This is a genomic window from Streptomyces endophyticus (assembly GCF_035798155.1).
In the GTDB taxonomy this organism is placed as follows: domain Bacteria; phylum Actinomycetota; class Actinomycetes; order Streptomycetales; family Streptomycetaceae; genus Streptomyces; species Streptomyces endophyticus.
The window spans coordinates 1-41,842 of sequence record NZ_JAOZYC010000191.1 but is presented as its reverse complement, the minus strand read 5'-3'; the positions used below and the strand labels follow the sequence as shown (position 1 = coordinate 41,842).

Genomic DNA, 41,842 nt, shown 5'->3' with positions numbered 1-41,842 from the left:
GCGATCGCAAGGCGCCGGAAGGTCCTAGTAGCGGAGCTACTCGGACTTTTCGGCAACGCCGCGAGCGTGCGTGCCAGACGCCGCGGCGCAGACGGGAGTTTGACGACAGGCCCTAGGCCCTGGCCTGGAGATGTACCGATCCGGAGACGTACCGAGGTGGGGAGACGTTGTGCGCAGCAGGACCGTGCGATTCGGGATGGGCGCTGCCGCCGTGGTGGTGGCGCTCGCCCTCGGCGGGTGCAGCGGTGGCGGTGACGGTGACGACGGCGGCGGCGGCAAGGCCGCGGGCAAGGGTTCGGCCTCGGCCTCGGCCTCGAAGGGGAGTTCGTCGACGCCCGACGAAGGATCCTCGTCCGGGGCCGGGCCCGGTTCCGTGAAGGACGCCGAGGGCATCTGGAAGGCGTCCACCGGTGGCAAGCCCGTCGTCCTCGTCGTCGGCGCGAAGCAGGCCGCACTGACCACCGCCGACGGACACCTGTGCACCGGGACCCTGGCGGGCGCCGGAAAGCCGACGCTCACGCTCAGGTGCGCGGACGGGAACACCGACCGCACGAAGGGCGCGGTCGAGTCCAACGACGGCAGCACGATGCGGGTCTCGTGGGACGCCGGACAGAAGGACACGTTCAAGAAGTCGAAGGACGGCGAGTTGCCGACCGACCTGCCCAGCGGCCTCCCGACGAACTGAGTCACCTCTGGGGTCACCGCTGGTCGGTCGACTCCCGGGTCATCGGCGGTACGTCGGTGTCGAGCGCGTCGGAGAGTTCCTCCAGCGTTTCGAGGAACAGCGCCGCCCCGCGGCGCACCACCCGGTCGGGGACGCCCTCGCCGTCCCAGGCGTCGAGGGCGTCGCGGACCGGCTTCCAGCGCGGGATCCGGCGCTCGCGGATGGCCTGGGCGCCGTCGCGGGTCGCGGCGCGCAGCGCGTCGGCGAGCGCGTCCGCCGCTGGCACCGGGGTCGCGCCGCGCTCCGGCAGGTGCGCCTCCATCAGCATCACGACGCGGCCGATGTGGTGCAGGGCGTGCGCGGCCTCGTCGGCGGCGGCGTTGGACAGGCCGCGGTGGCGTACGGGTTCGGTCTTGGCGCGGGCCGCGGCCTGCTCCCAGGCGATGTGCGCGTCACGGGCCTTCAGCAGGGCCTCGCGCACGTCCGGGCAGCTCTTGCCCGCCGGGCTCGCGTAGTGGGCGACGACCGCGGCGGCGTACTCGCCGAGCGCGGCCAGCCAGTCGGCGAGCCGGGTGCGCAGGCGGGGGGTCTCCCAGGCCGGGTACAGGGCGTACGACAGCATCGCGAGCACGCCGCCGACCAGCGTCAGCACGACGCGTTCGGGGACCGTCTGGCTCCACTCCTGGCCGCCCATGCCGAGCAGGAACACCACGTACATGGCGATGCAGGCCTGGGCCGCGAGCTGCCCCGTGCGCATCAGCAGGTACATCAGCGCCGCGCACACCACGGCGAGCACCGCGGAGAGATACGTGCCGGGGTGCGCGAGCTGCAGGATCGCGGTGGCGAGGGTGACGCCGACGAGCGTGCCGCCGAACCGGGCCACCGCCCGTGAGTACGTCTGCGAGAAGTCGGGGCGCATGACCATCACGGCCGACATCGGTGCCCAGTAGCCGTGGCCGAACGGGAGGAGGTCGCCGATGAGGTACCCGGCGACGGCGACGGCGGCCACGCGATTCGCATGCCGCAGAACCGGCGACCCGGGCCGCGCCTCCCGCCGAATCGCCCGCACGGCCACCGGGAGCAGCTGAAAGATGCTGGGCCGCCGTAGTGGTTGGGCTACGGGCGCCGGGGTTGGGGCCACATCCTCGGCGCGCGGCACCGTGGGCCGCCTTGCCCACCCTGCCGCCCCAGGCGGCAGATTGCCCAAGTCGGGGTCGGCTGAGCCGTTCTTCTCAAGCCCCTGCGGCGATTGAGCAGCGGGGTCCGGGGCGGAGCCCCGATCTTTCAGCCCCGCCGGCGCTTGAGGCGCGGGGTCCGGGGCGGAGTCCCGTGGCGTGGGGGCGGTGCCGCCCGCAGTCTCCAGGACGTCGCGGAGGAGGGAACCCAGACGGGTGGCCGCCCGCTGCGGCGGCCCGGACAGAATCGCCCCGGTATCCGGGGACCGGAACGCCGCGATCGCATCCGGCGGAACCTTCACCGGCGACCCGTGCCGGATGGCCCTCGCCGCGACGTCGAGAATCGCCCCCGCCGCGGCCAGCAACTCCCGCACCCGGTCCCGCTCCGGCCCCTCCTCCGGCACACCCACCGCCGGATCCGCGAGCGAGGCAAGCACCGGCCGGATGCGCTCCGCGAGCCCCCGCGCCCCGTGCAGTTGAGCGGGCCGCGTGCGCGCCTGCCGCGGCGTGAGCGCCGCCGCGTTCCGCGCCAGCATCAGCGGCTCCGGATCGAACGCGGCGACGGGATCGTGCCGCAACCGACGCGCGTAATCGGCCTCCGCCGCGAGCGCGTCGGCGAGGGCGTCACGGTGCGCCCCCCATCTGCGTACGGGGAAGAGGATCACGAGCGTCGCCTGGACCAGGCCGCCGAAGGCCATCATCGCCGCGTGGCCCGCGGCCTCGGCGATCGTCGTCGGCAGGGTGATGGTCACGAGCATCATCGCGACGTTCGACGAGGCCATGATGCCGATGGTCGGCCCCGCCGCCCACGCGAGGCCGGCGAGATACGTCCACAGCGCGAGCAGTGGGAGGAAGAAGACGAGGTGGGAGCCGGTGAGGTAGCCGAGGAACGTGGAGATGCCGAGGCTCGCGCCGGAGGCGAGCGCGAGTTCGGGACGCGGCCGCCAGCTGCGCTGGAACGTGGCGATCGCCGCCTGGAACGCGCCGAAGGCGGAACCGGCCGCGACCGCGGGGCCGAACAGCGACAGGCTCACCGCGATCACGATCGCGAGCCCCGCGGCGCCGCGCAGCGCGATCAGCGGTTCGAGACGCTTGCGCTCCACGGTCAGGCCCGAGCGCGTGGTCACCTTCAACGCCCGGAACCAGCTCATTTCGCCAGAATACGGGCATTGGCCACTCCGGACGGCGGGACTTACTCCCCTTCGCGGAGCACCAGGTCCAGGAGGCCGGGGAAACGGGCGTCGAACTCGGCGCGGCGCAGCCGGTTGAGGCGCCTGGGCCCGGCGTCCCGCTGTTCGAGCAGGCCCGCCTCCCGGAGCACGGAGAAGTGCCGGCTCAGCGTCGCCTTGGTGACCGGCACGTCGAAGGTGCCGCAGGTGCGCTCCCAGTCGGTGGCCCCGGCCAGCTCACGGACGAGCGTGCGGCGCACCGGGTCGGCGAGCGCGACGAGCGCCGCCTCCAGGGGAACGTCCGCCGGTTCGACATGCACCGGCGCCGCCCGGTGCCCGCTCGCCGTACCTTCCGCCGCTGCCCGTGCCGTCGCCATGCCGTCCTCCCTGTTCCCGGATGAATGACCCCGGCCTCTGCACACCCTTGCCGAGTGTTCGATGCCGTGCGTACACTCCGAACGTTCGTAGATCATCGAACACTGTAGTACCTCGTCGCCTCGCGGAGGAGTCCCGTCATGCCCCTGTCCCAGCAGCCCCCCGTCCGTGTGGGCATCGTCGGCCTCTCCGCCAAGCGCGGCTGGGCCGCCAAGGCCCACCTGCCCGCGCTGCGGCGGCTAAACGGCTTCGAGGTGACCGCGCTCTCCGCGAGCAGCGCCGATTCCGCGCGGGCGGCCGCCGAGAAGTACGGCATCGCCCACTCCTTCGGCACCGCCGCCGAGCTGGCCGCGTCCGACGAGGTCGACCTCGTCGTGGTCACCGTCAAGGTGCCGGACCACCGGGAGATCATCGAGGCCGCCCTCGCCGCGGGCAAGGCGGTGTTCTCCGAGTGGCCGCTGGGCGTCGGGCTCGCCGAGGCCGAGGGGCTCGCCGCGCTGGCCGCCGAGCGCGACCTGCACACCTTCACCGGGCTACAGGCGCGCTCCGCCCCGCTCGTGCGGCACCTGCGCGACCTGGTCGCGGACGGCTACGTCGGCGAGGTGCTGTCCACCAGCATGGTGGCGTCCGGCCGGGGCTGGGGAGCGGAGGTGCCGGAGGGCTCCGCGTATCTCCTGGACCGGTCCACCGGGGCGAACATGCTGACCATCCCGTTCGGCCACACGCTGGACGGGCTGATCTCGGTGCTGGGCGACTTCGACGAGGCCGCGCCGGTCGGTGCCGTCACCGCCACGCGGCGCCGGGAGATCAAGGACCCGCGCACCGGCGACGTCCACCGGCCCGACGTCGCCGACCAGGTGGTGCTCGGCGGGGTGCTCGCCTCCGGCGCGGTGGCCTCCGTGCACTTCCGGGGCGGCCAGTCGCGGGGCACGAACTTCCACTGGGAGATCAACGGCACCGAGGGCGACCTGGTCGTGACCGGCGACCACGGCCACCTTCAGATGGGCGAGTACACCCTCGCCGGGGCTCGCGGCTCCGCCACCGAGCGCACCGAAATCGCCGTCCCCGAGCACTACTTCGAGCCCGAGCTCGCGGAGCTGCGCGGCACCGACGCGTACAACGTCGGCGCCGCCTACGCCCAGCTCCGCCGCGACCTGGCCGACGGCACGTCCGTCGTCCCCGACTTCGCGCACGCCGTACGGCACCACCGGCTGCTCGACCGCATCGAGCGCGCGGCGGCGGCCTGACGCCGGCTCACCCGTCGAGGCGGGCCCGCTGCGCCGCCTCGGTGCCCTCGGCCCAGCCCGCCCCGTCGGTGACGCCCCTCACCCGCGTCGTCACGGTCGCGGGGAACATCTCCTCGGCCCGCCCCGTGACCGCGACGTCCCGCGCGGCGAGCACCGGCAGCGCCTCTCCCACGGACCCCGTCACCTGCTCGGCGACGGCGGCGAGCCGGTCCCCGATCCGGTGCGCGTACGCGGCCAGGAACGACTGCCGGAAGGTCTTCGTACGCTTGCGCCCGCCCGCCCGCTGCTCGGCCTCCGCGCGCGTCATCGCGGCCGTGGCCTGCACGAGCAGCGACGTATGGAGGACCTCGACGACCTCCAGGTCCGGTTCGAAGCCGACCACCGTCGAGAAACCGAACGCCGAGTTCCACACCGCGCGGCAGCGGTTCGCGGTCGCCACCGCGTCGAGGAGGACCGCCTTCGCCGTCTCGTAGGGGGCGTCGACGCCGATCCGGCAGGCGGTGGGCGCGTCCTTCGCGTGCGTACGGGAGGCGAGCAGCGCCTCGTCGACCGAGTGCCGGGCCATCAGCTCCTGCGCCTTCGCCGACAGCGCCTCCGCCTCCGGCGGGTACCCGGTCCGCTCCGCCTTGGCGAGCAGCGCGCGGATCTTCGCCAGGGCCCGCGGCTCACCCGCCACGGGGACGGTGATCGACTCACCGGGCACCGGGCCGACCGGCTCGATGGCGGGCAGCCGCGCGAGGAGTCGGTACAGCTCCAGGGCGGTGGTGGCATCAGAGAACCGGTCCGTGCGCGCGGGGCCCTGCGCCGGAAGCTCGGCGAGCTGGGCGGACCAGCGCGGCGGCAGGTTCTCGTACCGCTCGGTCTCGGTGCGGATCAGGCGGGCCGCGAGCCGTTCGTGGGCCGCGTCAAGACCCTCGCCCCGTACGACCATCCGCAGCACGTCGGCCGGCTGCCAGCCGCGCTCCCACGCCCGCCGCACGAACTCCCGTCCCCGCAGGGCGAGTTCGGCGTCGGCGGACGGGTCGGCGGCGAGCAGCGAGGCGCCGGTGTCGAGGTCGCCGCCGTCATGGAGGGCGGCGGCGAAGGCCCGCTCGACCGTGCTGTCACTGTTCGTCCCGCTCATCAGGCCATGATCCCAGCCCTACGGGGCCAGGGTCTCCACGATCAGTTCGGCGGCCCGCTTCACCAGCGGGCTGTCGCCCTCGGTGTCCTTGTCCGTGTCCGGCTTGGTCGACAGGACGGAGAGGATCACCGGCGCCCCGTCCGGCGTCCAGGCGATGCCGACGTCGTTGGCGGTGCCGTACCGGCCGGTGCCGGTCTTGTCGCCGAGCACCCAGTCGGCGGGCAGGGCCGCGCGGAAGCGCTCGCCGCTGGTGGTGTTGGCGAGCAACCAGCGGGTCAGCCGGTCGCGGTCGGCGGGGGCGAGGGCGCCGCCGAGGACCAGGCGCGCGTACGTCGTCCCGATGGCGCGGGGCGTGCTGGTGTCGGTGACGCGGCCCGGCTCGGCCGAGTTCAACTCGGGCTCCCAGCGGTCGAGGCGGGTCGTGCGGTCGCCGGTCGAGCGGACGAAGCGGGTGACGGCGGTGGGGCCACCGAGGTACTTCATAAGAAGGTTGGCCGCGGTGTTGTCGCTGTACGAGATCGCGGCGCCGCACAGCTCGGAGACGGTCATGCCCTGCGCGAGGTTCTCCGGCTTCCCGGTGACCGGGGCGCCGCCCGCGCGGTCGATGTCGGCCTGCGTGTAGTGGACGCGGCGGGCCAGGAACTCGCCGTCCTTGTCGAGGTCGCGCAGCACGGCGGCGACGGCGAGCGTCTTGAACGTGGAACACATCGGGAAGCGCTCGTCGGCGCGGTACCGGACGGTGCGCCCGGTGCTGATGTCGTGCGCGAACACGCCCAGGCGGGCGCCGTGCTTGCGCTCAAGGGCGGCGAAACGGCCGTCGGCCGACCGGGCATGGGCGGTGCCGGTCGCCGCTCGGGCGGTGGCGGTGCCGGCGAGCGCGGTGGCGCCGATGGCGGTCGCGGTGGTGAGGATGGCGCGGCGGGTGGTGGACACGGTGGAGGGTGGCCCTTCTGCGCGACGATGATCTTTTTGAACGGTTCGGGTACGAGGACGGTCCTGCCCACCCCAACGGTTGCGGCCTCGCCGAGGTGCCAGGGGCCACCGAGATGCCAGGGGCCACCGCGACATGCGAGGCTCGGGGGCATGAGAGTGGCACTGGCGCAGACCGACTGCGAACTCGGCGATGTTGACGCCAACCTGGAAACGGCCCGCGAACAGATTTCGCAGGCCGAGGCCCAGGGGGCGGACCTCGTCGTCTTTCCCGAACTGAGCCTGCACGGCTATCACCTGGGCGGCCTGAAGTCGGACACGTCGATCGCCACGAACGATCCGCGGCTGCTCGGCCTCACGTCCCCCGACGGCCCGGACGTCATGGTGGGCCTGCACGAACACACCAGCCTGCGCGCGTACAACACGTCCGCCTACTACGCGGGCGGCGCCCTGCTGCACGCCCACCGCAAGCTGTACCTCCCGAACTATCTGGCCTGGGAGGAGCGCAAGCACGTCAGCCCCGGCCAGCACTCCCGCGCGTACGACCTGCCCCGCGACCACGGCAGGGCCGCGACGCTGGTCTGCAACGACGCGTGGCAGCCGGTGCTTCCGTGGCTGGCGGTGCAGGACGGCGCGGAGGTCCTGTTCGTCCCCGCGAACAGTGCGGCGACGCTCGACCCGGAGGCCATGGACACGACCCTGTACTGGGACACGCTCCTCTCGTACACGGCCAAGATGCTCCAGTGCTGGGTCGTCTTCGTGAACCGGGTCGGCAACGAGAACGGGGCGTCCTTCTGGGGCGGCTCCCGCGTCGTCGACCCGCGCGGCACGGTGGTGGCGCAGGCGCCGCAGTGGGAGCCGGGGCTCGTGACGGTCGACATCGACGTGCATGAGGCTCGCCGCCAGCGGAGGGCGGTTCCGTTGGTGGCGGAGGCGCGGCTCGGGTTGGTCGACCGGGAGGTCCGCCGGCTGATCGACGAGGGCGGCGACAGCTAGAGCCGTTGTTTCAAGCCCCTGCGGCGTTTGAGCAGCGGGGTCCGGGGCGGAGCCCCGGGGCCGCAACGCCGTCGCGGGCGGAAAGATTGTCAGTGCCGGGTGTGACACTCGGCGATGTGACCGAACGATGGGCCCTGGCCCCCACCGAGCGCGGCGGAGCGGAGCTCGTTCCGCTGGGCCCGGACGGGCTGCCCGCAGGGCCCGTCGTCCGGGAGCCGGACCTCGCCGAAGCCGTCCGCTCCCGGCCGGACGTCACCCGATGGGTCTGGCGGGACACGCACGCCGTCCACCCCCGTCTGCTCGCCGCGGGCGTCCGCGTGGAGCGGTGCTACGACATCGAGGCCGCCGAGAACCTCCTGATCGCGCACGAGGGGCGGCACGGCGACCCCCGTTCCGCCGCGGCGGCCCTGGCCAGGCTCAAGGGCGCGCCGGTGCCGCCCGACCCCCCGCCCCGCGTCGCCGCCCCGGGATCCCAGTCCTCCCTCTTCGAGCCGCGCCCACCCGTCGACGTCACCCTGACCGACCTCGTCGACGTGTACGCGGAGCAGCAGCGGCGGCACGGGGCCACCGGGCAGCCGGGCCGGATGCGGCTGCTCACGGCGTCCGAGTCGGCGGGCATGCTGGTGGCCGCCGAGATGCACGCGGCGGGCCTGCCGTGGCGGGCGGACGTGCACAGGTCCGTACTGCAAGAACTGCTCGGCGAGCGGTACGGGGGCGGGGGCGAGCCGCGCCGCCTGGCCGAGCTGGCGGACGAGGTGTCGGCGGCGTTCGGCAGACCGGTCAGACCCGACCTCCCCGCCGACGTCATCAAGGCCTTCGCGCACGCCGGCATCAAGCTCACCTCCACGCGCCGCTGGGAGATCGAGGGCATCGACCACCCGGCCGTACCGCCCCTGATCGAGTTCAAGAAGCTGTACCGGATCTACACGGCGCACGGCTGGTCCTGGCTTCAGGACTGGGTCAGGGAGGGCCGGTTCAGACCCGAGTACCTGCCCGGTGGCACGGTCTCCGGGCGGTGGACGACGAACGGCGGGGGCGCGCTGCAGATCCCCAAGGTCATCCGGCGCGCGGTGATCGCGGATCCGGGCTGGCGGCTCGTCGTGGCCGACGCGGACCAGATGGAGCCGCGGGTGCTCGCCGCGATCTCCCGCGACCCCGCGTTCATGGAGGTCTCGGGCCAGGCCGCCGACCTGTACCAGGCCGTCTCCGACCGGGCGTTCGCCGGTGACCGGGGGCAGGCCAAGCTGGCCGTGCTCGGCGCCATATACGGGCAGACCTCGGGTGACGGCCTGAAGAATCTGGCGCTGCTGCGGCGCCGCTTCCCGCAGGCGGTCGCGTACGTCGACGAGGCGGCGCGCGCGGGCGAGGAGGGCCGGCTCGTGCGCACATGGCTGGGCCGCACCTGCCCGCCCGCCGTGGGCGCCGCCGAGCCCGAGGAGGCCGGCATCCCGCAGGACGAGCCCGAACAGGCCGCGGACGCGGGCGGGTTGACGTACGGCTACGCCTCGTCGAACTCGCGGGCCCGCGGCCGCTTCACCCGGAACTTCGTCGTGCAGGGCAGCGCCGCCGACTGGACGCTGCTGGTGCTCGCCGCGCTGCGCCGTGAACTCACGGACATGGCAGCCGAGTTGGTGTTCTTCCAGCACGACGAGGTGATCGTGCACTGCCCCGAGGAGGAGGCGGAGAAGGTGAGCGAGGCGATCCGGGAGGCGGCCGACCTCGCCGGCCGGATCGCCTTCGGCGAGACGCCGGTGCGCTTCCCGTTCACGGTGGCGGTCGTGGAGTGCTACGCGGACGCCAAGTAGCGCTCCACGACCGTCTCGGACGCGCTCACACCGCCCGGAGCGCGAGCACCACGTTGTGCCCTCCGAAGCCGAAGGAGTTGTTCAGGGCGACACCCCCCGCGGGCAGCGCCCTGGGTTCGTCCCCGACGATGTCGGCCTCGGCCGTCGCCTCCGGGTCGGGACGGTCGAGGTTGATGGTCGGCGGGGCGAGCCGGTCCCGCAGCGCGAGCACCGTGGCGACGGTCTCGACGCCGCCGGCCGCGCCCAACAGATGCCCCGTCATGGACTTGGTCGCGGACACCGCGATGTGGTCGGCGTCGTCCCCGAACACCTGCCGCAGCGCGCGGAGTTCGGCTACGTCACCGAGCGGCGTCGACGTGGCGTGGGCGTTCGCGTGGCATACCTCCGAAGGCTTCAGACCCGTGGCGTCGAGCAGATTGCGCAGCGCGGCGACGACCCCGCGACCCGTCGGCTCCGGCCGGGTGATGTGGTGGGCGTCGGCGGACAGGCCCTGCCCGAGCACCTCGGCGTGCACCCGCGCGCCGCGCCGCTCGGCGTGCGCCGCGGACTCCAGGACGACGACCCCCGCGCCCTCGCCCATGACGAATCCGTCCCGCCCCAGGTCGTACGGGCGCGAGGCCCCCGCCGGGTCGTCGTTCCGCTTGGACATCGCCATCATGTTGCCGAACGCCGCCATGTTCACCGAGCAGATGGCGGCCTCGGTGCCGCCCGCCACAACGACGTCGGCGCGGCCGGTTCTGATCATCTCCAGGGCGTAGCCGACGGCTTCGGCGCCCGAGGCGCAGGCGCTGACCGGCGTGTGCGTGCCGGCCCGCGCGCCGACGTCCAGGCCGACGGCGGCGGACGGGCTGCTCGGCAGCAGCATCCCGAGGGCGTGCGGCGAGACGCCGGCAGAGCCGAGCTGCTTGAATATCTCGTACTGCGTGAGCAGCGCGGACACCCCGCCGACGCCGGTGGCGATCACGACGCCGAGCCGATGCGGGTCGACGTCGTCGCACCCCTCCCCCGGCTCCTTGAACCCGGCGTCCGCCCACGCCTCCCGGGCCGCGACCAGGGCGAACCTTGCGGTGCGGTCGAGGCCGGGCGACGGCGGGTCGCACAGTGCGGTGGCCGGGTCGACCGCCGCCTCCGCGGCGATCCGCACCTCGACCTCCTCGGCCCACGGCTGCGTGAGGCGCCGCACGCCGGAGCGCCCGGCCAGCATGCCTTCCCAGGTCGACGCCGCGTCTCCGCCCAGCGGGGTGGTGGCGCCGAGGCCGGTGACGACGACGGAGGGCGCCACACGTTCGCGCGCCATGTCAGCCCCCTTCGCCGTGGGGCGCGGGCACCCCACGGAAGGTCAGCGCCACGTTGTGGCCGCCGAAGCCCGCGGAGTTCTTCACGGCGACGACCTGGTCGCTCTCCAGCTTGCGCGGCGTGCCGTGCGCGACGTCGACCGTCAGGCCCTCGTCGAGGCGGACGAAGTTCCGCGTCGGCGGCACCACGCCGTGGTGCAGAGCCAGCACCGTGGTGATCGCCTCGACGGCCCCCGCGGCGCCGAGACCGTGCCCGAGCATCGACTTGTTCGCCGAGACGACGGGACCACGGCGGCCACGCCCCGCACCCCCGAACACCTCCTGCACGGCGCGCGCCTCGGCCGCGTCGCCTGGCAGCGTGCCCGTGCCGTTGGCGTTGAAGTGCGCGACCTCCTCCGGCCGCACACCGGCGTCGGCGAGGGAGGAGCGGACGGCGGACGCGGTTCCGGCGCCGTTCGGCTCCGGCTGCACCATGTGGAAGGCGTCCGACGAGATGCCCACGCCCGCGAGTTCGGCGTAGATCCGGGCACCACGCTCCCGGGCGTGCCGCTCCGACTCCAGGACGAGAACCCCCGCGCCCTCGCCCAGCACCATTCCGTCGCGCTCCGCGTCGAACGGACGGGACGCGCCCGCCGGATCGTCGACGCGCCGCGACAACGCCCGCATCGCCGAGAACGAGCCGAGGACGAGCGGGTGCAGTGGCGCCTCCGCGCCGCCCGCCACCACGACGTCCACCTCCCCTCGGCGGATGAGCGCCGCGGCCGTCGCGAGCGCCTGCGTACCGGAGGAGCAGGCGTTCACGGTGGCGTTGACGCCCGCCTGCGCGTTCACGACGAGGCTGACGGCGGCGGCCGGGCCGTTGCCCATGGACATCGCCACGGTCAGCGGCGGCACCCGGTTCCAACCCCGGTTCTTCAGCGCCTCCCAGCCGCCGATCAGCGAACCCATGTCGCCGAGCGCGGCCGAGACGACCACCGCGACCCGCCCCGGATGCACGGTGGCGTCGGCCAGGCCCGCGTCCCGCCACGCCTCCGCCGCGGCCGTCACGGCGAGCTGGGCGGACCGGCTCAGGCGCCGGCGCTGCTGGTGTTCGAGGGCGGGGCCCGGCTCGACGCGCACCCGCCCGCCGACTAAGGGCGGCAGATCCTCCGCCCACGGCTCGTCGTCGAGCCGCCGTATCCCGTTCTCGCCGTCGAGCATGGCGTCCCACGTGGTGGCGACGTCACCACCGAGGGCGGTGGTCTCACCGAGCCCGGTGACGACGACGCGCGGGCGCCCCTTGCCGTCCCTGCCGTCCTTGCTTCCTGTCATGACCTCTCCTTTCATGACCTCTCCTTTCGAGAGACCAACCGGGAATCCGACCGGGAACCCGCTGCCCCGCGGAGCTCCGCCGCGAGCTTCCCCGAGTCCTTCTTCACCTGACTGACCAGCAGCTTCTTCACGAGCGACTGCGGCATGACCCCGAAGTAGTCACCGGGGTCCACATCGAAGGTCCAGTGCACGCCGGTCGTCCCGTCCGGGTGCTCCGTGTACGCGTACGTGCCGACGTAGTGGAACGGCCCGTCCAGCACGTGGAACCTGGAGCGCAGCCCCGGCTCGTACTCGCTGATCTCGACGGTGAACGTCATCCGCTTCCCGATCAGCTGGAACGTGATCTCGTACCGGCCGCCGGCCCGCGCGGGCCCGTCGAGCAGCCGCGTCGCCACGCAGGCCGCCTGCCACTCGGGGTCCCGCGCCGGGTCGGAGAGCCGGGCGAAGGCCTCCTCCGGCGGGACCGGCAGGTCGAAAGTGTGCTCAGCCTTGATCATCGTTGTCTCCCTCGTCTTCCGTCAGGTACGGCGCGATGGCCCGCGCCGCCGCCGCGGCGTGGGGCGCGTACATCACCGAGTTGTGGTCGCCGGACACGTCGACGACCCGCAAGGAACCCTTGACCAGCGCCTCCCAGCCGAGTCCGGGGCCGTAGTCGACCGGCTCCTCCGCCGCCCGCAGCAACAGCAGGGACAGCTCCTCCGGTTCGGGCAGATACGTCTGCAGGGCGATGCCGTTGGCGAGATACGCCTCGAAGTAGCGCAGGATCTGCGCCCGGTCCGCGTCCTGGGCCAGCACCCCGATCGCGGCGGCCTCCCGCAGGATGTGGTCGAACGCCGCGTCGCCGCCCAGCTCCCGCAGCTCCTCGGCGGGGATGTCGAGGCTCTTGCCGTACGGCACCGCGAGGTCCCGCGCGAACCACGACAGGAGCGTCGCGTCGTCCGCGGTGTCCGGGATGTTCGCCTCGACGGGGGCGCGGCTGTCGATGCCGACGAGCAGCTCGATCTCCTCGCCCGCTGCCCGCAGTTGGCGCGCCGCCTCGTAGGCGATGACGCCGCCGAAGCACCAGCCGCCGAGGGCGTAGGGGCCCGTCGGCTGGATCTCCTTCAGGTACGCGAGATAGCGCGCGGCCATCCCCTCGACGCTGACCTCGGCCTCGCCCTCGCTCTCGATGCCGGGCGCCTCGACCGCCAACACCGGTCGTCCCTGCGGGAGTTGGCGGGTCAGCTCGACGTAGCAGAAGACCGTGCCGCCGAAGGGGTGGAACAGGAAGAGCGGGTGCCGGCCCGGCTCGCCCTCGCGCAGGGTGACGACCGGGACGCGCGGCCCTTCCTGGCCTCCGCGGCGTACGAGCGTGGCGAGTTCGGCGATCGTGCCGTGCCGCAGCAGCTCGGAGACCGGCACCTCCACGTCCCACTCGGCGCGGATCGCCGCGCTGAGCCGGACCGCGAGCAGCGAGTGGCCGCCCACCTCGAAGAAGTCGTCGTGGACGCCGACCTCGGGGATGCCGAGGATCTCCGTCCACATCCGGGCGAGCGTGATCTCCGTGGCGTCGCGGGGCTTCTCGAAGACGGCGTCGGAGGTGACGGTCGGCGCGGGGAGCCTGCCCCGGTCGGCCTTCTTGTTGGGGGTGAGCGGCAGTTCGTCCAGTACGACGACGATCCCCGGCACCATGTACTGCGGCAGGAACGCGGCCACGTGCGCCTTGAGCTCGGCCGTCGTCGGGAGCCCGGCCCCCGCCTCCGGCACCACGTACCCGACGAGCCGGTCGCCCTGGACGATCACGACCGCCGTCGCCACCCCGTCGGCCGACTGGAGCGCGGCCTCTACCTCGGCGAGTTCGATCCGGTAGCCGCGCAGCTTGACCTGGTTGTCCAGGCGGCCGTGGTGCAGCAGACGCCCCTCGCTGGTCCAGCGCGCCCGGTCGCCCGTGCGGTACAGGCGGGTGTCCGGGGCGGCCCGCAGACCGGTGGCGAAGCGTTCCTGCGTCAGCTCGGGGCGGTTCCAGTAGCCGGTGGCGAGGCCGTCGCCGCCGATCCACAGCTCACCGGGGAAGCCCGGTTCCACGGTGCGGCCCTGCGGATCGAGCACGTACAACCGGGTGTTGGCGAGCGGGCGGCCGATGTCGATGCCGCTCTCCGGCTCGACGCGGCCCTCTGTGGACCAGATGGTGGTCTCGGTCGGCCCGTACACGTTGTGCAGCGCGGCCACCTTCCCGTACAGGAACTCGGCGAGGTCCAGCGGGAGTTCCTCGCCGCCGCACAGGACGTGCAGGCGCTCGTTCCCCTGCCATCCGGCGTCGCGGAGCATCCGCCAGGAGGTGGGGGTCGCCTGCATCCATGTGACCTCGGACGCGTCGATCCGGGCAGCGAGCGCGGCGCCGTCGGCGACCGTCACGCTGTCGCACACGAGCACGCGCCCGCCGGCCACCAGCGGCATGAACAGCTCCAGGCCCGCGATGTCGAACGAGACCGTGGTCACCGCGAGCAGGCTGTCCGTCGCGCCGAACCCGGTGTTCTCCCGCATGGAGAGGAGCAGGTTGACGAGGGCGCGGTGCGGGACGGCGACGCCCTTCGGGCGGCCGGTGGAGCCGGAGGTGTAGAGGATGTACGCGGGGTCTGTGTGGTCTGTGGGGTCCGCGGGGTCTGCGGGGTCTGCGGGGTCTGCGGGGTCTGCGGGGTCCGCGGGGCCCGTCGTGCGGGGCCCGGCCGGAGCCGGGTCGGTGGCGATCTCGTCCAGGCTCAGCACCTCCAGGCTCAGTACGTCCAGGCCCGGCAGCCAACTCCCGCGCAGCCCCTCCTCGCTCAGCAGCAACCGCACCCCCGCGTCCTGCGCCATGTACGTCAGCCGGTCGACGGGATGGTGCGGATCCAGCGGTACGTACGCCGCCCCCGCCTCCAGCACGCCGAGCAGCGCGGCCACCAGGGGCGCCCCGCGCTCCACGAGCACCGCGACGCGATCGCCCGCGGCGACCCCGGCGGCCCGCAGTCCTGCGGCGACCCGCCCGGTCTCGCCGAGCAGCCGCGCGTACGTCCACTCCTCACGGTCGTCGACGACCGCGACGGCGTCGGGCGTGCGCCCGGCCTGCTCGCGCACCAGCTGCGGCAGCGTGGCGTCCGGGAGTTCCCGCTCGGGGCCCGTCCCGCGCTCGCCGAGCAGCGCGCGCTGCTGGGCGTCTCCCCTGCTCAGGCCCTCCATCGGCGCGTCCGCGTGCCGTACCAGGGTCTCGACGGTCGTGACGAAGGTGGCGGCGAGTTCGCGTGCGGTGCCCGCGCGGAAGATGTCGGTGTTGTAGCGCAGCACGCCCGCGTACGCGCCGGCCCGCTCCCCGCCCATCTCGACCCACAGGTCCGTCTGCCCCTCCTGCTGCGGCAGCGGATACGGCCGCAGCGTCGCGCCCGCGACGCTCAGTTCGGCGTCCCGGTCGGGCCGCAGCAGGAAGAACTGGTCCATGTCGGTCAGGAACGGCAGCCGGTCCCAGGCGAAACCCGCCTGGAACAGCGGCGTCCGGCTCTGGTCGCGCGGCGGCGCCAACTCCCGTACGAGCCAGGGGAAGGGCAGCTCCTGGGCCCGCATCGCCTCCAGGGTGCGCGAGCGTACCGAGTCGAGCAGTTCACGGAAGGTCGCCGTCTCGTCGACCTCGCCACGTACGACGACGGTGTTCACGAAGTTGCCGATGGCGTCCCGGAATCGGCGCTGCGTGCGTCCGGAGCTCGGGGTGCCGACGGTGATGTCCGACTGCCCGCTCAACCGGCCGAGGAGCACGAAGTAGGCGGACAGCAGCACCATGTACGGCGTCGCCGACATCGTGCGCGCCAACTCCCTTACGCCCTCGGTCGCTTCGGCCGACAGGGCGAACGGCGCCGAGCCGCCGCCGTAGGACGGAACGGGCGGGCGCGGCAGATCCCCGTAGAGATCGAGTCCTGGCGGCACATCGGCCAGCCGTTCCGCCTCGCGGGCCAGCAACTCCTTCGCCCTCCCGGTCGCCAGGAAGGCGTCCTGCTGCTCGGCGTACGCGGCGAAGGCCCCGCCGTCGAGCGCGAACTGCCCCTGCACGCCCTCCAGTCGGGCCCGCACCTCGGACAGCAGCAGCGCGAGCGACCAGAAGTCCACCGCGATGTGGTGCAGCACGACGGCGAACACCCAGGTGCGCTCGGCGGTCCGGTACAGGTGCACGCGCCACAACGGCGGCCGGGCCAGATCGAACGGCTCCCGGCTGTCTGCCCGCACACGCTCCCGCAGGGCGTCTGGTTCCATGCCCCTGGCGTCGGTGTGCCGTACGTCGAGGGGGGCGGAGTCGGCGACGTGTATGTCGTCGGCGCCCCGGAAGCAGATCCGTAACGCTTCGTGTTCGCGCGTCAGGTCGTCGAGGATCGCCCCGACCGTGGGCCCGAGCGCCGGGTCCGCGGTGACCTCGGCGCCGAACACGACGTGGTACGCGGCGCATTCGGGGTCGGCCTCGTGGATGAACCACAGCCCGGCCTGCTGCGAGTTGACCTTCGCGTGGGTCATGACCGCCCCTCCTGGCCCTGGACAGCGGGCACGGGCTCGCCGTTCATGAGCCGCCAGAGCGCCTCCGCGAGGGTGTCGACCGTCGGATGCGTCCACATCAGGTCGACCGGCGGGTCGACGAGGCCGCAGGCGTCCTCGATCTCCATGCCGACGGTGAGCGCCGCCATGGAGTCGAGCCCGTACGAGGTGAAGGTGCGGTCCGTCGCCAACTCCTCCTCGGCGAGCCCCGCTTCGGCGGCGACGGCTCCGATGAGGATGTTCTTGACGTCGTCGATCGTCATGTTCTTCGTACTCATTTCAGCCGTGCCTTTCCGATGTCGCCTCGTGTGCGCCGGGTTCAGCGAGGCGCACTTTCCGGATGGAGAAGAGTTCATTGTTCTCGCGCTGGGAGTTCATCTGACCGAAGAGCTTTCCGGCGGTCTCCGGTTCGAGATCTCCGATCTCGAACCGGTGGACCCGGTCCCGGTCCAGCGCTGCTTGCAGCCACGCTCCGTCGGCGAAGAATTCGCCGAATTGGTCCCGGTTGTAAATCCACACACCGAGCGCGGCGACCTTGGCGTGCAGGGCACACAATTCTTCGGCGAGCCGGATCAGCCGGGGCGGGGTGCCCTTGCCGGCCGCGGGGCGCGCCGCGGCCCCGCGTACCTCGCCGACCTGCGCGAACAGTGCGTCGAGCTGGTGTCGCACCCGTTCGGCACCGGCCCGCAGGGCCGCGATCCGCTCCTCGTCGCAGCCGCCCGGCTCCGGCCTCAGCCCGTCGAGCCTGCGGATGAGTTCGGGCAGCGCGGCGAACGTCGCGTCCCTGCCACGTCCGAACACGCTCACCCGGTCCGGCTCGAAGGGCGGCAGGTCGGCCCGCAGGTCGAACAGTGCGCGCCAGTCCTCCTCGGGCCGCTCGCGTGTGTGGGCCTTGGCCATGGCGGGCAGTTGGAGCGCGATGCTGTCGAGGCAGACCGGCTCGCTGCCGTCGAAGACGGACACGACCGCGCTGTCCCTGAGCATCTTCTGGAAGATCCCCACGTGCTCGGGAGCGCGCAGGTAATAGCGGGCGCCCAGAGTCCGGGAAAGGCTCCTGCCGTTTCCGTCGACAAGGCGGGCCACCTGCACCTTGCTCACGTTTCCCCAGACGCTGAACTCCTCGGTGAAGAGGTGCAGTCCGCGCATCGCCACCAGGCTCTCGCATTCCGCGACGAGCAGGCTCAGATACGCGTTCGCGAGGGATTCCGTGACGTACGGGATGTCACTCGCGGCGCCCTCGTACAGAAAGCGCCGGGACAGGAAGTCGCCGACCGCGCGCAGCATGGTGTCGCCCGTGCCGAGCGAGAGGCCCGTGCACAGCGTCCGTGTGATCAGCAGGCCGCGCAGCGCCAGTTCGAGCCCGTCCCCCTCGGCGCCGATCCGCTCCTGCGCGCCCACCCGGACGCCTTCGAAGGCGACCCCGCTGATATCGCATCCGCGCAGGCCGTACGTGGGGACGCGGGGCACGCCCGTGACCTCCCCCGCCGCGACGGCCGCCCGGTCCACGAGGAACATGGACTGCCTGCGCTTGGCCGGGGTCCTGTCGCCCCCCGTGGTGCCGAGCAGCACGACGTGGGTCGAGGTCCTGCCCCGGTTGATCGGCCACTTCTCGCCGGTCAGTACGTACTGGTCGGCGCCGCGGTCCGGGGCGTGCTCCGGGATGCGCTCCGGGATGTGCTCCGGGATGCGCTCCGGGACGGCCGCGAACTCGTTGGCCGCGAGGTCCGCCCCGTGCCCCGGCTCCGAGTACGCGAGGCAGGGGACGACCCCGCCGCGCACCATCGTGGCCGCGTACTTCGCCCGCTGCTCGGCGTCGCCACCGATCCAGACGAGCATCATCCACACCTGCGTGCTCTCGCTCACGGCGACATTCATGTCGCGCCGCGCGATCACGCGGGTGAGCGTCAACAGTTCCTCGGCGGACCGCAGTTCCCCGCCGAGGCGTTCCGGAACGAAGTACCGGTGGAACCCAAAAGCACGTAACTGATCGATTCCGGCGGCCGGCAGTTCCTCGCGCTCGTCGAGCTCCAGAGCACGGACGAACGAAGTGGAATTGGTTTCGCGCTCGGGATCCCCGAGCCACCTTTCAAGAGATTCCGCAAGACAGATCACATCTGTCATCAATCGCTCCAAATCAAGGCTCAAGACAGCAGAGGCGCACACAGAAAAGGCGCGTAACAGCAGACTGAGTGATTTCGAAGTGCCCCCGCATGGCGAATGTGGAGCATCGACCAGAACCCGGCGAGCTCCTTTTTTTGACGGGCCTCGCAGAGCCCGTCCCCCGTTTTCGTACTCGACCGTAGCAGCCACCGAACGTACACAATCCGTGACGGTGACCACATCACCGCGCGTCGACCCGGAATGATATTCCCGGCCGCAAGCCCTTACTCGGACCTTGACCTCGAATTACGTCCCGAGAATGACCAGTTCCCTTTCCCGGAAGGTAAAGAGATGGTTTTGAGTTATGGAGGAACGAGTTCCGCGCGGGCCGCCGCCGGGCGCTCCGCCCCAGGCCGGAGGGGGTGACACCCCAGGGAACGTTGGTACCTTCGACGATGGAGATTGCCGACGAACTGCCGACGGACGAGGGAGCCCACCCATGGCGCGTTCACCCCGCAAGGACTTCCCCATCGCCGAGCGACCGGGCTATCTGCTCCACAAGGCGGGCCTGCTGATCGTGGAGGACGTGGAGCGCGCGCTGGGCGAAGTCGGCATGCGCAGCCGGTACTTCTTCGTGCTCGCCGCCCTGGCCGGCGGCCCCGAGCTCTCCCAGCAGGACCTGAGCAAGGTCCTCAACCTCGACCCGACCACGGTCGTCGCGGTGATCGACGAGATGGAGCGCAACCAGCACGTGGAGCGCAGGCGCAACCCCGCCGACCGGCGCCGCTACAGCCTGATCCTCACCGACGCGGGGCGCGAGGCGCTCACCGCGGCGGACCGGGTGGCGACGGAGGTCGAGTCGACGTTCTTCGGCGCGCTCGCGGAGGGTGAGCGCGAGGCGCTGCGCGGCGCGCTCGGCAAGGTCCTGGCGGGCCGCTGGCCGGCGTCGGTCTGTACCGACTGAAGCATCGACTGAAGCGTCAACTCACCGAGTCCGGGCGGGGGTTCACCCCACCCGGACTTTTTCATGCCCTGGGGACACCCACACCCGAGACACCTTGACGCCCGGATTTCCAATCATCTAGATTTCCAACTATCGATAGGTCCAATTGATCCACTAGGGGGAGTCTCACCATGTCCGCAGAACGCGCGCCATCGCCGACGAGGTGGTGGACACTCGGGGTCGTCGCGTTAGGCACCTTCATGCTGATGCTCGACCTGAGCGTGGTGTCCATCGCTCTGCCGCAGATCCACAAGTCCCTGGGCAGCAGCTTCGCCGAACTCCAATGGGTCTTCGACGCCTATGCGTTGACCCTTGCGATCTTCCTGGTGGCGGCGGGCTCGTTCGCCGACCGGATCGGCCGCAAGAAGCTCTTCCTCTGGGGCTTCGCCCTCTTCACCGCCGCCTCGCTCGCCTGCGGCCTGGCCGGGGACGCCACCGCGCTGAGCCTCTACCGCGCGGTCCAGGGCGTGGGCGCGGCCGTCATGTTCGCGGTCGGCCCCTCGATGCTCAGCCACGAGTTCCACGGCAAGGAACGGGCCACCGCCTTCACGGTGTTCGGCGCGGCGGTCGGCCTCGCGGTCGCCACGGGACCGCTGATCGGCGGCTCCCTCATCAACGCGCTGTCCTGGCGCTGGATCTTCTACATCAACGTACCGATCGGCATCCTCGCCCTCCTCTTCGGCGCCTTGCGCGTGCGCGAATCGGTCAACAAGCGCGCCCACCCCACCGATTGGGCCGGCCTCGGCACGTTCAGCGTCGCGCTCGCGGCCCTGGTCTTCGCCACCATCCGCGCACCCCGCGAGGGCTGGACCAGCCCCGTCACCCTCGGCCTCTACGCCGCCAGCGCGCTCTTCCTGATCCTCTTCGCGGTCATCCAACACCGCCTGGGCGAACGCGCGTTGATCGACCCGGCGTTCTTCCGCAGCCCCACGTTCGCGGGCATCTCACTCGTCGCCATGATCGGCAACGCGGCGGCCCTGCCCTCCGTGTTCTTCGAAACGAGCTACCTGGAGAACGTGCTGCACGTGGACGCCTGGGGCACGGGCCTGCGCTTCCTTCCCCTCACGCTCGCGATGTTCGTGGCGGGCGCGATCGGCGGCGGCCTCATCGGCAAGGTCCCCTTCAGGATCCTCCTCGGCGGCTCGACCGCGGTCATGGCGACCGGCATCCTCTTCCTCAACCTCACGGAAGCGGACTCGTCCTGGACGGTCCTCGTCCCGGCCCTGGTCATCGCGGGCTTCGGCATGGGCGCCTTCAACCCGGCGCGGGCGGCGCTCGCCATCGGCGTCGCGGAACCGGCCAAGTCCGGTGTCGCGTCCGGCATCAACGAGACGTTCCAGCAGGTCGGCATCGCGGTCGGCATCGCGGGCGTGGGCGCCTTCTTCGAACACCGGGTGGCCACCGAGTTCACCGCGTCCGCAGCCGGCCAACAGATGAGCCCGGCCGCCGCGGAGGAGGCGGCCCACGGCATCAGCGCCGGCTCGATCGACGCGGTCGCCGCCGCGGCGGGCCCACTGCGCGACCAGGTCCTCCCCGCCGCCCAGGACGCGTTCATGACCGCCTTCCACGGCGCCATGACCCTGAGCGCGATCCTCGGCTTCATCGCGGCGGCCATCGGCTTCCTGATGCTCCGCACCAAGGACCTCCACGCCAGCGCCCTCTCCACGATCCCACCGGACGTGGACGAGGACCCGTCCCCCCGAGAGGACGACGAGACGGTCCCGGCAGCGTCCGCCTGACACCCCCTCACGGGAACGACGAAACCCCGGGCCGGATCCGATCCGACCTGGGGTCCGTCCTGCCCCGGACATGAAAAAACCCCAGGTCACGGCGAGTGAGTCCTGGGGTTCTTCCGGAGCCGCCTTCGGGATTCGAACCCGAGACCTACGCATTACGAGTGCGTTGCTCTGGCCATCTGAGCTAAGGCGGCGCCGCCGCGCGCACCGGAGTGCGTCAGCAACGTCGCCAATCCTACACGCTCCACAAGGGTGCTCCGCACAGCCTTTATGGCCAGGGGACACGCACTACGAGCAGCGCTTTCCGTCGGCCGGAGGGGTGCCGGTCAGCAGGTACTCGTCGATCGCCCCGTCCACACAGTCGCTGCCGCGGCCGTACGCCGTGTGGCCGTCGCCGTCGTACGTGAGGAGGTGGCCGGAGGAGAGTTGGGCGGCGAGGGACTTCGCCCAGCGGTAGGGGGTGGCCGGGTCGCGGGTGGTGCCGGCCACGACGATGGGGGCGGCGCCTTCGGCGGTGATGCGGTGGGCTTCACCCGTCGCCTTCACCGGCCAGTAGCCGCAGTTCAGGGAGGACCAGGCGAGGCCCTCGCCGAAGACCGGGGAGGCCTTCTCGAAGTCGGGGAGCGCCTTCTCGACCTCCGCGGGCGAGGTGAAGGACGGGTGCTGGTCCAGGCAGTTCACCGCGGCGTTGGCGAACATCATGTTCGAGTACGTGCCGTCCGGCTCGCGCTCGTAGTAGCTGTCGGAGAGGGCGAGCAGGCCCGCGCCGTCCTTGTGCTTCATGGCCGCGGTGAGGGCCTCGCGCAGCTGCGGCCAGGCCCCCTCGTCGTACATCGCGGCGATCACGCCGGTCGTGGCGAGGGCCTCGCCGAGCTTGCGGCCGCCCTCGTCCCCGGTGCCGATCGGCGAGCGGTCGAGGGTGGTGAAGAACTCCTTGAGGCGCTTGCCCGACCGGTCGGGGGTGCCGGCGCCGAGGGGGCAGCCGGAGCGCTTCGCGCAGTCCTTCGCGAAGGACCTGAACGCCGTCTCGAAGCCGGCGGTCTGCTGCTCGTTCATCTCACGCGCGGGCAGGGAGGGGTCCATCGCGCCGTCGAGCACGAGCCGCCCGACCCGCTCCGGGTACAGGCCCGCGTACGTCGCCCCCAGGAACGTTCCGTACGAGGCGCCTACGTAGTTGAGCTTCTCGTCGTCGAGCGCCTCGCGTACGAGGTCCATGTCGCGGGCCGCCTCGACCGTGGAGACGTGCGGCAGAACCCGGCCGGACGTGCGGTTCGAGGCCTCGCAGCCGGCACCGAAACCCTTGTAGGCGGCGGCCAGGCGGGCCTGCTCGGCCTGATTGTCCGGGGTGACGTCGGTCCGCGTGTACGCGTCCATCCGCTTGCCGTCGAGGCAGGTGACGGGCTCACTGCGGGCGACACCGCGCGGGTCGACGGCGACCATGTCGTAGCGGGCGCGGACCTTCTCCGGGTAGCCGATGCCCGCGTACGACTGGAGGTAGCCGATCGCCGAGCCGCCGGGGCCGCCCGGGTTGACCAGGAGCGAACCGAGGCGCTTGCCGGGGCCCGTGGCCTGCTTCCGGGAGACGGCGAGGTCGATGTCACCGGCGGACGGCTTGTCGTAGTCGAGCGGCGCCTTGAGAGTGGCGCATTGGAATCCGGGCACGCCGCACTCGTGCCACTTCGGGCTCTGGTCGTAATACGGGGCCAGGGCGGCCGGCGTGGCGCGGGGCAGCGCGGCGAGCGAGGAACCCGGAGCACCCGAACTGCCCGACGCGCAGGCGGAGATGGCGGCAAGCAGTATCCCACCGGCGACGGCGAGCACGGCGGGGCGGCGGCGTGGGGTGAGGAGGTGGCGCCTGAAGTCCATCGAGCGAGCGTAACGCTCCGCACCGAAGCGGTCACCTTCCGTATGTAGTCGTGCTACCCCGCGCGCAGCGCCACCGTCATCGCCTCCACCGCCAAGAGCGGCGCCACATTCCCGTCCAACGCCACCCTGCACGCCCCGATCGCCTCGATCCGACGCAGCGTCGACTCCGGCGAGGTATTGCGGGCGACCCGCTCCAACGTGTCCTGGATCTCGATGTTGGCCAGGTCCACGCGCGAGCCGAGCTGCATCGCGAGCACGTCCCGGTAGACGACCGTCAGCTCGGTGAGCGCCAGGTCGAGGCTGTCTCGCTGCGAGCGCGTGCGGCGCCGCTTCTGCATGTCCTCGAGGTCCTTCATGACACCGGCGGTGCCGCGCGGCATCCGCCCGCCGCTCTGCCCGCCGAGCGCCGCCTTGAGCTCTTCCGTCTCCTTGGTGTCGACCTCTTCGGCGAGCTGCTTGGAGTCCTCGGCGGCCGCGTCCACCAGTTCCTGCGCCGCCTTGAGGCAGCCGCCGATCTCCTCGACGCGCAGCGGCACCTTCAGGACGGCGGCCCTGCGCTCCCGCGCGCGCGGGTCCGTGGCCAGGCGGCGGGCCCGGTCGATGTGCCCCTGCGTGGCGCGGGAGACGGCGGCCGCGACGTCCGGCTCGATGCCGTCGCGCCGGACGAGCATGTCGGCGACCGCGGAGACGGCGGGCGTGCTCAGGGTGAGCAGGCGGCAGCGGGAGCGGATCGTCGGCAGTACGTCCTCCACCGAAGGCGCGCACAGCATCCACACCGTGCGCGGCGCCGGCTCCTCCACCGCCTTCAGGACCGCGTTCGCCGACTTCTCGTTGAGCCGCTCGGCGTCCTCCACGAGGATCACCTGCCAGCGACCGACCGCCGGTGACGTGTACGACTTGCGGACCGTGTCACGCATGTCGTCGACGCGGATCTGGGTGCCGACCGCGGCCACCGTCGACACGTCCGCGTGCGTGCCGAGCAGCGCGGTGTGGCAGCCGTCGCAGAACCCGCAGCCGGGGGCTCCGCCGAGGGCCCGGTCCGGGCTGACGCACTGGAGGGCCGCGGCGAAAGCGCGGGCCGCGGTCTCCCGGCCCGCTCCCGGTGGGCCGGTGAACAGCCAGGCGTGGGTCATTTTCGACGCGGCCGGCGGCGGGGTCTGGGCGGTCGCCGCCGTCACCAGGGCGTCCGCGTCCCGCGCGGCCGCGCTCAGCTCCGCGATCACCCGCTCCTGACCGACCAGGTCGTCCCACACGGCCATGCGGCCACCGTCCCTTGCTCATGCCGAGTCCCAGCGAACTCATTGTGCCGGTCCCCACTGACATCGCCCGAACCGTGGCCGGGCTCCCGGGGCTCCACCCCGGGCCCCGCTCCTCAAACGCCGGAGGGGCTTGAAAAACAGACCGGCCCCCGCCTACCGGCGGCGCCGACCGCCCCGGTCGTCCTCGTCCCCGCGCTCACCGAGCAGCTCGTCCGCCAGCGACGGCAGGTCGTCCAGCGGCGTCTCCTCCGCCCAGTCGGGCCGGGGCCGCCGCGGCCTGCCGTTCTCGTCGACCTGCGGCAGCTCCGCCGTGCGCTCGTTGGGACTGTCCGGACCTGAACCGGCGGGCCGCTCGTCGCGGAAGTAACCGCTCGGCACCCGGTCCGCCGGCTCGGACACCTGCGGAAGGACCGCCGTCTCATCCGCGGCGCCGGGAGCGGGCGGCTGCGGCAGCTGCGTCGTCTCCTCAGCGTCCTGCGCGTCCCGCACCGGTGGCAGCACCGTGGTCTCTTCGGCGTCCCGCACCGGCGGCAACACCGTGGTCTCTTCCGCGTCCCGCACCGGCGGCAGCACCGTGGTCTCTTCGGCGTCGGGCCGCACGATCGGCGTCGGCACGGTCGTCTCGTTGTCCACCGGCCCGGCGTCCGGCGCCTCACTCGGCAGCTCGACCTTGCGGAAGTTCGCGGTCGGCGCGCCCGCACTGCGCTGCGCCTGCTCCGCGGCCTGCGCCGCGAGCCGCCGCGCCTCCTCCGCGCGCAGCAGCGCCTCTTCGGCCTTGCGCTGCTTCTCCAGGCGCCGCTCCTCGGCCTCGGCCCGAAGCCGCGCCTCGTCCTCGGCCTGCTTGCGAAGTCGCTCCTGCTCAGCGGCGCGTACCTCTTCCTCGGCCTTGCGGCGGGCCCGCTCCTCCTCGGCCTTGCGGCGCTCCTCCTCGGCGCGCTGCCGGGCCTCCTCGGCCTGCCGCTCGGCCTCCAGGCGCTGCGCCTCCTCCAGCTCGCGGCGCGCCCGCTCCTCCTCCTCGGCGCGGAGCTTGGCGAGCTGCTCCTGGCGCTCACGCTCCAGGCGCTCCTCCTCCGCCTTGCGGGCGGCCTCTTCCTCGGCCTTGCGGCGCGCCTCTTCCTCGGCGGCCTTGCGGGCCTCCTCCTGCGCCTTGATCTCGGCCTCGGAGAGCGGGAGGAGTACGTCGAGCCGGTGCCGGATCACGGTCGTGACGGACTCCGGCTCCTGGCCGGCGTCGACCACCAGGTAGCGACCGGGGTCGCCCGCGGCCAGCGTCAGGAAACCGGAGCGCACGCGCGTGTGGAACTCCATCGGCTCCGACTCGAGCCGGTCGGGCGCCTCGGTGAACCGCTCGCGCGCGGCCTCCGGGTCGACGTCGAGCAGCACGGTCAGGTTCGGTACGAGGCCGCTCGTGGCCCAGCGGTTGATACGGGCGACCTCGGTCGGCGACAGGTCGCGGCCGGCGCCCTGGTAGGCGACGGACGAGTCGATGTACCGGTCGGAGATGACGACGGCGCCGCGCTCCAGGGCGGGCCGGACGACCGTGTCGACGTGCTCCGCGCGGTCGGCGGCGTAGAGCAGCGCCTCGGCCCGGTGGGAAAGACCAGCGGAGGACACGTCCAGCAGGATGGACCGGAGCCGCTTGCCGACCGGCGTGGCGCCCGGCTCGCGCGTGACGACCACCTCGTGGCCCTTGCCGCGGATCCACTCCGCGAGCGCCTCGGCCTGCGTCGACTTCCCGGCGCCGTCCCCGCCCTCCAGGGCGATGAAGAATCCGGTCGTGGCCGGGGCCTGCACCGGGTCGTTCCCGCCGAGCAGGGCGTCCCGCAGATCGTGCCGCAGCGGCACCCCGCTGCGGTCGTCGGCCTTGGCGAGCACGAGCGCGGCGACGGGCAGCAGCAGCGCGCCCACGAGCATCATCGTGAACGCGGCGCCCCCGTGCGCGAAGACGAACTTTCCGCTCTCCAGGTGGTGCGGCCCGATGAGCGCGGCAAGGACCGGCGCGAGCAGCGCGCCGAGCGCGACACATACACGTACGACGGCCTGCAGGTGCTCGGTCGTGCGCGCCCGCCGGTGGTCCTCGCTCTCCTGGTCGAGCAGCGTGTGCCCGGTGTTCGCCGCGATGCCCGCGGTGACCCCGGCGCACGTCACGAGGAGGATCACGCTCGTCACGTCGGGCACCAGGCCCGCCGCGAGCAGTCCGATGCCCGTGAGCGCGATGGCGAGAGTGAAGAGGCGGCGCCGCGAGAGCGGCGGCAGCACCTTGGGCGCCGTGCGGATACCGACGACGGTGCCGCCGGTCAGGCCGAGCACGAGCAGGCCGAACGTGACCGGGCCACCGCCCAGGTCCTTGGCGTGCAGCACGGACACGGCGACGGCCGCCGAGATCGCCCCGGCCACGCAGGAGCAGGCGAGCACGAGCAGCCGGATCACTCCGGTGCGGCCCTTGTCCACGCCCGTGCCGGAGCTGGGCCTGCGCAGCCCCTCCAGCGGCGACCGCGCGCGCGGGGTCTGCGTGTCGGGCAGCTCCAGGAAGAACACGACCGACAGGGAGGCGGCGAAAAGACCCGCCCCTACGTAGGACGACAGCGCCACCTGGTGCGAGGCGAACCAGTCCACGCCCGCGCCGATCAGGTTCTGTACGAGGGTCACGACGACGAGGCCGGCCGCGCCCAGCGGCACGGCGACGAATCCGGTGCGCAGCGAGAGCCGCCGCAGCGCGTCCGTGTGGTCGGGCAACGGCCGGACGGCCGCGCCCTCCAGCGGCGGCGGAGGCAGCAGCGCGGGCGCCGCGCTCGCCTTGGCGACGGTCCAGAACCGCTCGGCGACCCCGCCGACGAACGCCGTCACGAGGAGCATCGCCAGCGCGTTGTCCGGCACCCAGTCGATCCACAGGGGGGCGACGATGAGCAGCGCGGCGCGCACTCCGTCGGCACCGACCATGGTCCAGCGCCGGTCGAGCGGCCCGCCCGGCGTCGTCAGCTGGGTCAGCGGTCCGAGCAGGACGGCGCCGAACAGCAGCGTCGACAGGATCCGCGCCCCGAACACGGCGGCGACGGCGAGGGCCACGCCCCGGTATCCACCGCCGAACGATTCCTCGGGGATGGCCGTCTGTACCGCGAGCACCACGAGTACGAGCAGCCCGATCACGTCGCCGACTCCGCCGACGAGTTGCGCGGACCACAGTCGCTTCAACTGAGGTACGCGCAACAAGGCGCGCACCGCACGCTCTCGGGAGTCCGCGACCAGGGCGTCGTCCGGGGCCGTGTTGGGGTCCGTTGGCTGCTCGGCACGGGTCATTCGTCCAGCCTATAGGGCCCCGCCGACACACCGAAGGTGTGTTCCCGGTGTGAACGCCTCCCCGCATGCGTCACGGGGAGGCACTCGTTCCGCTGGGACGCCGACTACTCCGCCGGAGCCGTCTTCTTGGCGGCCGTCTTCGCGGTCGTCGTCTTCTTGGCCGCGGTCTTCTTCGCCGTGGTCGTCTTCTTGGCGGCCGTCTTCTTGGCCGCCGTCTTCTTCGCGGCGGTCTTCTTGGCGGGCGCCTTCTTGGCCGCGGTCTTCTTCTTGGCCGGACCCTTGGCCCGCTTCTCGGCGAGCAGTTCGAACCCGCGCTCCGCCGTGATCTCCTCCACGGAGTCGTCCGAGCGCAGCGTCGCGTTGGTCTCGCCATCGGTGACGTACGGGCCGAAGCGGCCGTCCTTCACCACGACGGGCTTCTCGCTGACCGGGTCGGTGCCGAGCTCCTTCAGCGGCGGCTTGGCGGCCGCGCGCCCGCGCTGCTTCGGCTTGGAGTAGATCTCCAGGGCCTCTTCCAGCGTGATGTTGAAGAGCTGCTCCTCGGTCTCCAGGGAGCGCGAGTCCGTGCCCTTCTTCAGGTACGGGCCGTACCGGCCGTTCTGCGCGGTGATGTCGACGCCCTCGGCGTCCTGGCCGACGACGCGCGGCAGCGACATCAGCTTCAGGGCGTCGGCCAGCGTCACCGTGTCGAGCGCCATGGACTTGAAGAGCGAGGCGGTCCGCGGCTTCACCGCGTTCTTCCCGGTCTTCGGGGTGCCCTCGGGGAGCACCTCGGTGACGTACGGGCCGTAGCGGCCGTCCTTGGCGATGATCTGGCGCCCGGTCTCCGGGTCGGCGCCCAGTTCGAAGTCGCCGCTCGGCTTGGCGAGCAGCTCCTCGGCGTACTCCACCGACAGCTCGTCGGGCGCGAGGTCCTCGGGGACGTCGGCACGCTGGTGGTTCTCGGAGTCGCGCTCGCCGCGCTCGATGTACGGGCCGTAGCGGCCGACGCGCAGCGTGATGTCGTTGCCCACGGGGAACGACGAGACTTCGCGGGCGTCGATCGCGCCCAGGTCGGTCACGAGCTCCTTGAGGCCGCCGAGGTGGTCGCCGTCACCGTTCCCGGCGTCCGCCGCGCCGCCCTGGCCGTCGGAGCCCTCACCGAAGTAGAAGCGCCGCAGCCACGGCACGGCCTGCGCCTCGCCACGCGCGATGCGGTCGAGGTCGTCCTCCATGGAGGCGGTGAAGCTGTAGTCGACCAGTCGGCCGAAGTGCTTCTCCAGCAGATTGACGACAGCGAACGACAAGAAGGAGGGCACGAGCGCCGTCCCCTTCTTGAAGACGTAACCGCGATCCAGGATGGTCCCGATGATGGACGCATACGTAGACGGGCGGCCGATCTCGCGCTCTTCGAGCTCCTTGACGAGCGAGGCCTCGGTGTAGCGCGCGGGCGGCTTGGTGGCGTGGCCGTCGACCGAGATCTCCTCGGCGGACAGGCCGTCGCCCTCGGCGACCTGCGGAAGCCGGCGCTCGCGGTCGTCCAGCTCCGCGTTCGGGTCGTCGGCGCCCTCCACGTAGGCCTTCAGGAAGCCGTGGAAGGTGATCGTCTTGCCGGACGCGCTGAACTCGGCGTCGCGGCCGTCGGCGGACGCGCCGCCGATCTTGACCGTGACGCTGTTCCCGACCGCGTCCTTCATCTGGGAGGCGACGGTGCGCTTCCAGATCAGCTCGTACAGCTTGAACTGGTCGCCGGTCAGGCCGGTCTCGGCGGGCGTGCGGAAGCGGTCGCCGGAGGGGCGGATCGCCTCGTGCGCCTCCTGCGCGTTCTTGACCTTGCCGGCGTACGTACGCGGCTTGTCCGGCAGGTAGTCGCTGCCGTACAGCTGCGTGACCTGCGCACGGGCGGCCGCGACGGCCGTGTCCGACAGCGTCGTGGAGTCCGTACGCATGTAGGTGATGAAGCCGTTCTCGTACAGCTTCTGCGCGACCTGCATGGTCGCCTTCGCACCGAAGCCCAGCTTGCGCGAGGCCTCCTGCTGCAGCGTCGTCGTACGGAACGGGGCGTACGGCGAGCGGCGGTACGGCTTGGACTCGACGGAGCGTACGGAGAACTGCGTCTGCTCCAGGGCGGCGGCGAGCGCCCGGGCGTTCGTCTCGTCGAGGTGCAGCGTGTTCGCCGAACCGGCCTTCAGCTGCCCGAGCGAGTCGAAGTCGCGGCCCTGCGCGATGCGCTTGCCGTCGACCGCGCTGAGGCGGGCGGTCAGCGACGACGGGTCGGAGGAATCACCGGCGCGGCCCGTCGCGAACGTGCCCGTCAGGTCCCAGTACTCGGCCGAGCGGAAGGCGATGCGGTCGCGCTCGCGCTCGACGACGAGGCGGGTGGCGACGGACTGGACACGGCCCGCCGAAAGGCGCGGCATGACCTTCTTCCACAGGACCGGCGAGACCTCGTAGCCGTAGAGGCGGTCGAGGATACGGCGGGTCTCCTGGGCGTCGACCAGCTTCTTGTTCAGCTCGCGGGGGTTCGCGACGGCGGCCCGGATCGCGTCCTTGGTGATCTCGTGGAAGACCATCCGGTGAACCGGGATCTTCGGCTTGAGGACTTCCTGGAGGTGCCACGCGATGGCTTCGCCCTCGCGGTCCTCATCGGTGGCGAGGAAGAGCTCGTCGGACTCCTTCATGAGGTCCTTGAGCTTCTTGACCTGCGCCTTCTTGTCGCTGTTGACGACATAGATGGGCTGGAAGTCGTTCTCGACGTCCACTCCGAGGCGGCGCACCTCACCGGTGTACTTCTCGGGGACCTCGGCCGCGCCGTTGGGGAGGTCGCGGATGTGCCCGACGCTCGCTTCGACGACGTATCCGGGGCCGAGATAGCCCTTGATCGTCTTCGCCTTGGCGGGCGACTCGACGATGACGAGTCGGCGGCCGCCCTGTGCGGTCTCGCTGGTCGGGGACAACTTCGCTCTTCTCTCCGGTCGGCGGTTCGGGGCCGTATCGATGGCTTTCTCCCGCGGGATCGTGCCGTTTCCACGGCACTGCTGCGGAGTGTGACGGTACCTCCCGCCGGTGTGTCAAACGGGAAAAGCACGCAGCAGCCACTCGGAACGGTAACCCGACTCCTCGTGATCCTGCCCCCGGACCGGCGAGAGGACGCCTGGCCTCCGGGTCCCCGCGTCCACACCTCGTGGGCCGGACTCCTGTGGCAAACGTCCCTATTCCGTAGCGGTCCCGTGCCCTCGGACTCGCCCGTTTATCCCTTCCTGACAAGATGGCGCATGGCTGGGGGAGCCCGCGGGGAGCCTCCGGCTCGTCCCCAAGGCATCACTATCCAGGAGTTTCCCCACATGTCCGACAACAATCCGTACGGCCAGCCCCCCAAGGACCAGTCGGGCGGGAACCCGTACAACCAGCCCCCGGCGGACCAGCCCGGCCAGCCGTACGGCTACCCGCAGCAGGGCTCGCAGCCCGGCTACGGCACGCCGCCTCCCGGTCAGCCCGGTCAGCCCGGCCAGCCCCAGGGCCAGCCCGGCTACGGCACGCCGCCCCCCGGTCAGCCCGGTCCGCCGCAGGGCCAGCCCGGTCAGCCCGGTCAGCCCAGCTACGGCTACCCCTATCCCGGCTCCGCCCCGGCCGGCGGCGGCGCGTACCCGCCCCCGCCGGGCCCCGGCATGGGTGCCCCGAACATGGGCCCCGGCATGGGCATGCCCTACGACCCGGCCGCGCCCTACGGCTACGACCCGTACGGCCGTCCGTACTCGGACAAGACGAAGCTCGCCGCGGGTCTCCTCGGCATCTTCCTCGGCTCGTTCGGCGCGGGCCGCTTCTACACCGGGCACACCGGCATGGCCGTCACCATGCTCATCGTGTCCGTGGTGACCTGCGGACTCGGCGGCATCTGGGGCCTGATCGACGGCATCATGATGCTCGCCGGCGGCAACGCCACCGACTCCCAGGGCCGCCTGCTGCGGGACTCCTGACCCGTGCCCCACGCCGCGTCCCCCACGGCTCGCCTCAGGAGCGCGCTCAGCGCCCCTGCGGCGGCCCCGCTCGGGGTGCTCGCGGCGGGGGCCGTCGCCGCGCTGTATCTGTACGGCACGGACCCGCACGAGCCGGGCCACGCCCTGCCTGGCTGCCCCTTCCGGTTCGCCACGGGGCTGCTCTGCCCGGCGTGCGGCGGAACGCGGATGGTCTACGACCTGATGCACGGTCAGTACGTCATGGCCTGGCACGACAACGGCGCGCTGCTGCTCGCCGCCCCCTTCGCCCTTGCCCTGTTGGGGCGTTGGGCGTACGAGGGGCTGCGCGGCCGCCGCTGGTCGCCGCCGATCGGGGGTCGCGGCGCGGCCGCGATCCTGGTCGGGGCGCTGGTCTGGGCGGTGCTGCGCAACGCGCTCTGAGCCGCCTCCGGGCAGCTCCCGCTCCGCTTCCGAACCGCTTCCTGCTCCGGCTTACGAACCGCTTCTGGGCGGCGCCCAGTTGAGTCGGCTCTAGATCTGACCGAAGCACCACACGGCGAGCGCCAGGGCGCCCGCCCCGGCCGCCCCCGCGATCACCACCGACGTCACAGGGCGCGCCCCGTACGCCACCGGCTCACGGTGCGCCGCGCGCGCCCCGGTCCACGCCAACAGGCCCGCCCCGAACAATCCAAACACCGCGCCTGCGAACACCGCGGGAACACTCTCCATCGCCTTGCCTCCCCCACCTACGGACCGATTCCGGTACTCAGGCGGGCGACGCTGACACGGGAAGCCGAACCCCCGGTGAACTCCCGGGCGCCACAAGGAGAAGCGCGGTCGACCGGCTTCAGCCGACGGGTGTGAACGGCTCCAGGAACCCCTGCTCGACCAGCGTGCGGATCTGCGCGGGCGTGCGGTCGCGCAGCGACACCGGGTCCTCGCCCATGAGTTGGGCGATGGCGTCCAGGATCGTCCCGGCGCTCAGCGACCCGTCGCAGACGCCCGCGAACCCGGCACCGACCGTGTCCACCTTCGTCGCGCGGCGCATCCCTCGCCCCTGCCGCAGCACGACGTGCTCCGGGTCCTCGGCGCCCGGCAACCCGACCTGCTCCTGCACGACTTCACCGGACAGCTTGAAGTGCGCGCCGAGCAGCGCCGCGTCGTCGTGCGCCCGCAGCCAGGCGACCCGCTCGAAGTGCGCGCGCACGGTGTCACCGAGCGGCTGCTCGACGGGGTGCGGCCACTCCTCGACGACGATCGAGGGCTCTTCGGAAGCGGTCTTCCTGAGCGTGATCCAACCGAAGCCGACGGCCCGCACCTTGCGCGCCTCGAACTCGTCGAGCCAGGCGTCGTACCGCGTCGCGTACTCGGCGGGATCGCCGCGGTGGTCACCGGCGTCACGGAGCCACAACTCGGCGTACTGCGCGACGTCCTGGACCTCGCGCTGCACGATCCAGGCGTCACAGCCGCGCGGCACCCAGGAGCGCAGCCGCTCGGTCCACTCCTCCCCCTCCACGTGCTGCCAGTTGGCCAGGAACTGCGCGTATCCCCCCTCGTTCAGGTGCTCCCCTGCCCCCTGAACGACCGAGCGGCACAGATCGTCCCCGCTCATGCCGCCGTCCCGGTACGTGAGGCGGGCTCCCGGGGAGATCACGAACGGCGGGTTGGAGACGACCAGGTCGTACGTGGCGTCGCCCACGGGCTCGTACAGCGAACCCTCCCGCAGCTCGGCGTCCTGCGCGCCCGACAGGGCGAGGGTCAGCGCGGTCATGTGCAGCGCACGCGGGTTGAGATCGGTCGCGGTGACCCGCGTGGCGTGGCGCGCCGCGTGCAGCGCCTGGATCCCGGATCCGGTGCCGAGGTCGAGGGCCGATCCGACGGGCGTACGCACGGTGATCCCGGCGAGCGTCGTGGACGCTCCGCCGACGCCGAGCACGACGCCTTCCTGGCTGCTGCCGATGCCTCCGGCGCCCCCGACCGCGCACCCGAGGTCGGACACGATGAACCAGTCCTCGCCCTCGGGACCGCCATACGGGCGTACGTCGACGCTCGCGGCGACCTCGTCGCCCCCGACGGCCCGCAGCCACCCGCTCTCCAGGCACGCGTCGAGCGGCAGCACCTCGGCCACGCGCTCGCGCGGCGCGGGCTGCTGCAACAGGAAGAGCCGTACGAGCGTCTCCAGGGGCCGCTCGCCCCGGGTGGCCCGCAGGGCGGGCACGGTCTCGCTGCGCGCGAGCGCCGCGTAGGCGGACGCCCCGAGCAGTTCGAGCAGCCCATCGGCAGTGAACTCGGCAGAAACAAGCGCGTCGCGCAGGTCCTGAGCGACATCGGCGCGGTCAACGGCGGGCAGCGATACAAAACCGGAAGAACTCACCCCCCCATTGTGACGCTCCACAGCTGTGGGCAGGCGTTCCGCACGGCGGAACGGGTGGGCACAGCCCCCGGTGCGGCGCGACGCAAACACGACGCCGCCCCCGGTGCAGCGCAGCAATGGCGCAACTCCGGGGGCGCAGAAGAAAACGTGAGGCCTAGGACCCCGAAGGCGTAGCGGAAGCGCTCTTGCAGCTCTCCTGCTTCGCCATCGCCTTGCCCACGTCCCCCTCCTCAAGGTTCTTGAGCGCGTCGCTGCCGTCCTGACTCAGCGTGTCGAGCTGGCCGGCGATGTCCTTGAGCCCGTCGGCGAACTTTGCCTGGTCGCCCGTGTCGAGCTTGTCGACCTTCTTCTTCAGGTCGGCGTACGACGTCGAGATCTTGTCCAGTTCCTTGACGGCGTTCTGCTGCTTCTTGTCACCGCCGTCGACCGGCGGGGCCCCGGCCTTGTCGACCGCGTCACCGATCGCCTTGTACGCGTCGGACATGTCCTGGAACGCCTGCGAGTCGGTCTGCTGGACCTGCTCGGGTTCGCTGTTGTCCGAGGTCTCCTTCTGGATCGCGGTGTTCGCGGCCTCGATCTTCTTGGCCTGCGGCTGGACCTTGTCGCAGACCTGCTTGGCCCAGGAGTCCAGCTTTTCGTTGCTGTCGTCGCTGCAGCCCGACAACGCCAGTACCAGTACCGCACCGCCGGACAGTGCGGCAGCAAGCTTCTTGTTCACCGGATTGGTCCCTTCCATGGCTCTCGGCCCCGGAACTTACACGCCACGCACACGACAATCGCACGCCGGGCGTCCTATACGACCACTTTATTGACCTTTAGCAGCCATTTGCACCAGGAGAGATAAGGCTCACTGAAACCGGAAGGGCACACCCCACAGGCGTAAAAAAACTACGTCAGAACACACGGATGGGCGGACAGGCCGTCAAAAGACGCTGTCCGCCCACCCGTTGTCACATTGACGTGCGCTCAGGTCATGTACGCAGGTTCCTCACGTACGTGTCGTGGAGACCACGGCGGGGTCGGACTGTTCCGGCACCCGTCCGGCCCCTTCCGCCTCGCCGTCCTCGTCCCCGCCGACCGCGATGCCACGCCGCTTGGACATGTACACGGCACCGATGATCACGGCGAGCGACACGACTGCGGCCCCGACCCGCACGCCCACGCTCGCGTCGTCGCCGTAGCTGAACTTGACGATCGCGGGCGCGATGAGCAGCGCCACGAGGTTCATCACCTTCAGGAGCGGGTTGATGGCGGGGCCCGCGGTGTCCTTGAAGGGGTCGCCGACCGTGTCGCCGATGACCGTCGCCGCGTGCGCCTCGCTGCCCTTGCCGCCGTGGTGCCCGTCCTCGACGAGCTTCTTGGCGTTGTCCCACGCGCCGCCCGAGTTGGCGAGGAAGACGGCCATCAGCGTGCCCGTCCCGATCGCCCCCGCGAGATACGCGCCGAGCGCGCCCACGCCGAGCGTGAAGCCGACCGCGATCGGCGCCATGACGGCGAGCAGCCCGGGCGTGGCGAGCTCCCGCAGCGCGTCCTTCGTACAGATGTCGACTACGCGTCCGTACTCCGGCTTCTCCGTGTAGTCCATGATCCCGGGGTGCTCGCGGAACTGCCTGCGCACCTCGTAGACCACCGAACCCGCCGACCGCGAGACGGCGTTGATGGCGAGCCCGGAGAAGAGGAACACCACCGCGGCTCCGGCGATGAGCCCCACCAGGTTGTTGGGCTGCGAGATGTCCATGACCAGGTTCATCGGCCCGCCCTCGCCGACCTTCTCGCCGACGTCTCTGGCCGCTGTGAGGATCGCGTCCCGGTACGAGCCGAACAGGGCGGCGGCCGCGAGCACGGCGGTCGCGATGGCGATGCCCTTGGTGATGGCCTTCGTCGTGTTGCCGACGGCGTCCAGGTCGGTGAGCACCTGCGCGCCCGCGCCCTCGACGTCACCGGACATCTCGGCGATGCCCTGCGCGTTGTCGGAGACAGGACCGAAGGTGTCCATGGCGACGATGACGCCGACCGTGGTGAGCAGCCCCGTGCCGGCCAGGGCGACCGCGAACAGGGCGAGCATGATCGACGTACCGCCGAGCAGGAACGCCCCGTACACGCCGAGCCCGATCAGCACCGCCGTGTAGACGGCCGACTCGAGGCCGATGGAGATGCCGGCGAGCACGACGGTCGCCGCGCCGGTCAGCGACGACTTGCCGATGTCCTTGACCGGTCGCCTGCTCGTCTCGGTGAAGTAGCCGGTGAGCTGCTGGATGAGGGCCGCGAGCACGATGCCGATCGCCACGGCGACGACCGCGAGGACCCGCGGGTCGCCCGCCTTGCCGCTGATCGCCGCGTCCGTGACACCGTCCAGGTCGGCGTACGTCCCCGGCAGATAGATGAAGACGGCGATGGCGACGAGCACGATCGAGATCGCCGCGGAGATGAAGAACCCGCGGTTGATGGCGCTCATCCCGGAGCGGTCGGAGCGGCGCGGCGCGACGGCGAAGATGCCGATCATCGCCGTGACGACCCCGATCGCGGGCACGATCAGCGGGAACGCCAGACCGGCGTCACCGAAGGCGGCCTTGCCGAGGATCAGCGCGGCGACCAGCGTGACGGCGTACGACTCGAAGAGGTCGGCGGCCATTCCCGCGCAGTCTCCGACGTTGTCGCCCACGTTGTCGGCGATGGTCGCGGCATTGCGCGGATCGTCCTCCGGAATGCCCTTCTCGACCTTGCCGACCAGGTCGGCGCCGACGTCGGCGGCCTTGGTGAAGATGCCGCCTCCGACACGCATGAACATCGCGATCAGCGCGGCGCCGAGCCCGAAGCCCTCCAGGACCTTGGGCGCGTCGGCCGCGTAGACGAGCACGACGCAGGAGGCGCCGAGCAGGCCGAGTCCCACCGTGAACATGCCGACGACGCCGCCCGTACGGAAAGCGATCTTCATGGCGTGGTGCGAAACGGTGGTGAGATCCTTTTCCGGCTCGCCTTCGGCCGGGGTCGCTTCTCGTGCGGCGGCGGCGACGCGCACATTGCTGCGCACCGCGAGCCACATTCCGATATAGCCGGTGACGGCCGAGAACACCGCGCCGATCAAGAAGAAGATCGACCGGCCCGTGCGCTGATTCCAGTCGTCCGCCGGAAGCAGCATGAGCAGGAAGAACACCACGACGGCGAATACGCCGAGGGTCCGTAGTTGTCGGCCCAGATAGGCGTTCGCGCCTTCCTGGACCGCGCCCGCGATCTCCTTCATCGAGTCCGTGCCCTCACCGGCCGCGAGCACCTGGCGCACCAGGACTCCGGCGACGGCGAGCGCCGCGAGCGCGACGACGGCGATGACGACGACGATCAATCTGTTGTCGTCGGTCAGAACTGCGGCTGCGAACGTAGCAGGGGTAGAGGGCTCCGCCATTCGTCCTCCTTGACGCTTGGACTGAGCTCAAGATGTGGACGGATTGTAGGGAGCGGACCCTGATCAAAACAGGGCGCGGCAAACGGAATTGTTTCCTACCCAGCAAATGTTCGGTGAACCTCGCCCAGCAGGCAGCGGCGGAATTACTAACCCCCTGAAGGCATTAGCGAAGATCCTTTATTGGCCGATTGGTTGATCGACCTCAGGAAATACCGAAGAGGCCCGGATCACCGTCTGGTGATCCGGGCCTCTTCGAAAGATCTCCGGGCAGCGCGCGGAGCGCTCGGCGCGCTACGGAAGCGTCGCCGGCAGGGTCGGCCAACTCATCCGAATGAGTCCGCCGTCCGTGTCCGCGGTGACCTCGACATCGTCCACGAGGCCGCTGATGACGGCGAGACCCATCTCGTCCTCACCCTCGGCCTCCAGATCGCCGGCGGAACCCGGACCGTCGGCCGCGGCCGACGGTGGCACCGTACGCGGCGCTTCGTCACCGACCTCGATGGAGAACTGCTTCTCCTCCTCGATCAGGGCCACCCGCACCGGCGCCGAGATGCCGCCGCTCTGGTGCAGCCCGACCGCTCGGCTGCAGGCTTCACCGACGGCGAGCCTGACCTCGTCGAGCACGGCCTCGTCCACGCCCGCCCGGCGCGCCACGGCGGCCGCCACCAGGCGGGCCGTCCTGACGTGCTCGGGCAGAGGGCTGAAGCGGAGTTCGACAGTGGCCATGCATCCCCCTCGGACAGACGGGCCCACGGTTGTACGGGCGTTCTCCGGGGATCGGCCGGCCTCGGCCGCCCGATCCCCTTGTCTCCACCGGTGTCACCACCGGCATCAACCGGATCAGTCGGTCGCCGAGACGGCTTCCTCGACCGAGGTGTGAATCGGGAACACCTTGGTCAGTCCGGTGGTACGGAAGATCTTGAGAATGCGCTCCTGGTTGCACACCAGGCGCAGCGAGCCCTCATGGGCACGCACACGCTTCAGGCCGCCGACCAGCACGCCGAGCCCGGTGGAGTCGAGGAAGTCCACGCCCTCCATGTCGACGACAAGGTGGAAACTGCCGTCGTTCACCAGCTCGACCAACTGCTCGCGCAGCTTGGGCGCGGTATATACATCGATTTCGCCACCGACCTCGACGACCGTACGATCGCCGACGGTACGGGTCGACAGGGACAGGTCCACGGATCCTCCAGCACCTTGCTATCGAGCGGTCGCCCCTCGGGGATACCTCGGCTTGATCCCCCGGGACGGTTCGCCAGCCGCGATGGCATTCAATCACTTACCGGCAGGCGTGCACGACGCCTTGGAAGCATTGTCCGTCACGCCAGTGACACACTCGGTGCCGATGGCCAAGAATCAGCGATCCGATCGACCCTCGGCATCCGCCCCAGACCGCCCCTCTCCCGGTGCGGTCCTGGACCGGCTCGCCTCGGGTCCGAGCAGGGCTGCGCGCATCACCCATACGGAGCACTTGCCCCCTCGCCCCGGCCGTCATGCCGTCTGGCCCGATCGGATCCGGGCCGAGGTCATCGCGGCCGTGCAGACCGCCGGAATCGCGCACCCCTGGGCCCACCAGGCACTCGCGGCGGAGCACGCCCTGGACGGCGATTCGGTGGTCGTCGCCACCGGCACTGCCTCCGGCAAGTCGCTCGCCTATCTGGTCCCGGTGCTGTCGACTCTGCTCGACGGATCCGAGGCGCCGAACGGGCGCGGCGCGACCACGCTCTACCTCGCTCCGACGAAGGCGCTCGCGGCGGACCAGTGCCGATCGGTGAAGGAACTTTCACAACCGCTCGGTACGGCGATTCGTCCCGCGGTCTACGACGGCGACACCCCGTTCGAGGAACGCGAGTGGGTCCGCCAGTACGGAAACTACGTCCTCACCAACCCGGACATGCTGCACCGGGGCATCCTGCCCTCGCACCCGCGCTGGTCCTCCTTCTTCAAAGCGCTCAAGTACGTCGTGATCGACGAGTGCCACACGTATCGCGGCGTCTTCGGCTCGCACGTGGCGCAGGTGTTGCGAAGACTGCGCCGCATATGTGCCCGCTATGGTTCCGATCCCGTCTTCCTGCTGGCCTCGGCCACCTCGGCCGAACCAGCCGTCTCCGCACAGCGGTTGACGGGTCTGCCGGTCATCGAGGTCGCGGACGACGCCTCGCCGCGCGGCGAACTGGTCTTCGCGCTCTGGGAACCCCCGCTGACGGAGATGCAGGGCGAGAAGGGCGCGCCGGTGCGGCGCACGGCGACCGCCGAGACGGCTGACCTCCTGACCGACCTCGCGGTCCAGGGCGTGCGCTCGGTCGCCTTCGTACGCTCCCGGCGTGGCGCGGAGCTGATCGCGGTGATCGCGCAGGAGCGGCTCGCCGAGGTCGACCGCTCGCTCGCCCGGCGGGTCGCGGCCTACCGCGGCGGCTATCTCTCCGAGGAACGCCGCGCCCTCGAAGCGGCCCTGCACTCCGGCGAACTCCTCGGCCTCGCCGCCACCACCGCCCTCGAACTCGGCATCGACGTCTCGGGGTTGGACGCCGTACTGATCGCCGGCTATCCCGGTACGCGGGCGTCCCTGTGGCAACAGGCCGGCCGTGCGGGCCGCTCGGGGCAGGGCGCACTCGCCGTCCTCGTCGCCCGTGACGACCCCCTGGACACGTATCTGGTCCACCATCCCGAGGCCCTCTTCGACCAGCCGGTCGAGTCGACGGTCCTCGACCCGGACAACCCGTACGTCCTGGCTCCGCACCTGTGCGCGGCGGCGGCGGAGATCCCCCTGACCGAACCGGACCTGGACCTGTTCGGCCCCGCGACCGGAGAGCTGCTTCCGCAACTGGAGGCGGCGAAGCTGCTGCGGCGCCGCTCCGCCACGAAGGCCTGGCACTGGACGCGCCGCGAGTCCGCCGCGGACCTGGCCGACATCCGCGGCGAGGGCGGCTCCCCCGTCCAGGTCGTCGAGGACGGCACGGGTCGGCTGCTCGGCACGGTCGACGCGGGCTCCGCCCACACCTCGGTCCACGACGGCGCGGTCCACCTCCACCAGGGCCGCACGTACGTGGTGAAGAAGCTGGACCTCGACGACAACGTCGCCCTCGTCGAGACGGCGAACCCCACCTACTCGACCACCGCCCGCGACACCACGGCCATCTCCATCCTGGAGACCGACGTCGAAGTCCCTTGGGGCGACGGCAGGTTGTGCTACGGATCGGTCGAGGTCACGAACCAGGTCGTCGGCTACCTCCGCCGCCGCCTGATCACCGGCGAAGTCCTCGGCGAGACCAAACTCGACCTCCCTCCCCGTACGCTGCGCACCCGCGCCGTGTGGTGGACGGTCACCGAGGACCAACTCGACGCCGCCCGCATCAACCCCGAGATCCTCGGCGGCGCCCTGCACGCCGCCGAACACGCCTCCATCGGCCTGCTCCCCCTCTTCGCCACGTGCGACCGCTGGGACATCGGCGGCGTCTCGATGCCACTCCATCCGGACACGCTCCTCCCCACGGTCTTCGTCTACGACGGTCATCCCGGCGGCGCGGGCTTCGCCGAACGCGCCTTCCACACCGCCCGCGAGTGGCTGACCGCCACCCGCGAGGCCATCGCCTCCTGCGACTGCGACGCCGGCTGCCCCTCCTGCATCCAGTCCCCCAAGTGCGGCAACGGCAACGACCCGCTGCACAAGCGGGGGGCGGTACGTCTCCTGTCGGTGCTGCTGAAGGAGGCGGCGGGGTAGGTCGGCACGTTGGGCCCCCCGGCCTGCTGCGGTCGACCGTTCCTACGCCTCGGGGCTCCGCCCCGGACCCCGCTGGCTCCCGTCCAAGAGCGGGGCTTGATTTACCGGCACCGGCCCCGGTGGGCCCGCGCGGGCTCTCACCTCCGCGTGGAACGTGCCGTGGCCCGCCGACGCGGTCACGAATGACACCTCGCCGTGGACCGCGCAGCGCACCACCGTCGCCTCCTGCGCCCGCGCCACCCGCACGGCCAGCGCGCACGCCTTCGCTCTCCCCTCCATCCAGTGGTCCGCCGCGGCGAGCGCCGCCAGGTCGGCCGCCGAGCCCGCCCGGTGCCGCGCCTCGACCGCCTGTCCCATGGCCAGAATCGCCCCGAACACCACGCCCACCGCGGCCATCGCCATCGCGACCCACACGGTCGCCGACCCGCGGTCACGCCGCCCCGTCACGCCGCCTCCTCCGCCGGGTACGCACCGTAGCCGTGCCCGACGAGGACGATGTCCTGTCCCTCGCCGATGGTGTCGATGGTGTCGATG

30 protein-coding genes and 1 tRNA gene are annotated in these 41,842 nt (G+C 71.6%); 9 read left to right on the top strand and 22 right to left on the bottom strand.

Going from position 1 to position 41,842, the window contains the following annotated elements:
* The first annotated feature begins 169 nt into the window (after positions 1-169).
* A complete protein-coding gene (locus OKJ99_RS38495) occupies positions 170-685 on the top strand; it encodes a hypothetical protein (RefSeq protein ID WP_326023076.1) in 516 nt (171 codons plus the stop codon).
* A 13-nt stretch (positions 686-698) separates the two neighbouring features.
* Here the strand turns inward: OKJ99_RS38495 and OKJ99_RS38490 are convergent, their stop codons facing one another.
* Together OKJ99_RS38490 and OKJ99_RS38485 are read right to left on the bottom strand one after the other, a co-directional pair.
* Positions 699-2,990 carry an FUSC family protein gene (locus OKJ99_RS38490; protein WP_326023075.1) on the bottom strand — a complete coding sequence of 764 codons (2,292 nt, stop codon included), beginning with the start codon at positions 2,988-2,990 and terminating at the stop codon, positions 699-701.
* A 41-nt stretch (positions 2,991-3,031) separates the two neighbouring features.
* The gene (locus tag OKJ99_RS38485; protein ID WP_326023074.1) at positions 3,032-3,385 is read right to left on the bottom strand and encodes an ArsR/SmtB family transcription factor; all 354 of its coding nucleotides are present in this window, start codon (positions 3,383-3,385) and stop codon (positions 3,032-3,034) included.
* Between the two features lie 138 nt (positions 3,386-3,523).
* Between OKJ99_RS38485 and OKJ99_RS38480 the strand changes: the two genes are divergently transcribed.
* Positions 3,524-4,630 carry a Gfo/Idh/MocA family protein gene (locus OKJ99_RS38480; protein WP_326023073.1) on the top strand — a complete coding sequence of 369 codons (1,107 nt, stop codon included), beginning with the start codon at positions 3,524-3,526 and terminating at the stop codon, positions 4,628-4,630.
* A gap of 7 nt (positions 4,631-4,637) precedes the next feature.
* Here OKJ99_RS38480 and OKJ99_RS38475 read toward each other — a convergent pair whose 3' ends face one another.
* Positions 4,638-5,753 (bottom strand): DUF2786 domain-containing protein, encoded by a 1,116-nt coding sequence (locus OKJ99_RS38475; protein ID WP_326023072.1) that lies wholly within the window; start codon positions 5,751-5,753, stop codon positions 4,638-4,640.
* 18 nt (positions 5,754-5,771) lie between these two features.
* Positions 5,772-6,686: a class A beta-lactamase gene (gene bla, locus OKJ99_RS38470; RefSeq protein WP_326023071.1), complete on the bottom strand. Its 915-nt coding sequence runs from the start codon at positions 6,684-6,686 to the stop codon at positions 5,772-5,774.
* A gap of 150 nt (positions 6,687-6,836) precedes the next feature.
* On the opposite strand from bla, the gene OKJ99_RS38465 reads away from it, so the two are divergent.
* Together OKJ99_RS38465 and OKJ99_RS38460 are read left to right on the top strand one after the other, a co-directional pair.
* Positions 6,837-7,679, top strand: coding sequence for a nitrilase-related carbon-nitrogen hydrolase (locus tag OKJ99_RS38465; protein WP_326023070.1), 843 nt, complete (start codon positions 6,837-6,839; stop codon positions 7,677-7,679).
* Between the two features lie 116 nt (positions 7,680-7,795).
* Positions 7,796-9,484 carry a bifunctional 3'-5' exonuclease/DNA polymerase gene (locus tag OKJ99_RS38460; RefSeq protein ID WP_326023069.1) on the top strand — a complete coding sequence of 563 codons (1,689 nt, stop codon included), beginning with the start codon at positions 7,796-7,798 and terminating at the stop codon, positions 9,482-9,484.
* Positions 9,485-9,509: 25 nt separating this feature from the next.
* Here the strand turns inward: OKJ99_RS38460 and OKJ99_RS38455 are convergent, their stop codons facing one another.
* The 6 genes from OKJ99_RS38455 to OKJ99_RS38430 are packed head-to-tail and all read right to left on the bottom strand — an operon-like array spanning position 9,510 to position 18,738.
* Positions 9,510-10,781, bottom strand: coding sequence for a beta-ketoacyl-[acyl-carrier-protein] synthase family protein (locus tag OKJ99_RS38455; protein WP_326023068.1), 1,272 nt, complete (start codon positions 10,779-10,781; stop codon positions 9,510-9,512).
* Position 10,782: 1 nt separating this feature from the next.
* The gene (locus tag OKJ99_RS38450; RefSeq protein ID WP_326023067.1) at positions 10,783-12,090 is read right to left on the bottom strand and encodes a beta-ketoacyl-[acyl-carrier-protein] synthase family protein; all 1,308 of its coding nucleotides are present in this window, start codon (positions 12,088-12,090) and stop codon (positions 10,783-10,785) included.
* Between the two features lie 11 nt (positions 12,091-12,101).
* Positions 12,102-12,587 carry an SRPBCC family protein gene (locus OKJ99_RS38445; protein WP_326023066.1) on the bottom strand — a complete coding sequence of 162 codons (486 nt, stop codon included), beginning with the start codon at positions 12,585-12,587 and terminating at the stop codon, positions 12,102-12,104.
* Positions 12,574-16,599, bottom strand: a complete 4,026-nt coding sequence (locus tag OKJ99_RS38440) for a non-ribosomal peptide synthetase (RefSeq protein ID WP_326023065.1) — start codon at positions 16,597-16,599, stop codon at positions 12,574-12,576. The genes OKJ99_RS38445 and OKJ99_RS38440 overlap by 14 nt, the downstream gene beginning before the upstream one ends.
* The gene (locus tag OKJ99_RS38435; RefSeq protein WP_326023064.1) at positions 16,596-16,895 is read right to left on the bottom strand and encodes an acyl carrier protein; all 300 of its coding nucleotides are present in this window, start codon (positions 16,893-16,895) and stop codon (positions 16,596-16,598) included. Before OKJ99_RS38435 ends, OKJ99_RS38440 begins: the two co-directional genes overlap by 4 nt.
* A gap of 1 nt (position 16,896) precedes the next feature.
* A complete protein-coding gene (locus tag OKJ99_RS38430; protein WP_326023063.1) occupies positions 16,897-18,738 on the bottom strand; it encodes an acyl-CoA dehydrogenase family protein in 1,842 nt (613 codons plus the stop codon).
* A gap of 478 nt (positions 18,739-19,216) precedes the next feature.
* Between OKJ99_RS38430 and OKJ99_RS38425 the strand changes: the two genes are divergently transcribed.
* Positions 19,217-19,681, top strand: a complete 465-nt coding sequence (locus tag OKJ99_RS38425) for a MarR family winged helix-turn-helix transcriptional regulator (protein ID WP_326023062.1) — start codon at positions 19,217-19,219, stop codon at positions 19,679-19,681.
* A 170-nt stretch (positions 19,682-19,851) separates the two neighbouring features.
* A complete protein-coding gene (locus OKJ99_RS38420) occupies positions 19,852-21,459 on the top strand; it encodes an MFS transporter (protein WP_326023061.1) in 1,608 nt (535 codons plus the stop codon).
* 117 nt (positions 21,460-21,576) lie between these two features.
* Here the strand turns inward: OKJ99_RS38420 and OKJ99_RS38415 are convergent.
* From OKJ99_RS38415 to topA, 5 genes are all read right to left on the bottom strand, one after another.
* Positions 21,577-21,650 (bottom strand) — tRNA-Thr (locus OKJ99_RS38415).
* Positions 21,651-21,744: 94 nt separating this feature from the next.
* Entirely contained in the window at positions 21,745-23,322 is a 1,578-nt protein-coding gene (locus OKJ99_RS38410; protein WP_326023060.1) for an alpha/beta hydrolase, read from the bottom strand.
* A 53-nt stretch (positions 23,323-23,375) separates the two neighbouring features.
* The gene (locus OKJ99_RS38405) at positions 23,376-24,581 is read right to left on the bottom strand and encodes a DNA polymerase III subunit delta' (RefSeq protein WP_326023059.1); all 1,206 of its coding nucleotides are present in this window, start codon (positions 24,579-24,581) and stop codon (positions 23,376-23,378) included.
* A gap of 153 nt (positions 24,582-24,734) precedes the next feature.
* Positions 24,735-27,878 (bottom strand): dTMP kinase, encoded by a 3,144-nt coding sequence (gene tmk / locus OKJ99_RS38400; RefSeq protein ID WP_326023058.1) that lies wholly within the window; start codon positions 27,876-27,878, stop codon positions 24,735-24,737.
* A gap of 104 nt (positions 27,879-27,982) precedes the next feature.
* Positions 27,983-30,814, bottom strand: coding sequence for a type I DNA topoisomerase (topA, locus tag OKJ99_RS38395; RefSeq protein ID WP_326023057.1), 2,832 nt, complete (start codon positions 30,812-30,814; stop codon positions 27,983-27,985).
* 387 nt (positions 30,815-31,201) lie between these two features.
* Between topA and OKJ99_RS38390 the strand changes: the two genes are divergently transcribed.
* The gene (locus OKJ99_RS38390) at positions 31,202-31,834 is read left to right on the top strand and encodes a TM2 domain-containing protein (RefSeq protein ID WP_326023056.1); all 633 of its coding nucleotides are present in this window, start codon (positions 31,202-31,204) and stop codon (positions 31,832-31,834) included.
* Between the two features lie 3 nt (positions 31,835-31,837).
* A complete protein-coding gene (locus OKJ99_RS38385) occupies positions 31,838-32,254 on the top strand; it encodes a DUF2752 domain-containing protein (protein ID WP_326023055.1) in 417 nt (138 codons plus the stop codon).
* Positions 32,255-32,344: 90 nt separating this feature from the next.
* Here OKJ99_RS38385 and OKJ99_RS38380 read toward each other — a convergent pair whose 3' ends face one another.
* The 6 genes from OKJ99_RS38380 to bldG form a co-directional block, all read right to left on the bottom strand.
* Positions 32,345-32,542, bottom strand: coding sequence for a hypothetical protein (locus OKJ99_RS38380; RefSeq protein WP_326023054.1), 198 nt, complete (start codon positions 32,540-32,542; stop codon positions 32,345-32,347).
* 118 nt (positions 32,543-32,660) lie between these two features.
* Complete coding sequence (locus tag OKJ99_RS38375; protein ID WP_326023053.1) at positions 32,661-34,187, bottom strand: DUF7059 domain-containing protein; 1,527 nt, start codon at positions 34,185-34,187, stop codon at positions 32,661-32,663.
* Positions 34,188-34,341: 154 nt separating this feature from the next.
* Entirely contained in the window at positions 34,342-34,923 is a 582-nt protein-coding gene (locus tag OKJ99_RS38370) for a small secreted protein (protein WP_326023052.1), read from the bottom strand.
* A gap of 252 nt (positions 34,924-35,175) precedes the next feature.
* On the bottom strand, positions 35,176-37,587 hold the full coding sequence (locus OKJ99_RS38365) for a sodium-translocating pyrophosphatase (protein ID WP_326023051.1): 2,412 nt from the start codon (positions 37,585-37,587) through the stop codon (positions 35,176-35,178).
* 291 nt (positions 37,588-37,878) lie between these two features.
* The gene (locus OKJ99_RS38360) at positions 37,879-38,313 is read right to left on the bottom strand and encodes an ATP-binding protein (RefSeq protein ID WP_326023050.1); all 435 of its coding nucleotides are present in this window, start codon (positions 38,311-38,313) and stop codon (positions 37,879-37,881) included.
* Between the two features lie 114 nt (positions 38,314-38,427).
* Positions 38,428-38,769 carry an anti-sigma factor antagonist BldG gene (gene bldG, locus OKJ99_RS38355; RefSeq protein ID WP_326023049.1) on the bottom strand — a complete coding sequence of 114 codons (342 nt, stop codon included), beginning with the start codon at positions 38,767-38,769 and terminating at the stop codon, positions 38,428-38,430.
* Between the two features lie 82 nt (positions 38,770-38,851).
* Between bldG and OKJ99_RS38350 the strand changes: the two genes are divergently transcribed.
* The gene (locus tag OKJ99_RS38350) at positions 38,852-41,308 is read left to right on the top strand and encodes a DEAD/DEAH box helicase (protein ID WP_326023048.1); all 2,457 of its coding nucleotides are present in this window, start codon (positions 38,852-38,854) and stop codon (positions 41,306-41,308) included.
* A gap of 42 nt (positions 41,309-41,350) precedes the next feature.
* Here the strand turns inward: OKJ99_RS38350 and OKJ99_RS38345 are convergent, their stop codons facing one another.
* Entirely contained in the window at positions 41,351-41,710 is a 360-nt protein-coding gene (locus tag OKJ99_RS38345) for an Rv3654c family TadE-like protein (RefSeq protein ID WP_407700845.1), read from the bottom strand.
* Positions 41,711-41,842: the final 132 nt, after the last annotated feature.

Bases quoted from the DNA above. Each gene is read 5' to 3' on its own strand.
- OKJ99_RS38490 (WP_326023075.1), bottom strand. From the start codon at position 2,990: ATGAGCTGGTTCCGGGCGTTGAAGGTGACCACGCGCTCGGGCCTGACC.
- OKJ99_RS38485 (WP_326023074.1), bottom strand. From the start codon at position 3,385: ATGGCGACGGCACGGGCAGCGGCGGAAGGTACGGCGAGCGGGCACCGG.
- OKJ99_RS38480 (WP_326023073.1), top strand. From the start codon at position 3,524: ATGCCCCTGTCCCAGCAGCCCCCCGTCCGTGTGGGCATCGTCGGCCTC.
- OKJ99_RS38475 (WP_326023072.1), bottom strand. From the start codon at position 5,753: ATGAGCGGGACGAACAGTGACAGCACGGTCGAGCGGGCCTTCGCCGCC.
- OKJ99_RS38465 (WP_326023070.1), top strand. From the start codon at position 6,837: ATGAGAGTGGCACTGGCGCAGACCGACTGCGAACTCGGCGATGTTGAC.
- OKJ99_RS38455 (WP_326023068.1), bottom strand. From the start codon at position 10,781: ATGGCGCGCGAACGTGTGGCGCCCTCCGTCGTCGTCACCGGCCTCGGC.
- OKJ99_RS38450 (WP_326023067.1), bottom strand. From the start codon at position 12,090: ATGACAGGAAGCAAGGACGGCAGGGACGGCAAGGGGCGCCCGCGCGTC.
- OKJ99_RS38445 (WP_326023066.1), bottom strand. From the start codon at position 12,587: ATGATCAAGGCTGAGCACACTTTCGACCTGCCGGTCCCGCCGGAGGAG.
- OKJ99_RS38440 (WP_326023065.1), bottom strand. From the start codon at position 16,599: ATGACCCACGCGAAGGTCAACTCGCAGCAGGCCGGGCTGTGGTTCATC.
- OKJ99_RS38435 (WP_326023064.1), bottom strand. From the start codon at position 16,895: ATGAGTACGAAGAACATGACGATCGACGACGTCAAGAACATCCTCATC.
- OKJ99_RS38430 (WP_326023063.1), bottom strand. From the start codon at position 18,738: ATGACAGATGTGATCTGTCTTGCGGAATCTCTTGAAAGGTGGCTCGGG.
- OKJ99_RS38425 (WP_326023062.1), top strand. From the start codon at position 19,217: ATGGCGCGTTCACCCCGCAAGGACTTCCCCATCGCCGAGCGACCGGGC.
- OKJ99_RS38420 (WP_326023061.1), top strand. From the start codon at position 19,852: ATGTCCGCAGAACGCGCGCCATCGCCGACGAGGTGGTGGACACTCGGG.
- OKJ99_RS38410 (WP_326023060.1), bottom strand. From the start codon at position 23,322: ATGGACTTCAGGCGCCACCTCCTCACCCCACGCCGCCGCCCCGCCGTG.
- OKJ99_RS38405 (WP_326023059.1), bottom strand. From the start codon at position 24,581: ATGGCCGTGTGGGACGACCTGGTCGGTCAGGAGCGGGTGATCGCGGAG.
- tmk (WP_326023058.1), bottom strand. From the start codon at position 27,878: ATGACCCGTGCCGAGCAGCCAACGGACCCCAACACGGCCCCGGACGAC.
- OKJ99_RS38390 (WP_326023056.1), top strand. From the start codon at position 31,202: ATGTCCGACAACAATCCGTACGGCCAGCCCCCCAAGGACCAGTCGGGC.
- OKJ99_RS38380 (WP_326023054.1), bottom strand. From the start codon at position 32,542: ATGGAGAGTGTTCCCGCGGTGTTCGCAGGCGCGGTGTTTGGATTGTTC.
- OKJ99_RS38370 (WP_326023052.1), bottom strand. From the start codon at position 34,923: ATGGAAGGGACCAATCCGGTGAACAAGAAGCTTGCTGCCGCACTGTCC.
- OKJ99_RS38365 (WP_326023051.1), bottom strand. From the start codon at position 37,587: ATGGCGGAGCCCTCTACCCCTGCTACGTTCGCAGCCGCAGTTCTGACC.
- OKJ99_RS38360 (WP_326023050.1), bottom strand. From the start codon at position 38,313: ATGGCCACTGTCGAACTCCGCTTCAGCCCTCTGCCCGAGCACGTCAGG.
- OKJ99_RS38350 (WP_326023048.1), top strand. From the start codon at position 38,852: ATGGCATTCAATCACTTACCGGCAGGCGTGCACGACGCCTTGGAAGCA.
- OKJ99_RS38345 (WP_407700845.1), bottom strand. From the start codon at position 41,710: ATGGCGATGGCCGCGGTGGGCGTGGTGTTCGGGGCGATTCTGGCCATG.